This is a genomic window from Streptomyces sp. HUAS CB01, assembly GCF_030406905.1.
Taxonomy (GTDB): Bacteria; Actinomycetota; Actinomycetes; order Streptomycetales; family Streptomycetaceae; genus Streptomyces; species Streptomyces chengbuensis.
Window position 1 is genome coordinate 2,187,567 of record NZ_CP129137.1, and the last position, 56,620, is coordinate 2,244,186.

Consider the following 56,620-nt stretch of genomic DNA (forward strand, 5'->3'; position numbering starts at 1 on the left):
CCGGAACGTCGGAGGGAGCCTGCTCGGCTTCGGCCTCGCCAAGGAGGTTTCCGTGATCCCCGTGCTCGGCGGCGTACGCGGCGTAGTCCCCGTACTCGCCGGCGAGCAACCGTGCCTTGAAGTCCGCGTGGGCACGGGTCATCTCGGCCTCACGGTCGGGCTTCAGCCAGCCTTCGGGCATCTCGGGCGTCGGATCGCCGGCGCGGGCGGCCTTCGCCCATGCCTTGACGAAAGCGGCCTCCTCCGGCGTCTGACGGATCCCGACATTGTGGGTCGCCGCACCGATCTTGTGCCCGTCCGGGGCGAAGAACATCTCCCACTCGTACTTGCGGAGCACCGCGAACTGCGACCGGTACATGGCACAGAGCTGCTCGGCGGTCAGGCCGAACATCACCGCGACAATCGCGTCGATTTCGACGAGGGCCATGCGGCGGTCGTACTCGGTGCGCAGCGGCGTCGCCGTGGACCACTGTGGCTCGACGGCTTGGAGCTTGGGGCGGGGCGACTCCAGGTCCGCCCACCGGTCCGATAGCCATGCAGGTTCGAACAATTCCTCCCACAATGGCGCATAGTCCCGGGTCAAACAGTTGAGACGAAGCGTACGCAGGAGAAGTGGAGTAGTGAGGGGGTGTTCATATGGCGCGGGGAAATGGCCAGCCAGCGAAACCTGGACGTCTGCCTTCCCTGAAACCTTGACCAAACAGTCGATAGCCAGTGACGCCCAGAGACCAGCAAGCACGGCGGTGTCTCGATTTACTTCAAAGGCCAAAGATTGCACAGTGTGCACATGCGTGGGACCTGGCGGAAGCAAGGCAGGCTGAAGAGATCGCTCCGTGACAGGGTCGACCATGCGCCGCCAAACGAGGCGGAAGTATTCCGTCGAATGACGTTCCCCCCAAACAGGCTGAGCCTTGCGAAGAAGATCCCGGTCGATCAACCTCCTGTAGTTGGTCCGAGGAATCACCTCACTTGGAAGCTCCGTAAGGTCCCAACGACTATAATCCTTATTCGACTTGCAGTCGCGATTCGGCTGCTTACTAAAAGGTTCAGCCAGCCCAAAATGCGGACCTTGGAGGATAACGTCGTCCCAAGCGTCAGCTTCAACACTTCGCCACTCGATGAGGCCATCAGACTTTGCGTGGGTCTCATTAAGCGCAGAGGTCCACCAAAACTTCCGAGAAGCCATCCGCTCCGGGAATCTCGCCAGTGACCGAAGGGCCGTCGCGTCACTAACTGTCACCGGCCGCAACATCCGCGCCTGGACGGCCGGAGTCTCAGGGCCGTCGATGATGGCAGCCCAGTCAGACAGAGTGGATTCACTGACGGGGATCACTCGATCCCTGTGCGGCCTCTGATCCCAGCCACCCCAATCGAACTGGATCCCCGGCACCTCACCACCCCCGCCATGCACTAGAGAACGTTCCGCGACGTCCGGATGCACAAGGCGACACAGTTGGTTGAATTGAACATCCCGTCGAGCACCATAAACGGAAACCGAGAAGGGAATGTTATTGTCGATCTCCTCAAACAAAAGCAAATTGTTTGCCATCTGAACAAAGAGGCGTAGTCGAGAGTAGGCTTCAGCCCGGAGCGGCCCCGCCTTAGGGTCGGTCAGGTAGGTTTCGGGCTGCACTAGCCCAACAATCCCCTCCGATCGCATATTGCGCCACGTACGCTCCATGAAGTTCATGTACAAATTGGTCCGCAGCCCTTCCAATGAAGGGTGCTCCTGCGCAGAGCCAAGTGCCGAAGTCAAGCCCGCCCAAGAACCGAGGTCGGCCAAATATCGCCTCAAAAGGGCGCCTTCAGACAGAAGCCTATTTCTCCTGTCAGCATGAACCCTCTCAGGGATTTTCTCGGTCAGCCCAAACCATGGATCGAACTCTGCAAGTGTGAGATTTTCCTTCCAGTCGAGACGCACCCAAGGCGGGTTCCCCACCTGCAGATCAAAACCGCCACGAGAGAAGAGCTGAGCAAACTCCAACTCCCAGTGAAAGAACCCTTCCCTCCGAGCAATCGCGTCGACCTCACTGAGCCAGGGGAAGCGAAGCATCACCGTCGGCATGTCCACGCACTGGCTCAGGGTGCGGTCCAGCTCATCGTCCATGGCGAGTTGCTCGAAGTCCCCGGTGTCAGCGAACAGGCCGAACTCGTCGTCCAGCCCGGCGCCGGCGCCGGGCTTGGCCTTGGCCTTGGCCTTCGCTGGAGGCACGCCGAGGACAGCCTCGCAGAACTCCAGCCACTCCTCGAATGTCGGAGGTTCCGGGGTGCTCGGCTGTCCCACGGGCCAGAACCAGAGCGCGCACCAGGCGTCCATCACCAGTTTCAGGCGCCCGCGCGGGGCGCCCGGCTGCTGGAGTGCCTGCTCGACCTGCTCGCGTGAGACCGCGCCGGAGGACCGCGGCAGGGGCCGCTCCTGGTCGACTTCCCAGACGTCGATGTCGCGGCGAACCTCAGCCTCCGACACGACAAGCCGGCGCTCGGTCAGTTCCCACAGCCGCTCGACGCGCGTCGCCAGTGCCAGAAGCCGCTTCGTCTGCGTGGCCGACGGTGTGGCCGCGACCTTCTTACGCCACTCCGCGAGCCGGTCACGCTCCTCCCGCACGAGCTCCTTGGCTTGCTTGGCATCCGCGACCGCGCCCCATCCCTTGGCCGGAAGCAGGAAGTGGTGGATCTCCTCCCCGGCATGGAAGGCACCCTCTTCAGCGCCCTCGCGAAGAGGCCGCTCGGTCGGCACCATGGCCAGCCATGCCTTCCGTTTCAGCGCCTCCTTGTCGTACACCGCGCGTCGAGCGCCGATCAGGGAGTTACCTCGCCGCAGGTGCAGCCCGAACCACGGAGCCTTCAGGCCCTCGTGCATCGCGTTCAGCCACAGCGAGACCTCAGCCAGTTCCACGGCGGTCTGGTTGAGGTCCACGCCATACGAGTTGTGCAGAGCCAGGTACGCCTTGACCTTCTGCAGCTCCGCCTCATAGCGGTCCGGCGGGAGTTGCACTTCCTGGCCACGCTCGGCCGTCAGTTCGACCATGCGGCGCTTGAGGTACTCGGCCGCGAGCTGGTTGATCGCTTCGTTGAGGAAGGCACCGGAGCCGAGGGCCGGCTCGCACACGGTCAGGTCGAGGATGTCCCTGGCGGCGGTGGTCTCGCCGTCCTGGTCAAGGAGTTCGGCCAGGGCGTGCTTCACCGTACTGCGCGTGAGGACTTCGGGGGTGTAGTACGAGGCGGAGCGCTGCCGCTCACGGCCCGAGAGACGGTAGACGAACGAGCCCTTCTTGTGTTCGACGCGCTTCAACGCGCCCGTGATCGGGTCGCGGCGCTTGACGAAAACCTCGTCGTCATAGTTTTCGGCCTCGCTCTGCGGGACGACCCAGGTGCCGGCCAGGCCGTCGGATTCCGGCTTGGCGACCTCGTACAGGTCCTCGTCCGCGAAGAAACCGGTGTACGACATGAGCCCCTCGTACACCGCTCCGAGCTGGTTGATGCCGAGCTGGGCGTACGAGATGAAACCTTTGCCGTTCTTGCCCCGGCTGAGCATCAGCAGGTTCAGTACCTGCCAAAGGACCTTGTTGCGCAGCCGGGTGTCGACCTTCTCGCCATCGATGCGCACGGTGCCAATCAGCGGGGTGGCATCGGCCTTGAACAGGTCGCTGCGCAGCGACTCGAAGCGGATGCCGTCGGCGTCCAGCATCTCGCGGTCGCCCAGTTCACGGTCTTCCAGGGCACGGTGTCCCTGGTCGACGAGGCGGAAAAGCAGGTCCAGGGATTCGTAGAAATGGAACCTGTCCTGGGACTCCTCGGGCAGGTCGTAAGAGACCAGCTCACCAAGCCGGCCCAGGCCGTATCCGTCCTGGTAGGCATCGTCCTTGCTCGGCAGGATCCCCAGTTCCGGGCGGGCCTCGGCATACAGCAGGAACAGGATCCGATAGAGGTAACGCAGTGACTCACGGGTGAGTCGGGTGGCGAGTTCATCGCGGTCGCCGAGCTCGGCCGGGTCCGCGGGATGGTCGTGGATCCTGTTCAGGATCTCCTGGGCGATCAGTTCGACGGACTCACGCAGGCCCTCCCGTAGTTCCTTGGAGACGCCGACCGCGTGCTTGCGGCCATTGTTGACCAGGTTGTCGAGGAATCCAGCAGCCCCGCCCTCAGTCAGCAGGGACTCGGCGCCGAACAGCGCGGAGACGGCCTCCAGTTCGCCGCCGTCGCCGGCCAGGTTGCGGTCGAGCGCGGTATCCACGCTGACACCGAGGAACCGGCCCTCGTGCCATGCCGTGCGGTCGGCGAGCAGCACGGCACCGCCGGCGAGGAGCAGTACAAACCGCGGCGCGTAGGCGTCGTCGCAGCCGAAGAGGAAGGTGACGGCGTCCGCTGCGCTGGTGATCTCCTGCTTGCCGTCCAGCGCAATGGGGGTCAGGAGTTCGGCGCCTCCGTCTGCGACGTCGGAGACGACGAGCTCGGCGTCCGTGCTCCACGTGACGTCCAGGGCGACGAGTTCGACACCGCCCGGTCCCTTCACGGCGAAGGCGACGGGTACTTCCCTGGCCTTGTCGGCGTGGAGGACCTCGAAGGCGCCACGCGAGATCCTGACGTGGGTGTCGTCGCGTCGCGGCTGCTCACCGTTAGGGGAGGTGTAGGCGAGAGCAGCGAGCAGTGTGTCGTTGAGGCTACGCAGCTCGGATCCGTCGGAGTCGCCCTTCTCAGTGATCCGGATCTTGGCCTTGAAGTAGCTGCGCCCTAGGTTCCGCATGCCCGAGCGCGAGGTGGGCAACCCTGCCCGGTCGGCCGCCGTCCAGCGCTTACGCAGGTCCACCAGGTCCTTGGAGAAGACCTCGGCGAGGTAGTGGGCGGAGATGTACTCACCGCGGTTGACGATCGCTTCGAATGCCATGGCGGTTACGCCTCCTTCTTCTCGCCGGTCCCAGTGGCCGGAACAAGGACCCCGATCACGCGGACCATCGCTTCGCCCTGCGTGGCCAGGTCCTCGATGAGCTGCTCGACCTCTATGGCCGTCTTCTCGACCCGCTGCTCTGCATCGTCACGGCGGAAACCGAAGGTGAGCTGCTCGAAGGCCGTCTCGCTCGCCTTGCGCCATGCCTGCAGGCGCTTCTCGTACTCCACCAACCGCTCGATGAGTGGTTCTTCCTGGATGGCACGCAGCTTGGTCAGATGCCGGCGGGTGGCCGCGACAGCGTCCGGCACCAAGGCCCGCAGCACGTCCAGGTCTCCGGCGAAGGGGCGGTTGAGCATCTTCGGCGCCACCCCTGCCTCATTCAGCACCTTGACCAGGTCGTCGTCGAACTCGGGGGCTCCGTGCTCCAGGCCGCTCACGCACGACCAGGCGAGGACCGTCGGGTGGCCCTTGGCGTTGGAGTACATGCCCTGCATCAGGAACTTAGGACCGTCGACGTTGGCTGTGATGACGGGGGCGGTGTTGCGGGTGAGGCGGACCAATACCTTGTCGGTGAGCCACTCCACCAGCGGGTGCTGGTCGGTCACGAAACTGACGTCCGGCCATCCGGACGTCTCGCGCCGAGTCTGCTTGGTGATCGCGCCCTTGGGCCGTTCACCGCTCAGTTCCCGGGCGCGCTCCAGCCGCTGCTGGGCGAATGTCTGGTCGAATGTGACCCGAAGCTCCTCAAGAACGCCGCGCTCGTCAAGGTAGGACTGTGGCAGCACGAGGAGCCGCCGCTGCAGCTCACGATCAGGGCTGAACGAGAGCATCTCAGGATGGTCCTCAGCCCACTGCATGCCGATCTTCGCCTGGGGGCTCTCGTCGTACACCTCGTCGAGCGCCTCTTCCACGAAGGCCCGGGTGGAGGCGAACAGCTGGGGCACGCGGTAGTGCGATCCCGTTCCGTCGACCGTGTGCTGGGCCATGAAGAGGTCGAAGGGGTCGTCCGGCTGCGCCGGGACGATCTCGTCGAACGCCTTGCCGTCCGCGAGGCCCGTCTTGATCGCGTCCTCCTCCGCGTCCTCATCGCGCAGGCCAAGGATGGAGGCGGCCTCGCCCAGGGTGCGGTGAACCTCGTCCTCACGCTCAAGCAGCCGGCGCGACACGAGTCGGTCCGCGGACGGGACGGCCGGATCCTCGTCCTGGCGGACCAGCAGCAGGGCGCGGATCTCCGGATGCTCCTCCTGCCCGTACCGGTCGATGCGGCCGTTGCGCTGCTCGATCGTGATCAGTGACCAGGGCAGGTCGTAGTGGATCATCTGGTGGCACTGGCGGTGCAGGTTGACGCCCTCGGATGCGATATCGCCGGTGAGGAGGATCCGAAGGTCGGTGTCCGCCAGGCCAAAGTCCTTGACGATCCTCTGCTGCTCATCGTCGGACAGCCCTCCGTGTAGCTGTCGGATCGCGCCGCCGGTCTTCTCCGTGCTCGCCTCGAAGCCCAGTTCTGCAGGCAGGGCCTCGTGGAGCATCTTCAGCGTGGCACGGCGTTCGGAGAAGACGACGACGCGAGTGCCAGCCCCTGGGCCGACCCCCAGGACCTTCAGCTCGGCCACCAGACGGCGGAACTTGGCAGCCTCCTGAACCGTGGCCTCGGCAGCCAGCTCGCCCAGGTTTACGAGCGCCGACCGTTCAGCGGCACGCTGCTCCCGCTTGTTTGGGTTCTCCTTGATGTCCTTGTCGATGGCCTCGATCCGGTTCTTCACCGTCTCAGCCAGCGCCTTATGTGACGAGAGGAACGCCTTCAGAAGGGTGTATGGGAAGAGGCGGGCACCCTTGCCGCTCACCGGAGCCGACCGGCCCTCCCCAGGGTTGATCCAGACGTCGTAGATCTCCTCGAAGATCTTCTGCTCTGCGTCGCTCGCGGGGCAGTCGAAAGCCTCGGGCTTCTCGCGGCTCTTCCACTTGTGGCCGATCTCCGCCGACACGTCCGGCGACGTCTTGTGCCGACGCACGTAGAGGTGACCGAGTTGTGACTCGTCGTAGTCGCTGGTGTTGGGGATGGCTGTCGGGTCCAGCAGGCTCAGCAGTTCCCCGAATGACTCACGCTCACCGTTGTGCGGCGTGGCGCTGGCCAGGATCAGAGCGTCGGTCCTCGGTGCGAGCAGTCCCGCGAGCCGGTTGTTCTTCGTGCCCTTGTTGATCAGCTTGTGCGACTCGTCGATGACAACGGCGTCCCAGGTGACCTGCATCAGGTGGCTGCGCCACCGGTCGGAGCGCAGCGTGTCAATGGAGATGATCGCGCGCTTGTAGTACGAGAAGGGGTTGCGACCGGCCGGAATGTTCCGCCGGATGCGCTCGATACCGCTGGAGTCCAGGCGTACGAGAGGGATGGCGAAGCGCGTCCACAATTCGTGCTGGAACTGCTCCAGGATCGCCTTGGGGGTCACAACGAGAATGCGCTCGCCCCGCCCCCGTCGGATGAGCTCCGAGAGGAGCAGCCCGACCTCCAGCGTCTTGCCCAGCCCGACCGCGTCGGCGATGAGCAGCCTCGGCCGCAGCCCCTTCAGCGCGGCTCTGGCGGGCTCCCTCTGGTACGCGAGGTCGTCGACCAGGTGCGTGCCGACGGTCGCGAGGCGCTGCTCGGCCAGCGGCAGCGGGGTCTTGCGGATCAGAGCGTCGATGAACAGTCGGGAGCGCCGGCACTCCGGGGATGTGTCGACCACCAGGTCGGTGTCCTCGGGCCGAAGGGGCGTGACCTTGTCCAGGGACTTGTGGGCGAAGAAGACAGCCCGCTGGTCGCGTACGAGCGGGGAGATCCCTCGGACGTCCAGCCTTGTCCCGTCCTGTGCCGTCTCGGACACCTCGACGACCAGCCAGTCCTCGTCCCTCGCGCGCACCTGCATGCCCGGGGCGAACTTGGCGGTGCCTACCACGCTGGTCACCGGGCTCTCTCCTTCACTCACTCTTACACTGCCTCGTTATGCGCTGTTGCGCGGCCGACGGTCTCAGCCGCCGAAGTCGGAACGGCGGTCGCGGATCTTCCCACGCCAGCGGTCGGCCCACGGCTCGCCCCCGCCGCTGGACGCACCCGCGGCGGCCGGTTCGGCGGGCAAGGCCGGAACATCCGGTTCCTCCGCAACCACCCCGGGATTCCCTGGAGCCTGCACCGCCGCTGGCGGCGGCACGGGAGGAGTCCCCTCCACCTGCAACACGTCCATGAGGAACGTGTCAGGCAGCGGCGGATGCATTGGACCGCTCACCGTCACGGCATGCTCCAGCAACCGGTCCATGGCTGCCTCAAGCACCGTCTGGGCCGTGGGCCGGTCCTCCGGAGCGTAGGACAGTGCACTGACAACCACGTCTCGCAGGCTCTCCGGCAGGCCGGAGAGGTCAGGATCCGTATCAAGCATCCGCTGCACTGGCATATCAGCGTAAAACGGCGGATGCCCTGTCGCGGCATGCACGATCGTCGCGCCCAAGCTGTACACGTCGGCCGGCTCACTCGCCTTACGGGAGTCCTTCGCCTGCTCCGGGGCCATGTACGCGAGCGTTCCGACGGGAGAGTCTCCGGACGTGAGCCCGGTCGCCCCGCCTACGTGGGAGACACCGAAGTCGATCACGCGCGTGCCATGGGTCGTCACCAGTACGTTGCTGGGTTTCAGATCGCGGTGAAGAAGGTGGACGGAGTGGATGTGGATCAGCGCCTCGGACAGGCTCGCGGCCAGCCACCAGCCTCCGAGTTCACTGACCGGCCCATGCTGGTCGAGCAGCCTCGCCAGCGAGGGTGCATGGATGTACTCGGTCGCGATCCACGGCTGCTCGGCGTCGGGATCGGCGTCCACGAGCGCGGCCGTATGAAACCCGCCGACTCGCCGGATGGCCTCCAGCTCCTGGGCGAAGCGCTGGCGGAAGTACGGCTGGTCCGCCAGCGCGGGTTTCACGACCTTGATCGCCACAGGACGAGGGCTGCGGTAACCGAGGTAGACGACGCCCATCGCGCCCTGGCCGAGACGCCCGGTCAACCGGAAACCCGCGATCTCTCGGGGGTCCTTGTCCCGCAGCGGCTCGAACACCCTCGCCCCCGTTCCGTGTCCGAGCGCACACACGTGACGCACAACACACGAAGAACCACAAGTCAACAACCAGAGGCTATCAGCGGCGCGGGCTTCCGCTCGTGCCTCTCGCGATCTCGACCGAAGCGTACTTGAGCATCGCCCCTTGCCGGAATAAACGCCCGCCGACCTCGATTGTTCCTTCCCAGCGATCAAGGTGGGGCGGGGAGGCTCATGAGCAACCTGAAGGTCTTCAGGGTGAGAGGCGGGCGGGCGACGGAGGTGCCGAGGGCGTCCGTGGGAGTGGAGGTTGAGCTGCAGCGGCTGATCGAGGCCAACATGGAGGCGATGCTCGGCATTCGGTTCCTGGCTACCGAGTACCGCACCGGCCGTCACGGGGGCCGTATCGACTCCCTCGGACTGGACGAGAACGGCACGCCTGTCATCGTCGAGTACAAGCGCAACCGGGACCAGAACGTCATCAACCAGGGGCTCTCGTACCTGTGGTGGCTCCACGACCACCATCACGAGTTCGAGAGCCTGGTCCGAAGGAGGCTCGGAGACCAGGCCGGCGAGATCGACTGGAGCGCTCCTCGGATCGTCTGCGTCGCCGGGGCCTTCACGCGCCATGACACGGTGGCGGTGGAGATGATCGACCACCGGATCGACCTGTTGACGTACCGGGTCTTCGAGGACGTCCTCACGCTGCAGCTCATCGCTTCGGCCAGCGGAACGCGCAGCTCTCCGCGGAGTGGGACGTCGGGATCGGTCCGCGTCGTGTCGGCGGCGCCGAAGTCGGTCCAGCAGTACCTGGACGAGGCGCCCGAGGAGCTCAAGGAGCTGTACGCGGACCTCGACGAGCTGCTGCTGGCACACCGGGACGTACTCAAGGAGCCCCAGCTCCACTACATCGCCTACCGGCGGATCAACAACGTCGCCACGGTGCGCCTGCAGCCGCGCAAGCGGCTGCTCGTCGTCAACCTGAAGCTCGACCCGGACACGGTGGAGTTGTACGACGGATTCTCCCGGGACATGCGCGGTGTTGGAGTCCTTGGAATCCGCGGCGGCGTCGAGGTTCGGATTGGCTCGCGCGAGGACCTCGCGCGAGCCAGCGATCTCATCCAGCGGAGCATCGACGCTGGGTGACTCCTCCGGCACGTGGGAAGGGCGGTTGTTCCACCTGAGTGGTGGAACAACCGCCCTTCTGTGTGTTCTGAGCCCGCTGTCTCGGCTTCTCACTCTCACTCCTCGGGCCCGGCGAGTTCGAAGTCGTCCTGGGTCAGCGCGCCTCGCAGCCGCTGCTCGGCGATGTCCGCGTAGTGCTCGGAGAGCTCGACGCCGATGAACTTGCGGCCCTCGCGCAGGGCGGCGACGCCGGTCGTTCCGGAGCCGGTGAAGGGGTCGAGGACCGTTCCGCCCGGCGGGCAGATCCTCACCAGCTCCTGCATCACCTCCACGGGCTTCTGCGTGATGTGCACGCGGTCCTTCCGGGGCTGGCTCGCGGTGTAGAGGCCGGGCAGGTAGACGGGGTTCCGGTCGGGGTCGACCGGGCCCTTGGTGCCCCAGACAATGTATTCGCAGGACTGCTTGAGCCGGCCCTTCTGCGGTCGGGAGACCGGCTTGTGCCACGAGGCGATGCCGCGCCAGGTCCAGCCGGCGGCCTGGAGCGCGTCGGTGGTGGTGGGCAGTTGCCTCCAGTCGGTGAAGACGAGCGCGGCGCCCGACTCGGCGGTGGCCCGGTAGGACTCGGTGAGCAGGAGGGTGAGCCAGAAGTCGTACGAGCGCTGGTCGCGGTTCTCCCCGGGGAAGTTGGCGAGGTCGTGCTCGGCGTCGCCCGAGGTGTACTTCGCGCGGGCACTGCGGCCGGTTCGTTCGCCGCTGGTTCGGCCACCGCTGTTGTAGGGCGGGTCCGTGATCACGGCATCGACGCTGTTGTCGGGGATGCCGGCGAGGGCGGTCAGCGCGTCGCCTCGGTGCAGGGTGTACGGCATGGTGCGGTTCTCTCTTTCCGCGGGGACGGTCGTGCGGGATTCCGCGTTCCCGGAACACCGCGCACGTCGGCTTGATTCGCTCCCGGAAGCCACAGAAGCAGCCGCCTGCGGAGAGCGATGTGCTGGAGAGTAACCACCATTCCCGGCCACACCTAATGGCGCTCTGCCGCCACATCACGGGCCTCGACTGCCAGACGAGGCGTCGTTTGGTGCGGCCGGAATTCGTCTCTACAGTCTCGCCGTGTTCGACGGACCGGGGTCGCCCTCCTGCCCTGTTGAGCTGTGTTGATGCGTGTTGCCTCGTCCAGATGGCGGCACGGGCAGCATCCGCGAAGCGGTCTGATATTTAGGCGAGGTGTTTTCTCTATGTGGCGCGTGAGATTAAGAGCGCGGCTGGCTGCCGCCCTCCAGTAGAGAGGCGCCCAAGGGTCGGGAGTTAGCCGCTCCCGACCCCTGGGCCTCCATTCCCTGATCTCAAGGGTTGCAAATTTCCGACCGGTGCGGTGCCGGTGACCTTTTCGACGAGAACGCTGGTGCCGCGCTGCCTACGAGTAAGGAGCTGCTGATGCAGCATGCCCAGGCGCGCCCTTCCCCAGAGCCCGGCTCCTACGCCCTCGGTTCGGCGGACGGCCCTCGGCCGTGAAGGCGGGCGCGGCGATAGTCGGGGCCGTGGCTCTCGGCCCGCTGCTGCTGGTCGCCCCGCTCGCGATGGCTCTGGCCGGCGCGTCCAGCGCCCAGGCCGCCTGCGCGAACGGCAATACACAGGCTGTGGATTCTACGGCGGTCACCAAGCAGGTGGAGTCGATCCTCAAGGGCGGCGGCAAGGCCACAGTGTCCATCCCGGGGCTGGACGATCCCGCGGAGCAGATCCCGAACGCCAAGACGATCCAGGCCACCGGCGTCGCCATGAAGGTGCCGACCCGGGGCCAGGTCGTGGCTCTGGCCACAGCCTTGCAGGAGTCGGGGCTGCGGAATCTCGACTACGGCGACCGGGATTCGCTCGGTCTCTTCCAGCAGCGCCCCAGCCAGGGTTGGGGGACCGCCCAGCAGGTCCGCGATCCGGTGCACGCCGCGACGAGGTTCTACGAGGCGCTGCTGAAGGTCCCGGGCTGGCAGTCCATGACCGTCACGCAGGCGGCGCAGGCAGTCCAGAAGAGCGGCTTCCCCGACGCGTACGCGAAGTGGGAGCCGCTGGCCACGGCTCTGCAGAAGGCCATCGCCACGTCGCTGTCCGCAGGGTCGAGTTCCGACTGGGGCGACAACACCGACCAGACGGATGCGACGCCCGGCGCGTGCGGCACCGGCGAGGACGGTGCCAAGTTCGATCCGATCCCTGCCGGCTCCGTCCCCAAGGACTACAAGGTCCCGGCTGATGCGCCCACGTCGATCCGCACCGCCATCCGCTGGGGTCTGGGTCAGCTCGGCACTCCGTATCAGTGGGGTGGCACGTGCACCGATCCGCGCGGCCAGGACCCGATGGGCCGCTGTGACTGCTCGTCCCTAATGCAGATGTCGTACAAGGCCGGAGGTATCTCGATCTCCCGGACCACGTACACGCAGGTCAAGGAGGGCAAGGCGGTCAGCGTCGATGCCCTCAAGCCGGGCGATCTCCTCTTCACCCGCGGCACGGCCCAAGTCCCGGAACACGTAGGGATGTTCATCGGTGACGGCCTGATCCTGCATGCGCCGCGCACTGGTGACGTGGTCAAGATCTCGACCCTCGCCGACTGGCGGCCGGACGTGCTCGCCGCCCGCCGGATCGTCTGACCGGCCCCCTCTCCCCCTCCACTCCTCCCCTTCCGGGCCTTCGCGCACCCATATTCGTACTGGAGTTCCAATGAAGCTCATTCAGCACGCCCAGATGCTCGCGTACAACCCTGGCGTCACACCGAGCGAGGGCGGACTGCCCGGCCTCGACGTCCTCAAGAAGGTCATGGGCAGCATCAACCTCTTCGGCATCATCGCCACGGTCGGCGCCCTCGCCATCTCCGCCATCGTCTGGGCCTGGGGCCACCACAGCGGAGGCCACCAGGCCGAGGCCAACGGCAAGAAGGGCACGGTCGTCGCCGCCGGCTGCGCCCTCCTGCTCGGCGCGGCCAACGGCGTCGTCGCCTTCTTCTCGGCGATGGGGACGCAGGTTCACTGATGCCGAAGAATCGATTCCCTTCCTCCAGGGAGCGGAGGCACGGAGCCCCGTCCTCGGTTCTGCGCCGCGCCTCGATCGGCGGCATCGTCCTCGCTGTCCTGCTGGCCGTCGCCGGTCTGGTCGCGTACGTCACCCGTGCGGAGAGCCCGGCCGCGCCGAAGGCCACCCCCGCGCCGGCGTCCTCTTCGGCGTCGCCCTCCCCTGCCGCCACCGCGCACGCCGGGGTGGCGGTGGTCGCGCCGCCCAGGACGACGGATCCGATCGAGTTCGCCAAGGCCGCCACCAAGGTCCTGTGGACGTACGACACCCGGTCCTTCTCGCAGGCCGAGCACATGGCCGGCCTCAAGCGGTGGATGACCGACGAGAAGAAGTACGCCGACTGGAAGTCCGTCTTGGACCAGGTGCCCAGTCCGGTGCTGTGGTCGCGGATGCGCGATAACGGGCAGCACGCCGGCGCCACGGTCGGCGAGGGCCACTTCCCGCAGGCGTTCAAGACCGCCCTGGCCCAGGACCCCGGTGCGATCACGGAGGCGTACGTCTACGCCGTCACGGTCACCGGCAAGCAGTCCATCGCCTGGAAGGGCTCCGGTGCCGGAGCCGAGTCCCGCTCGACGACCCTCGCCGTCCAGTGCCGACCGGACCGCGACTGCGCCCTCGTCGGCGTCCTGCCGAACGTCGCGCCGTGATCGCCCTCAACCTGCGAAAGGAGGCACCCTCATGGGAGCTTGCGACCTTCCTCTGATGAGTACGGTTTGCGACACCGTCGGCGGTGTCGTCGGCGCGACCGGCGAAGCCGTCACCGACGGCATCGGCGCCTGGATCGCCAAGTCGATGGGCGAGATGGCCCAGGCCGCGGCGGATCTGGCGTCGAAGGCCGTCGACCGGACCACGGCCATCGATCTCAACGCCGAGTGGTTCAGGAGCAACTACGAGCTGATCCTGCCCATCGGCCTCATCCTCACCGTCGGCACGTTCTGCCTCCAGCTCACCCGCGCCGCCTGGCGCCGGGACGAACGTGCCCTCGCGCAGGCGGTGTACGGAACCGTGGCCGGAGTCCTGTTCGCGTTCGCCGCCATCGCCTGCACCACCGTCGCGATCACCGTGGTCGACGCGCTCAGCGTCGGCCTGTTCAAGGCGGCCAACAGCTCCGTGGACGACGCGGTACGCCGCATCATCAAGGTCAACGAGTTGGGGGCGATGTACGGCCTGGGCTGGGGTGTCCCCGCGATCGTCGCGCTCGGCTGCGCGGTGGGCGCCTTCCTCTACTGGGCGGTGATGGTCGCCCGTAAGGTCGGCATCCTGGTCCTGGTCACCCTGGCCGTGTTCGCCGGGGCCGGCGGCGGCTGGGAGGTCGCGCGGCGCTGGCGGCGCGGCTGGATCGAGGCGACCAGCACCCTGATCGTCTCCAAGCTCCTGATGACGATCGTGTTTCTGCTGGGTGTCTCCGCCATGGGCAAGACCGACGCGAGCGACGGGCTGAGCGCCCTGTCGGACGCGATCGCGGGCATCGTCGTGATGGTCCTGGTGCTGCTCTGCCCCTACGCCACGTACAAGTTCGTGCACTGGGCGGCCGACGGCGGCGGCCATGACGATCTGCACCGCACCGGTGTCGCGGGGATGGCCGTCGCCGCGGGTGCGGCGAAGACCGCGGGGCAGCTCGCGGTCCAGGCGGGCACGGGGATGCGGGCTCCGCAGGGGCCGACGAAGGTGCCTGGTCAGGGCTCCGGCGGCGTCGCCTCCGGGATCGATCCGACGGGCGGATCCGGTGGTGAGGCCAAGCCGAAGCAGACCCACTTCCGCTTCGGTGAGGATCCGAACGCGACCGGCGACAAGGGCCGGGCACTGATCCGCCGTCCCCCCACGGACGGCGACCGCGGAGTCCCTCTCATCCAGCGCCCCGGTGGCAGCGAAGCGTCCGACTCGGCGCCGGCGCTCTCCGGGCCTACGCCACAGGGCGCCTCGGTCTCGGCCCCACAGGTCACGCACCTGGACCCGCCGGCACCACGGCGCAGCGGTCCTCCGCCGGAGGGTGGCGCCACCCCGCAGCGGTGGATCTATCCCGGGCCAGCGGACCGCTCGGGCTCGTAGCCCGGAGCTGACGGGGTGGGCCGAGGCCCGCCCGGCCCACCCCGTCTTCCTCGTCTTCTTTCTCCCCATGTTCCAAGGACGGCTTCGCCATGCTCTCTGACGCTTCTCACCCCGACGGTCCGCCCACCGTCAAGTTCCCTCACCGCTCGCGGCGGGGCGTGCTGCTCGGTCTCTCGGCCCCTCAGCTGATCGTCGTCGCGACCTGCGGTCTGCTCCTGCTCGGGGTGCTGCTCACCTCCGGTGTGACCGGAACACTCCAGCTCGTACCGCTGTGGGCCGTCGTCCTCGCGGCAGTCTTCATCCGCCACCGCGGACGGGCGCTCGCCGACTGGGCGCCGATCGCGATCCGATACGCGCTCCGGCGCTTCCGGGGGCAGCTGGTCTGGCTCGCCCGGCCGTCCACCCGACCGCAGCGAGAGGGCCTGCTCCACCTGCCGGGCACGGCCGCGTCCCTGCGGGTGGTCTCCTCGCCGGACGGTCGCCTCGGCGCGGTGCACGATCCGCACCAGGCCACCCTCACCGCCGTGGTGAAGGTCTCCTCCCGCGCCTTCGCCCTGCTCGACCCCGCCACCCAGACCGGCAACGTCTCCGGCTGGGGCCGCACCCTGGCCGCGCTCGCGCGCACCGGGCACATCGCCCGCGTCCAGGTCCTGGAGCGCACCGTCCCCGACTCCGGCGACGCGCTGAACCGCTACTGGCACGAGCACGGCAACGCCCAGACCCCGCTTGCCGGTCCGATCTACGGCGACCTGCTGGCCGCTGCCGGCCCCGCCGCCGCGCCCCACGAGGCGTACGTCTCCCTCGCCCTCGATCTCAAGGCGGCCCGCCGCCTGATCAACCAGGCCGGCGGCGGGCTCACCGGAGCCTTCGCGGTCCTGTCCCAGCTCGCCTCCACCTTCGACCAGGCCGCCCGGACCTCCGGGCTCATGCCCGCGGGCTGGCTGCCCGCGCGCGAGATCGCCGCCGTGATCCGCACCGCGTACGACCCCAAGGCGTCGGCCGCGCTCGACCGGTGGTCCGACTCGGGCCGTCCGCAGGCCGCCCCCGCTGCCGCCGGGCCGGTGGTCCTGGTCGAGAAGGCCGACCGTATCCAGACTGACTCGGCCTATCACGCCACGTTCTGGATCGAGAACTGGCCGCGCATCGAGACCAGCCCCGGCTTCCTGCACCAGCTCCTGTTCACCGCCGGCGTGCGCCGCACCCTCTCGCTGACCTACGAGCCCAAGGGACTGGAGGCCGCCCTGAAGGACGTACAGCGCAAGAAGGCCACCGTGATCGCCGACGCCGCCGAGCGGGCCCGCAAGGGCCAGGTCGACTCCGAGGAGGACTCGGTCGAGTACGCCGACATCAAGCAGCGCGAGCGCCAGCTCATCGCCGGGCACGCCGATGTCGCACTCACCGGCCTGCTCACCGTGAGCGCGGACACGAGCGAGGAACTAAACGCCGCCTGCGCCGCCGTCGAGACCGCGGCCGTCGCCGCCCTCGTCGACCTGCGTCTGCTGACCTGGCAGCAGGCCGAAGCCTTCACCAACGCCGCTCTGCCGCTCGCCCGCCTGTAGCGCGGCTCAGCACCACCGACCGCGCTCTACCGAAGGGCACCCCCATGCCGACCGAGCCCCTGCCCGAACTGGCTCCGGACTTCGTCCCGTTCGCCACCGCTGCGCTCGACTTCCACCGGGCCATCAACATGCCCGTCGCCCCAGTCGCCGCCAGCCGCACCGAACTGGACTCCCTGCACGCCCACCTGGTCGCCCTGTACGGGCTGCTGGATGCGCACACCGCGCGGACCGCCCCGGTCGCCAGCGTCGAGGGCGACCACCTGAGGGCCTGCCGCATCCGGCTGTGGCAGGCAGCCGAGCACCTCCACGCCGCGTATCACGCGGCCCCGCAGCGACTCACCGGCCGCCTCCCCACGCGGGAGGCGTGCCGGGCCCGCCTTCCCGAGGGCGCCCCCGACCTCACCGTGTGCCAGCGCCACCTCGCCACCGCCGCCCGCGTCCGCCGTGACCACACCCCGGCCGACCTGCGCGACCCCTTCACCGGCCTCACCCGCCACTGACCACCGGAGCACCACCGCCATGCCCACCCGAACCACCCGCGCCAGCGCCAGCCAGCTGTTCGTCCCTCGCAAGACCGACCGCCGCACGGCCCGCGCCGCACGCGACCAGTTCGCCGCCGCCCGCGACAAGGCCCGCCACGCCGCCCGGCCCGAAGCCCGCCGTACCACGACCGGTATCGATCCCGAGCTGCGCGCCACCTACCCGGCCGCTGGCCGCCCCGGTCCCACCTCCGCCCGCGGCGGCCGTCTCAAGCTCCCCGCCCACCGGATGACCACAGCCACCGCCTCCGGTGCCTACCCCTTCCTCGCCGAGGGCGGCCTCGGCGCCCAGGGCATCTACGTGGGCCGTGACGTGCACGCGGAGGCCGCCTTCACCTACGACCCGTTCGCGCTCTACGGACGGCTCGACGGCTTCACCAATCCGAACATCCTGCTCGCCGGGGTCATCGGCATGGGCAAGTCCGCCCTGGCCAAGTCCCTCGCCGTACGCGCCGTGGCCTTCGGCTACCGCATCTACGTGCCCTGCGACCCCAAGGGCGAATGGACCGTGGTCGCCCAGGCGCTGGGCGGGCAGGCCATCGCACTCGGCCCGGGCCTTCCCGGCCGACTGAATCCACTGGACGCCCCCGCCCGGCCGTACGGCGTCAGCCAGGACGACTGGACCGGCGAGGTCCGCAAGCGACGCCTGCTTCTCCTCGGCTCCCTCGCGAAGACCGTTCTGCGGCGCGACTTGCACCCGATGGAGCACACCGCCCTGGACGTGGCACTCGACCAGGCAGTCGTACGCGCCGAAGCAGCCGGGACCACCCCGCTGCTCGGCGACATCGCGTACGTACTCGGCTCGCCCGAGCGGCTCGACGCAGCACTCGGTGACCTGTCCGGACGCCTCGGACGCGCGGCCGAGGACCTGGCCCACGCGCTGCGGCGCCTCGTGCACGGCGACCTGGCCGGCATGTTCGACGCGCCGAGCACCGTCGCGTTCGACCCGGCCGCGCCGATGCTCTCCATCGACCTTTCCCGGCTCGGCGGCGCTGGCGACGACACCGCGCTCGTCCTGGCGATGACCTGCGCCTCCGCCTGGATGGAATCCGCGCTCGCCGACCCCACCGGGGGACGGCGCTGGGTGATCTACGACGAGGCATGGCGCGTGATGCGGCACGTCGCCCTGCTGGAACGCATGCAGAGCCAGTGGAAGCTCAGCCGAGGGCTCGGCATCGCCAACATGATGGTCATCCACCGCCTCAGCGACCTGCTCACCGCGGGCGACGCCGGCTCCCGGGGCCGCGCCCTCGCCGAGGGCCTGCTCACCGACTGCTCCACCCGCATCATCTATCGCCAGGAAGCCGACCAACTCGGCTCCGCCGCCGCCCTGCTGGGCCTCACCGGCGTCGAGACCCAGGCCGTCTCCGCCCTCACCAAGGGGCGCGGCCTGTGGAAAGTCGCGGGCCGGTCGTTCATTACTCAACATCTGCTCCACCCGCACGAGCGCGAGCTGTTCGACACGGATGCCCGGATGCATACCTGAGCCGTCCGCTCCCGTACACGCCTCGGGGGAACCGGCCCACGCCGCCCCGGCTCCCCCTCGCCAGTCGTTACATCACGCCCTCCGCACAGGAAGTCGCCCCGCCATGCACCTCAAGCGCACCATCCGTCGCGGCCTGCGCCGCCTCGTCCAGCTCTACGCCGACGCCGCTCGCGCCCACACCGCACACGGCCGCCCCTCCATGGTCGCAAGCCCGCCCGCTCCCGTGGACGCGATACGGCGGGGAGCCGACCGACGCCCTGCCGCGCACGACGAGGGCGAGAGCAACCATGGCTGAGCTGGCCTGGATCACGCTGGGAAGGCACCCACAGCTCGGACTCACCGCCTCCACCATCCGCGACGACTTCGGCTCCGCGCACCAGCTGTTGCTCGATGCCGGCTTCTCCACCGGGCACCCCGACTTCGCCTACGTCCTCGGAGACTGCGGTCCGGACGAGGTTCGGGCGACACTTCAGCAGCTCTACAGCGCTGTGGCCAGCCACTACGTCGCCATCGACGACGCCTTGCTCGACGAGGGCATGTCCAAGAACCCGGCGCCACCCCGTGGTTCGGAGCCCGTGCGTCAGCTGTCCCCGGCACCGCGCCAGCCGGACGGGCGGGCCGATCTCGCGGAGTTCGCCGAGGGGCTGTCGGCCCGGCTCCCCGGCTCCTGGACTGTCGCTGTCCACGGGGGCGAGGCGGACGAGGGCCCGATCCCGCTCAGCGAGCGGGTCTGGGATTACGGGCACGTGAGCTGGGCCCTCTCCGAATTCACCACGCGTCGAAGCGCGGTGCTCACCAGTGGCTCAGGCATCGAGCTCCTGATCTCGGACCGTCCCCTGCGCGAGCACGAGTTCCTGGTCGCCGCGTTCGAGCCACTAGGCACCGAGTCCGAAGCGACCACCAAGACACCCAACGGCATCGTCGTAAGCAACGACCCGGTGCGAGCAGCCTCCCGGGTGACAACCCGCCTGCTGCCTCGGTATCAGGAGGCTGTCCGCGAGACCCAGCTCAGCCAAGTCGCCACGACGGTGGCCGCCGGCCAGCGCGTTCTGGCCGAATGGGACGCGGTCTCGGACAGCCTGTGCGACGCCGATCACTGGCCGCTCGACGAGCGGTACGGCCTGCGCCAGCAGGTCCGGGACGCGGAGATGTGGGCGCAGTTCGCTCCCTTCCTCGAGCACGGTCCGGCTCTGGTCGCGCACGCCGAGGAAACGCTTCCTCTCCTTGACCCCGCAGAGCGTGTGGCCGGGCGCTGGGCGTACCGGCTCCGTGCCTTGCGCGAGGCCCTGGACGGCGGCGCCCGGGTGCAGGCCGAGTTTCAGATGGTCGTCGAGGCGCTCCTGCCCGACCATCACCGCTCGAAGGCGGTGTTCGCGGACGCCGTCGCCATGCGCAACGCCGAGGGATGGCACTACTCCCTGACCTGGATGGACAACGCCCGCGTCCTCGTCGACATCGCGCGCGCCGACGAGGCGCCACCCGCGCCACCGACCCGACCGCTTCGTGGGCAGCGGGTCCGGTCGGCACGGGCCGATGCCGCCCGTGCCTGGTCACCACACGCCGCTCGCCAGATCACCGCGGCGATCGAGAACAACGCCGGTCCGCCGGCTATCCGCTTCTTCAACTCCAACAGGCCGCCGCGCTCACGCTGACTAGCGCGAATCCACGGCCGCACCAAATCCGCCTTCCGGCCGCATCCTCGTCCTCCGCACGGCCCCGACCTCTGCGAGGTGCATCTTCGTGGCGGAAACACGTCCGCACATCACCGTCGGCCATCACGACCAGTACGGCGTCGTGGCGGCGACGTCCCACGACAACCACGTCGCCGAGCACATCCTGCGGCTCGTCGGCTTCGAGCGGCTGCCCGGCAGCACTCTGTACGGGCTGACCGATCCGCAGCGTGACCCAGTACGGCGCGGAGCGCAGGCAGTCCAGTCTCTGCGGGCCGCGCAGTACAGGGTCAAAGCCGATGTCGCGTACGACCTCCAGCCCCATACCCGGCTCGGCACGGGCCGGGGCCTCCTGGAGCGACTGGAGAAACCATCCGCCTCAACGGTGACGCCCTCGGCCCAGCAGCGTCGCTCCCAGGCCGCCACCGCCATCTCCCCGGCCCGCGCGGGTGCGCCGCCGGCGCGGCGCGCCGCCGTAGTCGAGTACCGCCCCGTCCCCTCCGCCCCGCAGCCGGTCCGCAGCCGTTAGACCGCACCCACCAAGGAGCCCACGCGATGACTCTGCAACTCGAACCGGATGTCGCCTTCGGGATGCACCCCGACTACGGGGTGGCCGCCGCCGTCGCGGATGTCCGACCGTTCCTCGACGAGGTCCTGCGCAAGCACCACTTCCGCTACAGCGAGTACCTCGACGTCTACCTGCTGGCGGACAACACGCCCCACAACACGGCGGTACGGACCGTGGCCAGGGCGACCCTCGAATTCCAGGACGCCGGTCTCTCCGTCGCAGCCGACCCGAGGATCATGATTCCACCGCCGGTCCCGACTCCGGACGGAGTGCCTGCGCGGGCGACACGGCCCGGCCAGTCCCTGACCGCGCTGACCGGCGAACTGCACGAGCTGCGGCGCGCGGCGGATGTCTCCGAGGTCCTGGGCGAGATCCTCGACGAGCACCACGGCGTCGTGCTCGACCTGGAGGAGTTCATCGACACGGCCGCCGCCTGGTGCGAGCGGCTCGACACCCCCAATGGTCACGAGCTGGGCCTTCATCTGCGCAGCATCGCCCATCATGTTGCCTTCCTCGGTGATCAGCTCGTCGGCGCCCAGCTCGAACTGGCCGTCATGCCCGACGTGACCCCCGAGAACGCTCCACCCCTGGCCGAGGTACCGCTGCCCGAGCGGCAGGAATGGCTCCGGGTCACGCACACCGCACGAGCGCGCGCCGCCATGGCGTCGTCCCCCAACCGCCCCGCCATCGCCCCGAAGCCGCTGGACGAGCGAGGGCCGCGGCTCCAGGCCGCGCCGCCCGCCCCGAGTCGTACGCGCTGATCCTCCCTTTCTCGACGTTCAAGGAGTCCGGCTCATGGCCGTGAAGAAGTTCTGGGCCGTCGACCACGCTTGCGGTCACACGGTCGACGCCGATCTGTCCGACCGTCCGGCCGACCGCCGTGCCGGATACGCCCGCTGGCTCGCCGGCCGGGACTGCCCCGACTGCTGGCGAGCCTCCCGCGCGGAGGCCACCGAGGCCACGGCCGAGTGGCTCGCGAAGCAGCGGGCGACCGAGCAGGCCGAGGCCGAGGCGTGGTCCGAGCAGTACCGCATGCCTCCGCTGGACGGCACCGACCGCGCGGTCGCATGGGCCACCCGCTGTCGCCACCAGCTGGTCTCCTCCGCGTACACCGCGCTCGTCGTCGAAGGAACCACGAGCGAGGCGGAGTGGGAGGCCATCGAGGACGCCGTACGGCTGCTGACCCGCGCCGGCTGGTGGCTTGACCAGCGCGACGCCGACCCTGCGGACCTGCCCGAGCTGCTGGACGCCGCCTCCGCGAGCGACCGGCCGACCGAGAACCCCTACTTCTGAACGGACGCCCTGCGATGCCCACCCCGCCCGACGTCGTCATCACGCGCCATCCGACCGGCAATGTCATCGCCGAAGGCGGAGACGAACTCGCCTTCACTCTCCTCAAGCGCGCGGGCTTCGTCATCGAGACGACGCCGCGGTCCTTCTGGTACCGATTGCCCTGGGACATGGGCGAAGCCCGTGAGAACCAGATGGCCAGCCACGCGGCCCGCATGCTCACCGCCGTCGGTTACCGCGTCGACCTCGGCCCCGATCTGTACGTCGGCCCCCTCACCACGCCCTCCGATCCCCGGGGCACACGTGTCCACGGCCACCAGATCCTGCGGCTGACCGACGAACTCAACGGCGCCGAGACGTACGCGACTGCGGCCAGCCTGACCGACCACGTCCTCGACCCCAACGACGGGGTCCTCGTCCGGCTCAGCGAGTTCTTCGAAGCCGCCGCCGAGCAGGCCAAGGCATCCGGGACCGACGCCAGCTGGGACCTGTCGTACGACTTCGCAGAAGCGGCGGCGACGCTCACCTCTCTCGGAGAGGACCTGCACGACACCGCCGACCAGCTGCGGGCGCTCGATCCGTCGACGAAACCGAGCTGGCAGGCGCGGGTCGCCAGCTACTACGCGACCGCCCCGGCCGCCCAGCGCACCGGAACGGCCGCCCTCACGCCTGAGGCGCCTGCTGCCGCTCCACCGCCCGCGGCCAGGCCGAACCGAACACGCTGACCAATCCCCCTCATCAGAAAGGCCGTTGCATGTCCTTCCTGCACGAAGAGTACGGAACCGACGCCGAGATCTACCGCAAGCCGTACAGCAGCGAGGTGATCGCCGATTGCGGCGACCCGAGCGCCCACGAGGTGCTTGCCACGTGCGGCTTCGTGAAGCAGACCGTCCCGCCGCACTACGTCTGGCACCAGCTCCCCGAGGGACTGTCCGAGGAGGAACAGAAGCGGAGCGCCACGCGCGCCGCGTGCCTCCTGCGCGCACAGGGCTTCGACGCGAACGTCGCCCAGGACCTGATCTCCGAGGAAGCCGTCACCGCCGTACGCGAAGAGGTCCGGCGACGCCGGATCAGCGGCGCGGCCACGTCATCCTCGCCGACCGCCGGCCCGGTCGCGCCACCGGCACGCCCGGACACCACAGCCCCGGCATCGCCCGCCGTTCCCTCCACCTCCGCCCACCACAGCCGCTAGGAGCCCCTCGTGATCACCAGAAGAACCCGCCGGCCCCAGCCCATCGCCCCTCTCGCACCACGTAACGGGACCGCGCCTTGTCTCCTGCACGCACCAGCACACCCTCGACCACCACCGGCACCGACTTCCTGCTGTACCTGATGCTGTCCGTCGCCGGCCTCGGCATGGGGGCCGGGACGCTGGCCTGGTTGTTCGGCAACACCGCCAACACCCTCACCAGGTCCGGCCCCTGGGCCCCGTACGAACCCACCGACGCGCTGCTCCAGCCCCACGAGGTCTGGCCGCACCTTTCGCAGGCCGTCCTCGTCGGCGCCTGCTATGTCCTGCCCGCACTCGTACTCCTGGCCGCCGCGCTGCTCGGCGCGAAGGTGTGGCTGCGGCTACGCGGCAACCCCAAGGGACTGGCCGACCAACGCGATCTCGCCGACCTGATGCCCAAGAAGATCGCGGTCAAGGCCATCGATCTCCGCCCGAGTCTCAAGGGCACCAAGCCCAAGGACGTCGTACCCGACGACCGCGGTGTTCTGCTCGGCACGCTCGCGCCCGGCGCGCGCGAGGTCCGCTCCTCGTGGGAGGATGTGATCCTGGCGATCATGGCGCCCCGGTCCGGTAAGACCTCCGGTCTGGCGATCCCGGCGATCCTGCGCGCGCCCGGACCGGTGCTGCTGACCTCCAACAAGGCTGCCCGCGACGCCTACACCGCCACGCTCGCTGCCCGCGCCGACGTCGGCACAGTCTGGACGCTCGATCCGCAGCAGATCGCCCACGCGCCCCAGACGATGTGGTGGGACATCCTCGCCGACGCCCACGATCTCGCCGGGGCCCGTCGTCTGGCCGGGCACTTCGTGACCGCCTCCGTGGACGAGTCGAACGCGGGCGACTTCTGGTCCACCGCCGCCGCGAACACGCTCACCGCGCTGTTCCTCGCCGCTGCCCGCGACCGGCGGCCGATCACCGACGTCCTGGCCTGGCTCGCCTCACCGGCCGACCGCACCCCCATCGACCTGCTCCAGGACGCCGGACTCGACGGCGTCGCCGCCCAGCTCCAGGGCACCGTGGCCGGCGCCGTCGAGACCCGCGACGGCATCTTCGAGACCGCGCGGCAGTACGCAAGCTGCCTGCTCGACCCGGCCATCGCCGCCTGGGTCACGCCGCCCAGCGGCCTCGGCAAGGTCCGCGAGTTCAAGCCGGGGGCGTTTGCCACCAGCAAGGACACGCTGTTCCTGCTGTCCAAGGACGGCGGCGGCTCCGCCTCGGCGATCATCGCCGCCGCTGCCGACGCGGTGATGCGCGCCGCAGTCATCCAGGCCGAGCGTGACGGCGGGCGACTCGACGCCCCACTGCTCGCGATCCTCGACGAGGCCGCCAACGTGTGCAAGATCGCCGACCTGCCGGACCTGTACTCGCACCTCGGCTCCCGGGGCGTCATCCCGATCACGATCCTGCAGTCCTACCGCCAGGGGGTCCGGGTCTGGGGGGAGGCCGGGATGGATGCCCTGTGGTCCGCCGCGACAATCAAGCTCGTCGGCTCGGGCATCGACGACGCCGACTTCGCGGACAAGCTCAGCCGTCTGGTGGGCGACCACGACGTCCGTACGGTCTCGGTCTCCACCAGCGAGTCGGGCAAGTCCACATCGGTCTCCATGCGCCAGGAGCGCGTGCTGCCGGCCGACGCGATCCGCGCCCTACGCAAGGGCTCCGCGCTGCTGCTGGCCACTGGCATCCGCCCCGCGCTCCTCGACCTCAAGCCCTGGTACCGGGAGCCGAACGCCGACCGGCTCGGCGCCGCGTCCGCCCAGGAGACCGCGGCGATCACTGAGCGCGCGCTGGCCAAGAGCCTGCGCCGCGACGACTTCGGTCCGGCCGCATGACCTCGGTGCTGCCAGGTTCCCGGCTGGCGAGACGCGACGGCGCACACCCCGGCCGCCCCTCCTCCCTCCGGGCTCTCGCCCCGTCCTCTTGAGGTGTCCCTATGTCCCACCCTGTCCCGTCCTGGGCCTGCGTCCGCCGGTCCGAACGCCTCGCCGGCACACCCGCCGTACGGCGCGGTGCCAGTTGGTGGCTCGTGTCCCCCTCCGGCTCCCTGCTCGCCCAGGACCCCGTCTTCACCGGTGAACTGGACCGCTTCGCCGCCGACCTGGCCGCCGCCGACTGCGCTGTCGCCGCGATCCGGGCCCAGGACACGGCCGCATTCGAGGTTCGGTCGTGACGCCACTCGTCCACGCCGAGCAGGCCGTGCTCGGCGCGGTCCTCCTGGAGCCCGGCCAGCTCGACCGGCTCACGCCCTGGCTGCGGCCGGAACACTTCTCCCGTCCCGCGCACACGTCGATCTACGCCGCGATGCTCCAGCTCAGGGCCGAAGGTCACCCAGCTGCAGCCACGAAGGCCGGCGCTCCCGTCCCGCTGGCCTGGGTGACCGACACGCTACGGGAGGCGGGCACACGAACCCGCGGGCTCACCGCCTCGTACCTGCACTCCCTCGCGTCGGCATGCCCGCGGCCCGGTCACGGCCCGGTGTACGGGCGGATGGTGCTGGAAGGTGCCATCCACCGCAGCGTGGCCCAGCACGCCGCCCGTCTCCACCAGGCCGCGCTCGCCGACAGCCGGACCGGCACCGTGGAAGAGACGCTGCACCACGCCCAGGTCCTGAACGACGTACTCGCCGACCTGGCTCGCGGCTGGGGCACCGAGGCACGTCCCGTGCAACCGCCCACCGCGCACGAGCCCAAGGCCGAGCGCCTTCAGCCGGCAGGCGAGCAGGTCCTGGCCGACGAGGAGTTCCTCCTCGGCTGCCTCACCTCCCGCCCCGACCAGTTGCTCGGCCTGGTGCGCTGGCTCCGCCCCGGCGACTTCGCCGACCCGGGCCATCAGCAGATCTACCGCGCGTTGGGGGCCCTGCACCATCGCGGCGAACCCATCGACCAGCTGACTGTGCTGTGGGAGACCCAGCGTCGCGGCGCTCTCACCAAGGGGACGCTCGACACCGAGCGGGTGAGGCGGATCTGCGATCCGCTCGTGGGCGGAGCCGCCGAACACTTCGGCGAGCAGGTCGTCAACGCCTCCCTCCTCCGCACGGCCGCCTCGTCGGCCCGGCAGGTCGGCGCCTTGGCCGACCGCGACGCGCTCGCGCCCGGGCAGCTCATCGGCTACGCCCTGCACGCACTCGAACCGCTGGAAGACGTACGCCGCCGCCTGCGCCTCGCACACGAAGCCGAACCCGAGCCGAGGCGACCGACCAGCCGACCCGGTGCGCCCCAGCCTGCCGCCCGCATCGACGCCGCCCGCGCCCGCAGCCGCCTCGCGAACACCACGGCCCCCGCAGCAGTGGCCGCCGCCTCCTGCGCCGCGCTCCCCGACCGACGCAATCATCGGAGCCCGTCATGACCGACCACACCGGCCGCGCCGGCCTGGAGAGGGACGAACTGTACGCGGTGGCCCGCGAGTTCGAGGAGGCCCGCCATGCGATCGTCGGGTCGTACACCACGAACTCCCTGCCCGACCTCGTCACCGCGTCCCACCACCTCACCGCGCTGACGGGACTGGTCAAGGACCTGTCGGACGAAGTCCTCTTCCGCGCCACCGACAACGACCCGGGCCTCGACTTCGGCCCGGTCATCGCCGCGTACACCAGCGCGTCCGCCCCGGCGGGACGCGCAGTGAACAACTACACCGAAGCCTTCGAACAGCTCGGATTCCTGCGCAGGTACGCGGAAGCCCCACCATCAGCGGACCTTCGCGACGCCCGCCAGGCCGCGTTCGGTGTCGCACAGGACCGGCTGGACCTCACCGTGGACTCGCTGCAGGAAACGGTCGGCGCCCTGCGGCACGCGGCCGACCGGATCGACGGCACCCCGCCTCGCGTCCTCGCCGCGCTCAGCCGCTCGGCACGCCCAGCGAACTCGATCTACCGCGTCCCGGCCAAGGTCCCCGCGACCGAGCCGACCCGTCTCGCGTACATGCCGGTGTCCCGCCATGCGCGCTGACCTTCAGGCAGCGGCACCGGGGCCGTCGATCGGGAGTCTGTGTTCCGGGTACGGCGGTCTGGATCTCGGCGTCCAGGCCGTCCTCGGTGGAACGATCGCCTGGCATGCCGAGGTCGATCCGGGCCCGGCCCGGATCCTGTCCCGCCACTGGCCCGGCGTGCCGAACCTCGGCGATATCACGGCCGTGAACTGGGCCGATGTCCCGGAGGTGTGCGTCCTGACGGCCGGGTTCCCCTGTCAAAGACGTCTCGGTCGCCGGCCGCCGCGCCGGGCTGGCTGACGGCACCCGGTCCGGTCTGTGGCTGAACATCGTCCGCGCAGTCGAAGCCCTCAACCCATGCCTGGTGGTCATCGAGAATGTCCGAGGACTCCTCACCTCCCCCGCCGGTTCCCCTGGCGACGTGGAACCCTGTCCGTGGTGTCTGGGAGACGCCGCAGGCCAGCCTGCTGTGCGCGCACTCGGTGCCGTACTCGGCTCCTTGGCCGACCTCCGGTTCGATGCGCGCTGGTGCGTGCTTCGCGCCTCTGACGTCGGAGCCCCGCACCGTCGCGAGCGGATCTTCCTCGTCGCCTGGCCCGCCTGGCGGACCGCCTCTGCTGAAGACGCCGACGAGCAACCTGGCGACGAACGGTGGCAGTCAGCACCCGACCAAGAGGAAACAGGGCGGGCACGGTCCGAATCTGGCGGACGAGGTGGAGTGGTTGTTGCCGACGCCGAAGGCGTCGGACGGCACCAAGGGGTCACCCAACCAGCGTCACGGAAACGGGGACCTGACGCTGCCCTCGGCGGCGGCCCGATTGCTGCCGACCCCACGGGCGAGCGACACCGGCACTCCAGGACGCCGACCGGGCACGGGCTTCCGGCCCCCGCTCTCGGCGGTGGTGCTTCCCTTGTTCGCCCCTCAGCCGTCGACGGACAGGGAACGTGGGGCCCGTACGCCGCCGCCGTCGCCCGATGGGAGAGGGCCACGCGCCCGGCGCCCCGGCCGACCGACGACGCGGGGCGCCTCAGCCCGCTGTTCGTGGAGTGGATGCAAGGGCTTGAACCGGGCTGGGTAACGGCCACTCCGGGACTGGGACGCCCAGCCCAACTATCCGCTCTGGGCAACGGAGTCGTGCCGCAGCAAGCGGCTCGCGCGCTGGAGATCCTCGCTCCTCCCGTCGCGGTGTGCAGCCATCACGGCTCGCGGTGAACGGCACTCTCTACACCGGATTCCCGGCCTGGCCAAACCTGGTTTTCTCCGGATCCTCGCCACCCCAACCACCCGATCTTGCGGAGGGGTAGCGATGGCTGAACCCGCTCAGGACAGCGAGCCGATACGCGTGGCGGACCACGATCTGGACGATCTGGTCGCCACGGTCACGAGGCTGGTCGCGGAGAGCCGTAAGCAGGGCGAGACGCTCGCCCGGCTCATCGACGACGCCCCGCCCTCGGACGACGAGGGCGGGGAAGCCGGGCACGGTCCCGCTGAGGGCTCGGCCGCCGACGCGGCGGCGGCCGAGCCGGACGGCTCACAGGAACGGCCCGCGTCTGCCTTCATCCTGGCGTTCGACGGTACGGCGTACGCCGAGGAGCTCGCGGCGCTGACGCGTTGGGTGCACGACCTGCTGCTGCCGGTCTACGGGCGGGAGATCACCACCGGCCGCCCGTGGTGCCAGCAGTGGCAGGAGCATCCCGAGGCCGTGGCCCGCCTGCATGCCCTGTGGCTGGCCTGGCAACAGCTCACCGACGCCGAGGCCGGCCTGACGGGTCCATCGACGTGGCACCGCGACCATCTCGACCCGACCCTGCTCCAACTCCGCATGCCCGACGGCCCGTTCGGCGCGTGCACCACCAGCCCGACCCGCCCCAACCACCGGCTCCTGGCCTCGCCCGAGCCCGCGGGAGCCTGACGTGACCGACGCATACGAAACCCAGGCGCCGGATTACCGGATCGACGGCTTCGAAGCAGCCACCGAGCGAGTCGAAGAGGACTTCTTCTCGGTCACGATCTCGGACGACATGTTCGTCCCCCTAGCCGAGCACCACAGCGCCGACGGACGCGACAGCTACCTGCTGTTCTACGACCGGGCGGCCATCTGGGACGCGCCCGGCACGGCGGAGTACGTCGCGCTCCACCTCACCCGTGACGTCGAGCAGCGAACGTTCGCCTTCGACTACGAGCGTGTTCCCGTCGTGCCGCTCGCGCAGAACTGGCTCACCCGCCGGGGCTGTCCGCCGGAGGCCGCCGTGCCGACCAGCAACCATGGGCCACGCCCGGCCGACGCGCTCACCTCGCGGCTGGAGGACCTACTCCGGAGCAACCCCGGCGGCCGGTACGAGGTGATCGACCACCACACCGACAACCCGGGCTCCTTCGACTTCGGCACCGAGGTGCGCACTCTCGTCCACGACAGCCACCCGGCCTCCGCGCACGCCCCCTACCGCCTCTTCCTCGAGGAGACGGCCAAAGACTTCCGCTCCTACACGGTGCGCGAAGGCGCCTTCACCAGCGTGGAGGCAGCGGACGCCTGGGCCATGGACCGCGACGCTCCCCTCCCGATGGCCCCGGCCCCGGAGAGCGTCCACAGGGCCCTGGCCGCCCGCACCCGCTCGCCGCTCGCCGGAACCGCCGGCCTCGCGGTCCCCCCGGCGCCTGTCACGGCTCCACGACCGGCCCTTCTTTCCGTACCGCGCTCCGGCCGGGGTGCGCGGTGAGCCGGGCGCGGTACGCCTTCGCGGCCCACCCCGAGGCCCTGGCCGACCTACGCTCGGTCCCGGATCGAATCCGTGACCTGGCCCTGCTGGAGCTGCAGCACCTGGTCCACGGGAACGAACGTGGCGCGGCGCTGACCCGCGAGCTCGCGGGCTGTCACAAGATCTACGTCGATCCGGAGACCCGCTGGCGCATGGTCATCCAGTACCGCGACGCGCCGGCGTCCTCGCAGCACCGCCGGGAGATCTACCTCCTGGCCGTCGGCGAGCGCCAGGACCAGGCCGCGTACCGCACCGCGGCTCACCAACTGGACCGCGAACGCGAGGCATCCGCAGCGACAGCGCCGCCGCACGACCGCCGTGCCCAGGCAGCGCGGTCTCGGTCCACGCGTGGGACCGCGAGTTCGGCGCACGCCGGTTCGCCAGCCCCCGCCGCCGCCTCCGCCGCCGCGCCGCGAGCGCGCCGTCGGCCATGAAGCCCAGCCTTTCGTTCACCGCACCTCGGAGGTGCCTCACCATGTCGCCCCTCGACCTCGACGGCCTCGCCCCGGATACGGAGGTCCTCGTCGCACCAGTCCACCTCGCAGGTCCCGGACCGAGGGAGGCTGTCTTCGGCGTCCTCGACAACGCCTCGGGTTGGACGAAGACCGTCGCCTTCGGCACGGACACGTACTACACCAGCCCGTGCCAGCGAGTCCGCATCGCCAACCCCGTGGAGAGCCACTACGGCGGCTGGACGATCACCTACGCCGAGGACCCGCTCGGCGTTCCCGACTGGATCGCCACCTTCGACCGCGAGACACCCCACGAGATCGTCACCGCCTTCACCGAGACGCTCGTCCACGGCCTGCCCCAGCACTTCCGCGACTACCTCAGCGGTGGCGAGCGCTACACCGGCCTCGGCCCGGAGGACGTACTGCGCAAGGGCAACTGGCAAGCGGTCCATGGAAGTCGGCCGTACTGGACCGTCTCACCCGACAAGCACGCGGCCCTGCGCACGCGAAGCGGGTGGCTCGACGAGTACACCGAGCTGCAGACGCCGGAGAAGTCCATGTGGCGCCTGTCCGGCGGCGTCGATCCCGTCCATGTGCCGAGTTTGAGGGCCTTTTTCAGCAGCGGCACCCCGCAGCACCTGCGCGCTGCCGCCGCCGTCACCCTCACCAGCCCGGACGCCGTACCGCGCTTCGTCGGCGACATCCCCGACCGACACCGCGCCCTGGCGAACGTACGCCTCGCCGAGCCGGCAGCCACCGTGCCCCGGACCCAAGCGGCGCGAGCCCGCCGGCCGTACGCAGCCCACACGCCCGGGCCGGAGGCCGCAGTCCCGTCGGCATCCCTTACCGCGCACGGTCGCTCGCGCCGTCAGCGCTGACGCTCTACCGCCTACACCCGGAGATCCCCGCATGCCCTCCCGCCCGCTCGACGGCGACATCCACGTCGCGCCGCTGTACCTGGCCGGCTCCACCACCATCGGCGACCCGGCGCTGCAGCCGCTCCTCGACCACGGCTTCACGGTTCAAAGCGACGAGCTGGCGAACGTCTACGTCTCCTCCCTGGACCAGCATGTCCGGCTCGGCTTCCTGCCCGAGGGCCCGGACAACACCTTGTGGAAGGTCGCCGCCCACAGCGATCCCTTCGGACCGCCCGACTGGCTCGCCACCTTCGACGCCAACACGCCGACGGAGCTGGTGACGGCCTTCACCACCACCCTCGCCGCCCGCTACTCCGAGGACCCGGACGCAGTCCTGACCGGCGCTCCTCGGCCAGCCGAGGAGGGCTTTCGTCCCCTGGGGGACGCCGGATGGAAGCGAGGAGACTGGCAGCTCACCACCCTTTTCACCGCGCCCGACGAACTCGCCGGCCTCACCTACAGGGGCGGCATCCTAGATCCCCACGCCGAACTACGCGGCGACCAGGACCGCTGGCTGCTCTGGGGTGGCCACGATGGCTACAGCTCACGCTGGTACGCCACGTTCACCACCGCGGTCCCCGTCGACCTCATCGCGGCGACCACCGCCCGGCTGGCCGACCCCGCCCCCGTAATCCGCTACGAGTCCGAGGTCCCCAAGCGAAACCGCAATGCCGCCCGGATACGCCGCACGGCTCCCCCGGTGCCGACTCCGCTGGACGTCCGGCGCGCCGCAGCCGCACGCGCACGCTCCCATGCAGCTCGCCCTGTCAGCCGCGCCCCGGCAGCCACGTGCAGCCCCACCGCCCTCCTGCCAGCCCGCCCCAACCACGGCCGACGAGTCGCGGCGGGGCGGTCATGAACGACAAACCTCAGCCCCATCTCCGTGCCCAGGAGCCACCCGTGCCCGACGAATCCGATCTCGCTGCTGCCGACGCCATGATCCACGCCGCCTGGGGCCATCCCGTGGACCAGCTGACCCACTTCCTCCGCGAGGGAAAGGTCCAGGACCCCGCGCTGGTCGCCGTACTCAGGATACGAACAGCGCTCGTCATCGACGACAGCGACGTTTCTGCCCATCAGCAGCGCCTGCACCGCCTCACCCGCCCGGACCGTGCCCCACTCTTCTACGAGCTCACGCAGGTCAGTACGTCCTCCGCCGAGTTGGTCAGCGCCCGCGCAGGCAGCCAGGCCCGTATCCACGCCATCCGCTCGGTGATCGACGCCTACCCCGAGAACCACCTCGTCGACGGCCTCACGCGCTCACTGGCACGGTCAGCCACACCACGAGTGGAAGCCGCTCGCGCCCGCTCAGCTGCGGAAGCGGTGAACGGTCCTCCAGTTGCCCAGAACACCAGCCAGGTGGTGTCCACCAACCTGGCGACTCGAACGAGTCGCCGTTAGTGCCCGTCGGGCCTGCAGCTCTCCTGGCCGGGCCCTTCCTCCGCGCCTCGCACCATCAGCGCGAGCTCCTCGACGCTCAGCTCGATCCGCCTGCCGTCCGCCATACGAGATCGCCCCACGGATGCCGCCACCACATCGTCCACGGCTTCGTCGTACGTACGCATCGTCCCGTTCAGCACGCCCCTCCTCTCCTTCCTTTGGTTGCCCCGGGAACAGCTCCCGGGGCAACCGCTACATTCCTCCAGGGCTCACCAGCGATCGCTCCCCCGACCCAGTTCGCCCACGGCAGACGCCCATCCCCGTGGAAGGACTGGAGACCTGTCGGCCGACCATGTCAACGTACGACCGCTTCGAAAAACCCCAGGTCAACGAAGGGTCTTCTCCTCATGACGCTCATCGCCACCACACCGGTCGAGGTCCCCGTCGCCGCTCCTCACCCCACGCTCGGCGACCGCAAATGGCTGCTCGACTGCCACTGTGCCACCCCGGTGGTCGAGCTGCTCCGGCACCAGGGCTGGGACGTCTCCTCCGACCCGTACGCGAACGTCCACTGCTCCAGTCCCGATCAGCGTGTGTACGTCGGGTTCCTCCCCGAGACCAAGGAGGCCGCGCGCGGCGAGCTCTGGCACATCCACGTCAAAGACGCCGACGACAAGGTGGCCTGGAGCGAGACCTTCGGGCCCGGTGTCCCGGCCCAGGCCGTGGCCGGATTCCTCGCCGCGCTCATCGCCTCCCCCAACCGCGGCTGCCCTTGCGTCTGATCCACGCCAGACCACCCCGTTCAACCAGCTCAGGAGACCGTCTTGCCCCATCAGATCACCGTTCGTCAGCTGATCCGCCAGCTCCAGGCGGTTGACCCGGATCTCCCCTTGTACTTCGCCATCAACCCGGACTGGCCCCAGGTCCACCGCGTCGGACGCGTCGTTGAGGTCAGCGGCCCGGACGGCGCCGTTTACCTCGCCGAGAACGGTCAAGAGGGCGTGCTGCCGCCCGAGGTCCGCGGTCAGCTCGACTGGGCCGACGTGTGAACCGCCGCTCGCGCTCGCGGTTCCCGGCGGACGCGAAGAAACCTCCGCGTCCGGCCTTGTTCCTCGGCGACATCGCTCAACGTCCCATGCCTCCCGGCGCACGCGGCGCTCTCGTCCGCTCCGTGCCCCAGTCCGCCGTCAAGCCGATCCCGACGACCTGGGTGTCCGTGCGAGATCCACATCCCGTGCGTCCGGGCTCGGTTCTGCTGTACTGGGGACCCACCCCATCGGGCGGGATGAACGTCGTCGCCCGCCTGGGCCTGGCCTCGACGGACGTCCCCTTGGCCACATGGCCGGACCTTCCCGGAGACTGGATCCGCGTAGTCCATCCCACGCTCCTGGAGACCATCGGTCTTCACGCCGCACTGTCCGTGGCCACCAAGGCGCTGCACCTCGCCAACCGCCTTGCCGATGTCTGACCCGATGACGCACCTCGCACGCCGAGGGAGCTGCCTCAACCAGGCGGCTCCCTCGACGCATGTGATTGCCCGCGCACCGGCCTCCCGCGCGGCCGACGCAAGGGCTGACTGCCTGTCGCCCTACACGTCGTCCTGCGCTTCGTCCGCCTCGGGGGTGATGTTGGGCTCGATGCTGGGGCCGCGGTATTCGGGGTGGGCGCGGTCCATGGCGCCGGCGACATGCAGCGGGAACGGGTGGCGAGTACGCGCATCCCAGGCCAGGGACTGGTGGCACAACTGTGCTGCAAGGGCAGCGAGTTGTTCCGGGTCCCGGCCTCCGGCGTGGGGGACGGCAAGCTGCGTAGCCGTGAAACTGTGCCAGTCCTTGCGCTGGAGGGCCCAGTCGTCCTTGGGAAGGGTAAAGCGGGTGTAAACGCCGCCGATGCTGCCAGCTTGTCCGAAGCCCTCGTAGGTACGGGACGCCTGGGCGGTGTACCAGCTGGTAAGGCCAGTGCCGGTCGTGCGCCGGTAGAGGCGGTCTTGGGGCTTGGGTGGGCGTTTGGGGCTCTTGCGGGGGCTGGCGGTGTTCTCCACCGGGGTGGGCACTTCGCCGTAGGAGGTGTTGATGGAGATCACGGCGACGGACCGCGTGGGGGTGCGCAGGTCATCCCCCGGCAGCGACCCCCTGCCGAAGTGGACGTTTTGGAGACCGGGCCAGATGGTGCGGCAGGCTTCCGCGTCCACGAAGATGATCAACGGGCGATCGGAGGGAAGGATCTTCAGAGCGGAATCAATGTGCTGGCGCGCCAGCAATGCGCCCTCTTCGTGGCGCGCGTGCCCCTCTCGGCCGATCGAGCCCCGGCCGAAGGCCGCTTCTGCTGCAGCCTGGGGCCGCCAGTCATGGGTGCTGTGGTCGTAAGACTCCATGCGCCACGGACGGTCGGGATCCTTGCTGGTGTGGAGCGCAGTAAGGACTTCGACCATTTGCGTGCGGTCGGCGGCGCCGGGCCGGCGGTTGCTGATGCGCTGCTGGCGTAGGTGGATACCGACCAGGATGGGTTCGTCGGCCAGGTCGGTGACGTGGCGGAGACGATCGTCCACGCAGCCGAGCCGGAACATGAGATCCCGCAGGGCGTTGATCGCCTTGTAGTCCTTGGGAGGTTCGGTCTCGTCATCAGTTTCTGTTTCCGCCACGTCGTCGGGTTCGGGCGTCGTCTGGCGGGCCAAGAACTGGGAGACGATGTCGCGCTCGTACAGGGCACGGCGCAGGTCGCGTTTGTGATCGTGGCGGTGCTGACCCGCTTCGCGTTCGCGCTTGGTTGGCTTGGGGTTCCAGATGGTCTCGACCCAGGCGCCGTTCAGGGTGCCGTCCTCAAGTTGGTCCAGGAAGGCGAGTTCGTCGTGCCAGTCGACGCGGTCGGCGCGGTCGAGGGCGGGCAGGCGGTGGAAGCGGACGAAGAGCCGTTCGCTGAGGCGGTGGTCGGTGTGGTCGCTGCAGTCCAGCGGCTGGTTGGGGGTGTTCGTGTAGGGGGCTAGGGCCTCGGTCATCCTCCGGCGCGTCGTGCCGTCGCTGTAGAGGGCAATGATGCGAACGGCTTCGCTGCCGGTGGCGGCGAGGGCGTGGTCGAGATCGGCGCGAGCGATCGAGCCCTTGGCCGGACGGGTCAGCTCGATGGGGGTCGGCTCGAAGCCGACTTGGATGATCTTGGGGCGCTTGAAAGTCTCGTTGATGTGATCGGCGAGGATCTTGTTGAAGCGGGTTCCGACACCTTTGCCGAGGACGTGCGGCACGGGACCCGGAACGAGGGCGCGCATCTGGCCTCGGAGCGCGGCGAGATCGTCGTTGGCGGGCCAGGCGGTGAAGTCCATGCCGCAGGCATCGAGGACTTCGGCGGCGTAGTTGCGGGCGTAGGGCACCCACTGGCCGTCGCTGTTCTTGGTGTGGCCGATCGGCATCCGCAGCAGCGTGTTCTTGTTTGTGCCGTGCTCGATGAAGGCGGTGCGGGTGCTGGCCCAGTGGGTGGCCAGGCGGCTGAACGTGGGCAGCACGTGGAGGGCGAACAGGGGCTCGCCGGGCTGGGTGACGACACGGAAGTCCAGTTTGTGCAGGGCGTATCCGGTGCGCTTGGGCTTCAGGGTCGTCCTCTTCGTGACGGCGTCCCAGCTGATGAGGCTGCCCTGGGTGTCCATGCGCCAACGGATTCGGCGCATCCGGGGGCCGTCGGGGACGGGCAGGGAGGTGCGGGCCAGGCGCTGCGCGAAGTTCCAGGCCGCGACGCGGTAGAACCAGCCCGGGGCGTGCGGCGTGCCGTCCTCGGCACCGCGGACGTAAGAGGCCAGATTGGGGTGTTCGACTTCGGCGGCAGCCAGCAGGGGGGCGAGCGTGTTGGCGTCCTCGCCCTTGCGTACGCACCGCTCCCACTCGCTGACCGCAGTGGACAAGATCCAGGGGTCGAACGGCCGGGTGGTGACGGCGACGGCGGGCTGGGCAAATTCGTCGTCGACGGGCTCGTAGCTGTGCGGCATGAGAACGACAGGCTGGCCCGACACCGCGCTGAGCGCGGAGGCCAGCCCGGCATACGGGGGGCGGCGCGGCTTGCCGTTCTTCGCGTCGCCGTAGCTGGGCAGGGAGCTCCATGCCTCCCCGAACTCGCGATTCAGGGGGTAGAGCGTGATCTTCCCGAGCCCGCTGTACGGGAAGAGGAAGGCCAGGGTGCTGATCATCGGCTGGTCTCCCGGATGTGGTGATCGGCGAAGCGGAAGAAGGCGTTCAAGGTGGTGCCGTAGTAGCGGCGCATGAGGGGCAACTCGTCGCTCCGGGCCCACTGGGTGCGCAGCTCGCGGATGAGGTAGGGCAGGTCGGAGTTGCCGCGTGTGTCCAGGAAGGCGGCGTCGACGAGTTTGATGCGGCCCGGTGTGCCTCCGCGCCGGGCGCGGCCGACGAGCTGGATGAGGCTGATGATGAGCTCGGCGGCGATGGCTCTCTTGGCCCGGGGCGGCAGGGAGCGGAAGTAGCGTTCGCTGGTGATCAGCTTTTCGAAGTAGTGGCCGGCCACCACGCGGCGCCGCTCGAGCTCGGTCCAGGGCTCGCTGCTGGTCTCCTTCTCGTCCAGGGCGCGGGCACCGACGTGGGCGAGGAGTTCGTCAGGTTCGTCGACCAGCGGGACGGGGCGGATGGCGAGCCAGATGGAGCCGATCGCTGACTTGTTGGACTGCGGCGCCAGGATGTTCAGTCCGCGTTCGGCCCGGCCCAGCGGAGCAATCAGGATCCGGGCCTTGGGCAGCCGGGTGAACGATTCCAGCTGGTCGCCGGGGATCTCGTGCCAGAGCGGTTCGCCGGTCTCGTCATGGCGAGCCATGGGCTCGTCATCCGGTCGGGGTCTGACGGCGACCGCGATGAGACCGGGTTCGGCTCCGGCGGCCAGCAGGCCGTCGCGCAGGTGCTGGCAGCTGTCGTAGGAGGTGGTGACGAGCAGGATCGAGTCCTGAACACGGCGCTTGCTGAGACCTCCGAGATCCTTCAGCTCGCCACGCAGCCTGGGCCACATGCGTCGGCCCAGAAGACGCGTGGCCTCGATCCGGTCCTTGCCCGTGATGCCAGAGATCCTCAGCATCTCTTCGCCCAGGCCGGGGAAGAGCTCGGCCTCGATGCTCACCCCGTGATCGACGTCGTCGGGTACCCACCAGGTGGGGACTGCGTGCACATGGTGGCGGTGCGCACCGGGCGCGTACGCGGTGGCGGACAGGCCCAGCACGACACGCTTGTGGCCGCTGTGTGCCAGGGCGGTGATCTGGCCCAGGGTGGTGACGTACGTGTGCGGATCCCCGCCGAAGGCCGCCACGCTCAGCCGGGTGTCTTCCGGCACCCCGGTCCTGACGTCCTCGGTGAAGGCGAACATGAGCCGTCCCTGCGGACCGTGCGGGATGGCCCGCCACGCGCTGAAGGGCCCGAGCACATCGGCGATGTCCCGTGCCGCCTCGACGCCGGCCAGCTTGAGCTGCTGTGCATTGTGGACGAAGCGGTACAGCAGCAGCCGCAGCGGTTCGAGGAAGGCCCGGCGCAGCATCCGGTCCAGCACGTCAGCCCGGACCTGCTGATTGGGCACCCACGGGGCAAGCCGCTGCTCCAGCTGCTTGCGCACGGGGGACAGGGATCCGGCGTCCGCGTCAGGGTCGATGACATCCCGCAGGAGCTCGGCGAACGGATGCAGGTGCTCGGGCAACGCGGTCATCTTGATCTTGCGCTCGTACAGGGCGGCGAATAGACCACGCTCCGCCGTATCCGGCGAGAAGCCGCGCTCTTGCGTGGTCACCTGCTGGTCGTCGTTGGCGAACAGGGCACGCAGCTGCGTACTGATCCACCCGTCCCAGCGCTGCGGAATGATCCACCGTCGCTCCTGAGCCGGACGCCCCGACTTCTTGGGGCTGCGGCTCCTCTTCTTCGTTTCTTTGCGGTCGCTGGGGCCAAGAGCACCGTGGGCGAGGTGGCTGGTGTAGGTCTCGGCGAGCCAGCGGGTACGCATCAGCGTGTTACGCATGCTCTCGTCCAGGGCCGGGCGCACCCGTCCGAATGCCTGGATGAACTCACCGTCGAGCCTCAGCAGCGGGCGCTGGTCCTGGCGGTTGCCCCAGGCCAGAGTGAGTCCCCTGCCGGCCCGGCCCAGGACGAATGACTGGAAGGCGTCCACTTCGTCCAGAGCGGTGAGCTGGCAGCGCCGCATGATCAGTTCCTCCACCGTCATCCTCTCGACGATGGCACCGGAGTCGACCTGGACCGGGATGTGCAGATGCCCCTGGTAAAAGTTCGCGTGCGTGGTGACGATGATCTGCGCGGTACAAGCCTGCCGGGCCAGACGGAACTTCCCACACACCGCACGGAACGGGCAGGCGCAGGTCCCCAGCCGCCGCGCCTTCGAGCCCCGGCCTGATTCCAGGGCGCCGACGGGCCGATACGGGACCAGGGACATGCAGGCCTCATGACCGGGTACCCAAGCATCGACCTCGTCGTCGACGGTGGCCAGCGACGGCAGGGCACAGCCGTACCCGAGCCGGTCCTCCGCCCACTTGATGAAGGCCCGGTCCCTCGACTCCGCTGCCACTTGATCCAGGGCGACCATCATGCTGTTCGGCGACATCAGCGGCACAACCAGTCGCTCGGGATGCTCAACTCCACGCGAGCGCAGGTCCTTCTCGATGCCGTAGGCCATCTTCAGCGCCGCCATGGTGGTGGGAACGGCCAACCCCAGCGTGACGCCCTCCGCATGGGCCCAGGAGCCCAGGCTGCGCATCAGCACGCTCTTGCCGAACCCGGTCGGGGCCTGGAGCACCTGCAGATTCCCTGCCTCGACTCGCAGCAGTTCACCGAGCTCGACGTCGTCGCCGGTGCGCAGCTGAGCAAACAGCGGCTCGAGGGACTCGGTACGGAAAGACTCACCGGCTTGCTGGTCCAGCTCCCTGTTGAGAGCGAGGAACTCGTTCACCTTGAGGGCCAACTGCCCAGCCGCCGACGCGGTGCGCACCCTGACAGGCTCGGCCTCCGGTGCCGCATGCCGCTCCTCCAACGTGTAGTGGGCCTGAACGGCCCACGTGGAGTCGTGACCGGCAATCGGCACCCGCAGGGTGGTCACGTAGTCGCCGGGCTCGGCGTCGGGCAGCGCACCGGAGTTCTCGGCACGCAGCCGGTCGATCTCCTCCAGTAGCACGTCGGCCAGCTCCTCGGGCAGCATGCCGTGGCGGGCGGCGAGCACGTCATCGTCCTGCAGGACGTACTCACAGATCGCCCCCGTGGCCAGGAACCGCTCCGCGTCCGTACGCAGCGACTCCTCGTTACTCAGCCGGTTGGGGCGCTGGCGCAGCATGCGGCTGATTCGCCGCTGCTCGTCACCCGAGAGCTGCGGATACTCGGTCCACGCGTCGTACTGCCCCGTGAGCAGGTAGGACACGCGCTGTAGGTCGGTACCGGCGCTGCCGTCCCCCGTCCGCAGCGGAAAGTGCTGTTGCGCGAGTGCGCACGCGCAGGCGATGACCTTCGGCAGAATCCGCCGGTCCAGCTCGCTGTCCTTCTCCACCAGCTGTACTGTCATCGCCGACCGGCCTTTCGCACCTCGGCCTTGGCCGCCTTGAGGACCTCGCTTACCAGCAGGACCGTCAGATTCGGCAGCTGTTCAGCCAGCTCGTCCCGCTGCGCCTCGCCCCGGTAGTCGGGAATGACGATGGTGCGTGCCGCTGGCGGCTTCCTGCGCAACTGGTCAGCCAGTGACACCGCGCACCCGTAGTCCTTTACGTCGATCCGCAGCTCCCAGCCTGTCGCAGGGACGCGGACCAGCAGGTCGTAGCGGTCCTTGCCCGGCCAGAGTTGAACCTCGACACCCCGCTCCCTGAGCGCGTCCAGCCTCTCGAAGAGGTAGATCTCGGACACCCCGGAGATGACGATGTGGCGCCACACCGCAGTCTCCACGCACATGCTGCGCTTCGGCCCTTCGCGGTGAAAGGACCGGGCCGCCGGTTGCCGGGGCACGCCGCCGTCGCGTCGCTGCAGCATCGGGCGCCCTTTGGCGGAGTCTGTGCGCACGAAGTACGCCGCGTTGTGCAGGGGGAAGCGGCAGCGCACCTGCTCACCGTCGACATGCATCGGCCACTGGCACACCGGACACGGCCACCAGTACCTTCCTCGGAACACCTGATCGGCCGGGATTGGCACGTAGCGCACGGACTTACGCATGCCGACCGCCTGACTGAACAGCTCCGCCAGCTGCCGCTCTTCACCGGCGGGTTGCTTCACCACGAAATACCGGTGCGCGGTGTACTCCTTCTCGCTCGCCCCCTCGTTGATCTGCTGGAATGCCTCGCGCTCCACCAACTCGCCGTGCATCCACGCCCACGTGGGAAGCCAGCGGCGCGCCGGATCCACACCCCCGCTCAACAACTCGACGATGTCCTCGCAGCCCTCGGCGTACACGTCGTCGCTGAGCTCGCCGCCGTCGAGAACCGTCAGCGAGCCCATCGTGCTGTCGGCGAAGAGCTCGGGAGCGATCTGCGCGAGGGGACGATGCAACGCCTCGATGAGCATGGTCGGCGTGTTCGGGCCCTGGCCCGGGCCACACACCGACATGACGACCCCGGTCATGCGGGCGATCTCCCGGCGGGCAGCCGGCTCCTCGTAGCGGCAGGTGTGCGCGTACCCGGCACGGACGGCCGCGCTGGTGAGCACCCGGCGGTGATACTGCAAAACGTCAGACGACAGCGTCATCCGGCTCTCCATCTCACATCATTAAGTGACCACGACAGAGCTCTCTGTGATGACGGGATGATGCCAGCAGCCGCCGCTGCCTCAGCGGAGCCAGGACACGCCACATCAGGTGCTGACCTGCAACAACTGCGACGTGAGGGTGCATCCGGCGTAATTGGAATTCATCAGGATCGGTGAGCGACGATGCACCGAGTTGACGGTCGGCGCGACTCTGGCTGCATCACCATCCCCCGGTCAATGTCGCTGCCGGTCTCAGCCAGAGGGCATGGATGCCGCCGACCAGGACCTACTCGGGCCTCGGCTCCGACAGGTAGGTGCCGGCGAGCGTGCCGTCGTATCCCACGGCCTGGGCGGCGGCCTCCAGGCTCGGATAGTCCTGGCCGCCGACGTCGATCATCGCCTCGTAGTCCGCGCGCGTCAGCTCGGGCTCGACCCACTGGTGCGCGCACCGGCATCGGATGCTGATCTGGCTGCGGTCGCAGATGACCATCCAGTCGCGCCGGGCTCCGCACTTCGGGCACATCACCAGGATGCCGCCGACGCGGATCTCCTCGGGGTGGGTGGTGGCGCGGAGACGGATGATGCCGTCGCCGAGCCGCGTCTCCTTCTCGAGTCTCAGCAAGGGGTCGTCGGGTGCCGTTTCCGGCAGCACGGTTCTCCGGGTCCGGAGGTCTTCGCTGAGCATCGGCATCGTCTCCTCGTCCTGTTGTTGACCAGCCATAACACCGCTGGCCGTGGGCGTCCAACCCTTTGAGGTGCTGGTCAGCGCCGGGGGCCCGACCTGCGGGAGCTGTTCGTGTCGTTGCGAACCGTGGGCTCAGCTGCCTGCGGCTTCGAGGCTCGGGGCGGCGCCGGTGTCCGCTGGTGCGCTCGTGTGCGGGACAGGTCCGCTGTGGCGGGTAGCTTCCCGATGCGCCGCAGGCGCCAGACGAGTACGTCGGTGACATTGTCGGCGGTCTCCAACTCGCGCCATTCGATCGCCTGCTGGAGCAGTGCGTCGGGGTTGTGTCCGGCTCGTTCGGCTTGGGCAAGGGTGGCGGCGAGCGCGTCCCAGCCAGGCTCGTGCAGGACGTGGTCGGCCTGTCCGGGCAGTGCGGCTTCCATGGTGTGGGCGTAGCGGTCGCGTACGGGGGCGGGGAGTCGGCGTCCCTGTTCGCGCATCGCCTTCATGGGCGTGGCGGACGCGGTCTGGTAGGCGGCGCGCAGGTGCTGCGCGGCTTGTCGGGCGGCAGCGGCCTGCTGGGCGTGGCCGCGGGCGGAGTGCCAGTGGATGGCGGCGATCGTGACGAGGACCATCGTGGACAGGAGCATCGCGGTGGTGCCGCCGTCCTCGCCTTTGCCGAGGGCGTTGCCGGCCTGGACGATGCCGCGCGCGGCGGAGCGGAGGGCGCGGTGGTCGGCGTGCTCGGCGCGGGTGTGGGAGCGGGTGGCACGTTCGAAGGCGCGGGCGGCCTCAGCGAGTTCCTGGCGGGTGGAGGCCGGGGAGGTCTGGGCGACGGCGTCCAGTAGTTCACCAACGCCGATGAGCTGAGCGGCGCCTGCCGCGTCGTCGTCCCCGGCGAGTACGGTGACGGCCTGCTCGGCGACGTGGGTGGCGTCTCGGCGAGCACCGGCTGGGCGAGCGGCCCGTGGGGCGGGGCCCGTGACGGTCGTCGGCTCGTCCTCGGGCGGTCCGTCCGCAAGGCGCTGGCGAATCCTGGGGAGGGAGAGGTCGGGGGCGAGCCGGGAGCCGGGGAACCAAATAGGCTCGCCGTCACGGTTCCGGTCGCCGGGCAGGGCGACCTTGTATCCGAGGATGTCGCCGGAGGGGGCTACACGCTTTTCGAGGCGAAGGCCGGCTTCGGTGAGACGACGGAAGAACTCGTCCTCGTCGGCGGTGCCGGCCAGCGCCTGGCGGACCTGCTCACGCAGCGTTTCACGGGGCGGTTCGGTGCGGCCAGTACGCTCCGCCTTGGCGCGTTCGGCGCTGGTGGGGCGTTGGGCGGCGGTGCGGTCGCCTTCGTTGAGGATCTGCAGGCCCCACTCCTTTTCGATCTTGCGGCACTCGGCCTGGGCGCGGATGCCGTCCTGGTGCCGACGGGGGCTTCGTCCGTCTTCGCGTTTGAGCGTGGCGACGATGTGGATGTGGTCCTCGGCGTGGCGTACGGCGATCCAGCGGCACGCCTTGTCGTCGCCTTCCTCGGCGATGCCGGTGGCGTGGACGATGCGGCGGGCGACCTCGGCCCATTCGGCGTCGGTGAGGTGCCGGTCGCCGGGGGCGGTGCGGACGGGGCAGTGCCATACGTGCTGGGCCGGGCGGCGGTTCTTCGGGAGGGCGAGGACGGGGAGGTCGAGCCGGTCAGTGAGCTGCTTGAGGGTGGCGTTCGGGTCCCGTCCGGGGTCGGGGGCCAGTTCCGGCATCCAGGCGGCGACGAGGTGCGGGTCGGTGTGTTCGTCGCGGCGGCCGGGCCCGTAGAGGTAGGCGAGGAGTCCGTAGGTGCGACTGCCGGTGGAGATGTCCGGGACCACGGTGTCAGCGCCTCGCCATCTCGATGGCGGCGGCCTCGACCCTGGCGGCGGCGCGCAGGACGCGGGCGACGGCGTCGTCGGCGTACTCGGCCTGGCCGCCGGAGTTGAGGACGCGGGCGACCTGGTTGAGGTTGTTGCCGGCGCGGGCGAGCTGGGCGCTGGCGGCCATCAGCTCCTCGACCCGTCCGCGCTGGTCCATCAGCCATGCCTTGGGACCGCCCTGGGCCTGCGCGACGGCGACCGCGGCGTCGGCGAGGAATCCGGCGGTCTTGAGGCCGACGGCTTCGGCGGCGCGCTTGACGACGTCGAGTTCGTCGCGGGTCAGGCGGACGCTGCGGACTTGGTCGCGGTGCACGCTCTGGCGCAGGCGGGGGCGCGTACGAGGCGCGGAGCGCGCGGCTCCTTCTCCCTCCGGCTGCGATCCGCCCTCGGTCGCAGCCTCAGAGTCCGGTGCCCCCTGGTGCCGGCCCTCCCCCGCCCCCTCGTGGGTGGGGGCATGCGCTTCCGAAACTCCTCCGCGGCCCGTGGCTGCGGAGGAGTTTCGGAAGCTACAGCTTGCTCGGCCTCGTGCCGGGCAGTGGTCTTCGCCCAGTTCAGGGGGTGTGCCGAGCGGATCGGGGAGCGTCATCGGGGCAGTCCGGTGACGTCCCGGCGTACGTCGCGCAGGACTTCGGCGACGAAGTCGAGGGCGAGGACGGGGTGGTGGAGGGTGCGGGGTGTGCTCGTGGGTGTGCGCTGGACGGTCCAGGCTCCGTCGGGACCGGGTTCGGCGTGATGGAGGTGTCCGTACCGGCCGAGCACGGTGATCCAGGCGTCGGCTTCGGCTCGGGTGGCCGTGGTGGTGCGCATGTGGCGGCTCCGGTGCGTGTGCGAGGTGAGAGGGAGTCGTGTGGTCGGCGGGTGCGCCGGTCCGGATGTCCGGGCCGGGACACCCGCCGAGCAGGCTGTCCGGTCAGCCGGTCCGGGTGTCCGGAGCCTTGTCCGCTTCCTTGCGGAGGTGCTGCATCAGGACGGTCAACCGGTCATTGCCGAGACCGTGTCCGTGACCGCGGATGGCGTCCGCGACGACCTTGCGGGTCAGGTCGCCGGCCTCGGTGACCGCCGGTCGGGCGATCGCGAGGAGTTGTTCGTCGGTGACCGGGGCCGACTTGCGGGGTTCGGTGTCCGGAGGGTCGGTGGGCCGGGCCTTCGCGGACGGGCCCGAAGTGGTGTCCGGACGCTTGGCCGGGTCGGCGGGGTGGGTGACCGGGCGGGGTCTGGGAGCGGGGTGTCCGCCCTGGTCAGCGTCGCGGCCACCGTGCTCGGGCTCCGGTTCGACCGGCTTCTTCCGCGCTCCGGACACGGTGTCCGGGGTGGTCTCCGAGGTGTCCGGCCGCTGGGTGACCGCCGGGCGGCCGGTGTCCGGGCCGGGCAACTCGGCCGGGTGTCCGGACACGACCGGGGCTGTACCTCGTACGCCCCAGCCGAGGTGGTTATCCGGACGGTCACCGGTGACACGCTCCGTCCGGACACCGGCGGTCTCCTGGTGTCCGGACAGGCCGGCCTCGGTGGCCCGCCGGGCGATCAGGATGTACAGGTGGACGGCTCCGGCCAAGGCGAGCGGGGCCAGGGTGGACAGGACGCCGACGGTGACGTCGCCGAGCCGGAGGCCCGCACCGTCGTGCCGCTGCTGGTTGAGGCGTACGGCGTGCAGGGCGTTGGCCCAGATACTCGCGGCGGTCGCCGTTCCGAACAGCGTCCACACGTAGCAGCGGGCCGCGAGCGGGGCGGTGCGTAGGACCAGGAGGGCTCGCACTCCGTAGGCGATGAATCCGTCGATGACCAGGGGGAAGACGAAGGTCAGGAGTCCTCGGACGTGGATCGCGGTGGCCATCTGCTGCAGGGCGTCGTACGAGAGCGCGCATCCCGCGCCGCCGAGGGCGACGACGGCGGCCCGGTCCCAGCCGTTGATCCGCGCCGGTACGGGCGCGGTGTGGCTCACGCCGCAGTCCCGAGGTCGTCGCGGGCCGGGAGTTTGGCGGCGGGATTCTTCAGGGCCCGGGGGGCGTTGTCGGGCGTCTTCGATGCCTCGTTCGCCTTCTTCTGCTGGTCGACGGCGCGGTTGCGGATCTCCCGGCGGGTCCGGCGGTAGAGCTTCCCGGCGTGTGCCTCGGTGACCTTGAGTATCCGGGCGAGCCGCTCGGCGGGGATGTCGGCCTGGTAGGCGGCGCGGACGACTGCCTTGCGCTCGGCCTTGGTGAGGTGGATGTCGCGTCCGGACAGGGCTTCGTTGACGCGGGAGTAGTTGAGGCGTTGCCCCAACTTGCCGTGCAGAAGCTCTCGCTCCTCTTCGGTCATGCCGCCCCGGATGCCGTCGCGGTCGCCGTTCTCGAGGGCGGCGTCGAGGCAGGTGCTGCGGACCGGGCACTGCGCGCACAGGGCCTTGGCCGCGGCGATGCGGTCGACCTCGTCGGGCTCAGGGAAGAAGAGTTCGGGGTCGACCTGATGGTGCGGGGTCGAGCGGCAGGCGGCCCGGTCGCGCCAGGTGTGGTCGCCGAGGGCTCGAGGCTGCGCGGTGTCAGTGCGGTGCATGGGGGTGTCTCCGTATCCCCCCGGGCCGCGTTTGGGCAGGGGCGACCTGGGGGTTGGTGCAGGTATGAGAACGGGCCGGTGCCGGCCGTCACGGGGCAGGGTCAGGCGCTGGCGGCGGCGATACGGCGTCGCTCGGCCGCGAGGGCTCGTCTGCGGTCGGGGCCGTCGAGGATGACCCGGTCGGTCATCTCGGTGAGACGGGAGGCGACGCGGTCGCCGATGTGGGCACGCAAGTCGGCCATGCCGAGGTTGGTGGTGATCAGGGTCGGGAGCATCGCGTTGTAGCGGCGGTTGATGAGCCGCATCGTGATCTCCTCGGTCCACTCGCTGTTCTTCGCGGCGCCGAGGTCGTCGATGATCAGCAGCGGGCAGCGGGCCAGGTCCATCAGCTCGCGCTCGCCGTCGTGTCCCGGGCGGGGTCGCAGCTCGGCGTACAGGTCGGCGGCCGTGATCGCCTTCCAGCGCAGCCGGACCCCGGCGATCAGGAGCGAGCGGACCGCTCCGTACGCCTGGTACGTCTTGCCGGTCCCGGTGGTGCCGACGATCAGCAGCGAGCGTCCCTCGGCGAGTCCCGGGGCGCCCTCGGGTCCGGGGCGTCCCCGCTCGGCCACCTCGCGGACCCAGGCGGCGACGGCCGGGTGGTCGGCGACGGCGGCTCGGTAGCGGGCCGGGATACGGGCCTGCGCCGCCTGGAGGGCGGGGAGAGGTTCGGCCGGGTCCGTGAGCTTGGTGCTCGGGTCGATGCCCCGGGAGGTGAGGATGTGCGCCAGTCGGCGGGCGATGCCTCCGACGGGCTGGGCGTCGTAGTCGCGCATCACAGCTCCTCGGCGTAGGCGGCGGCAGGGTCGGCGGGATTGGCCCAGGCCCGGTGACCCGGCACGCTAGGCCGGGATTCCGGCCGGACCAAACCGGCGCGGGTGGCGTTCATGGCTTCGTGGACGAGGCTCGGCAGAGTGCTGGGGTGCAGGCCCTTGGCGCGGTGGAGGGCCAGCCCGGCGCGGATGTGGCCGGAGTCGATGCCCTCCGCGAGGAGTTTCGTCGTCTCGCGCCCGAGGTGACCGAGGACTCCGCTGGGCGGGCGGTGTACGCAGGCGGCTGCGTACTCGGCGATGAGCTGCTGAGCAGAGGCGGTCTCCGGTGCGTGGGCGCTCGCGCCCCCCGAAGGGGAAGAAGTTCCTAGATCCAGGTTCCTAGGTCCAAGATCCAGGGGGTGAGGGCTCACTGCGGGTTCAGCGCTTCCTCCGTGAGTGCTCAGTGAGGACTCACTGAATGCCTCGCGACCTGCGGTTTCGTGCGGTCCGGAGGATTCAGCGGGGATTCGTGCGTCCTCAGTGAGTCCTCCGTGAGCCTTCACTGAAGACTCCGGGACGTCTCCGTGAGTTTGCTGCGCATCCGGCTTCGGCTTCGCGGCGGCGTGCTTCGGACACGCGGGGAGCCGGCTGCGGCTCGCGCGGTTGATCTTCTGGTGCCGGTACCAGGTGACGATGTGCAGGTACCGCTTGCCTTCGTCGTCCTCGTAGCGGCAGATCAGGTTGGCGGCGGCGAGTTGGATCAGGTCGTCCTCGACGTCGACCGGCGTACGCCCGCCCCGGACGGCCCAGAGCTCTCCACAGAGCGCGGCGGGCTGGTCACGGAGGCGTCCGTGGTCGTCGGCGCGGCTGATCAGCCCGAAGAAGGTGCGCTCCGCATAGACGCTCACCTGCGCCAGGGACTCGGACGTGAAGGCTTCGGGCTTGAAGGTTCGGATCCTCGCCACGGTCAGCGCCTCCCGTCCGCGACCGCGTACGCCTCGGCTGCGGGACGCAGGACACCGTTGGTGAGGTCGAGGTCGTATGCCTCGTTCCAGTTCACATCGGGGTGGGTGCGCATCACCCAGCGTGCGGCCGTCAGGCCCTGGGCCCGGTTGAGGGCGACAGGGCGCCCCTGTTCGTCGTAAGCGCGGGTATGGGGGCTGGGCCAGGTCCGCTCGGGTTCACGCTGCGAGACGCGGATGGTGCGAGCACCGGGCACCATGTCCGCGAGGAGGGTGGCCAGGCGACGCCGGCGGGATCCGTTGGCAGGGTCGGTGACCTGGACGGGCTGGGCGGTGTGTGCCCTTCCGTTCCGGGACTCGGGCATGCGAGAATTCCTCACTCGTAGGTGAAGTGGGACGGCCGTTCTCGTCGAAAAGGTCAGCCGACCCGCTCCAGTTATGGATCCGCCCCCTTCGGGTGGCGGGCTCGGCGTCCGGAAGCGGCTAACTTCTGGGCGCCGGTTTCATTTCCCCTCGAGGAAGCGCGTCCGTGGCGCTTGGGGTGGTTCCTACTTCCCTCCCACGTGTTGACCTGACGTCGGCGTTTCCCGCCGAGGGACCAGCAACATATGCAGACGGCGGTCAACACTCCAGCTGGCAGCGGGTGCTGAGCCGATTCGACGCCAACTCGACATATGCCGCTAGGTCGGTGGGCGGTGGCGACTCACGGCCCGCCCGGACACTGCACCCCCGCTCGGCGTCCAAGCTGCCGAAGAGGGCTCCGTGTCTCTCCGGGCCGAAGCCGAGCACTTCCCAAAGCCCGAGAGGCGAGTCCCGCCACCAATCCGTTCTGAGAGTTCTCCGCGCACTGGATGTCGCAGGGGACTCCGATCTCTCCCTCCCGCGACCCAGAGCCGTGGAAGGGTTCGAAAACGAAGATCGAGCAAGCGTGCAACGCCGCCCGCTCTTCGCTAAGCTGAAACTATTCCCGACCGAAGAAAAAGTCAACGCACTGGATCGACTCCAGTTTGCACAAAAAACGAGGTCCGATGCCTGCTCGTCACTTCGACCGAGGTCGACTGCGCTCGGTACGGCGAGCCGCCGAGATCTACCAGGTTGCCGTTGGCGAGGCGCTGGGAGTGTCCGACTCGGCGGTCGCCGGCTGGGAGACCGGCGCGCAGACTCCCGATCCGGAGAAACTGCCCGCGCTGGCGCGCGCGCTTGGACGGGACGTAGACGACCTGTTCCCGCGGTCTGGGCCGCCCGATCTGACTGACCTGCGCTGCGATGCCGGCTACTACCAGTACGAGACGGCTGAGCTGATCGGAACCAAGAGCGCCGGACCAGTAGCGGCGGCCGAACGCGGAGAGCGACGTCTCAAGGACAAGTACGTCCCGGCCTTGGCGGCGGCGTACGGGGTCAGCCCGGAGGAGCTGCGGCGAGCGGAGGCCCGGTCGATCGCCAAGGCGCAGGGTGTGCAGGTTGACGAACCCGCACCGTCGGGAACCGGGAGCGCCTCGGCCCTCGGCACCCCTCCCGAATCGCTGGCCGAGAAGATCACCCTGCTCCTGAACAGCTCGTATCCCGGCCCCCAGGGGCCCCCCTCGGATGCGGAGATGGCGAACGCGGTGAACGCTCACGCCGGAGCGCAGATCATCACCGAGGAAGGCTTCCGGGATCTCCGTACAGGCATCACCGGGACCGCGTCGCCGGCGGTGCTGGACGCGCTCTCAGCCGTCGTGGGCGTCTCGCGGATGTACTTCGAGCCAGACGCCGCCGTGGCTGCTCAGGTCTATGAGGGTCTTCAACTCCTCGCAGCCGCGAAGAAGGGGGCCGTGGGCCGGGTGAGGGCTCGGGGGCTGGGCTCTCAGGGGCTGTCACCGAAGGCGATGGCTCTGGTGAACGAGTTGGTGGCGGAGCTTGAGGAGAAGGAAGCGGACGCCGGCGAGTAAGCGCCTGCCCGCAGCTCCTGCGCTGCGGGCATCACGGCGTGGCTAGTCGTGCTCCGGCGTCTTGCCCGGCTCGCGTAGGCGCCCCTCGGCGACGACGGCCTGGACCGCCTTCAGAACGCCGAGGTCTTCGAGGGGGTCTCCGTCGACCACCAGCAGGTCCGCGCGGAACCCCGGAGCGATCCGGCCTGTCGTCCCGCCCAGTCCGAGCGCATCGGCCGCGTCGGCAGTCGCCATGTCGAGGATCCTGCCGTTCGGCAGCCCGAGGTGCGCGTAGAACGACAGGGCGGGCACCAGTCCGTCGAACCCTGTGCGCTGGACTCCCGCGTCGGTTCCTACGATGAGCTTGGCTCCGGCCTCCGCCATCTGCCGTACGAGGTCGAACATGGCCGCCGCCCGCTCCTCGCCGAAGAAGCGGGGGAGCATCTGCCAGTGGGGACTCACAGCCGGGCAGACCGCGATGCCCCGGTCGATGATCTGCTTCAGGACGTCCTGCCGCAGGTCGAAGCCGTCGCTCGTCATCCACGTACAGTGCTCGATCGTGTCCACCCCGGCCTCGACGGCCGCGGTGATGCCGTCCGTACCGTGCGCGTGGGCGGCCACCGGCAGGCCGGCCTGGTGGGCCTCGTCCACCAGAGCCTGGAGTTCTTCCGGGGAGAACTGGCTCTGCCAGCTCTTCGGCCCGCCCTTGGTCAGACCGCCTCCGGTCACCATCGCCTTGATCACGGTGGCGCCCGCCTCCACGTTACGCCGTACGAGGTCGCGGACCTCGGCTTCCCCGGTGACCTCACCGCCGAGGAAGTGGCAGTGGCCTCCAGGCGGGGTCGCGGGTGTGCCGGCGGAGACGATCCGGGGACCGGTAGTGCTGCCGCTGGCGATCTCCGCGTCCAGCTGGAGGGTGAGGCCGTTGCGGTCTCCCAGGTCACGCACCGTCGTCACGCCGCTGGAGAGAAGCTGTTCCGCGCGGCGGCGCATGTCCTTCAGCAGGGTCTCGTCGCTCGACTCGTGGAGCGTGGCCACCGGGTCCGCGCCGCCGTCGAACACCAGGTGCACGTGTGCATCGATGAGACCGGGCACCACCGTGCCCTCGGGGAACGCGAGGTGCGTACTGTCCGAGCCGACCCGCTCCGCGATCTGCGAGCGTGGCCCAACCGCCGTGATCGAGTCGCCTTCGACGAGGACTGCGCCATCGTCCAGATACGTTCCAGGGCCCACGAGGACTCGGCGGGCGGTGATCAGCATCTCGGCCTCCTTGATCGTCGACGGTCAGGCGGACAGGCGCAGCGCGTCCGATACCGCGATCAGCTGACGCACGTCCGCGTCCCGGTCATCAGCCTGGGGCATTGCCAGGGGTACGGCCTGGCGCGCCGGACGGGCGTCCATCCCGATCGTGGTCACGGCTCGGCGAAGGCGGTCCGCCAGCACGGCAGGGGGGAGGGAGAGGACTTCGGCGTCCTCACCCTCGCGAGCCAGATACGGGCTGATATCAACCAGCCCGTCCCGGCATTCCACTATCCGCCGGTGGTAGCGCCGGTGCACGCCACGCGCCCTCCAACGATCCCAAAGAGCCGCAGAAGCCGGCCGCAGCACATTCTCGGGGTACGCGTCGGTGAGCAGCTGCCACAGCGGGGCCAGGCGTCGGTGGTCACGGCGTCGCCGCAGCCAGAGCCGCGCCGAGGTGACCCTCGCGCGGGCCCCCGCATAGGTGACACCGGCGACGAAGAGCAGGATGGACACGACGAGGAACACCGCGACGCCGGCCATGAGCGGCTGCGGGACGGTCCCGCCACTCCAACGGACGGCCACGAAGACCGCGCGGACCGCGCAGGCCACCGCCATCGCGCTCAGCCCCACGGCGGCCATCCACAATCCCGTCGCGTGCGGGCGACGCGACATGCGGGCGTACTGGCGGGTCCACCGACCGGTGACCCCGAGGGCGTACATGAGGTACAGGCCGGTGACGCCGTAGAAGAAGGCGATCTGCGGGATCGTCATGTCCGCCGTACTGAAGGAACCGGCGAAGACGTCATGGGGAACCGTCTCCGCGGCCACGACGATGGCCACGGCCACCAGCGCGACGACGACGGCCTCTCGTCGGGCCCGTCGACGGGCGGTCGGCCCGTCGGCGGAGTACAGGTAAAAGCACATCAGGAAGTAGACCGTCAGCAGGAGCAGCACGTTCTGCACGAGCTTCGCCGTGCCGTGCCCGGCCACGGTGTCGACGCCCGAAGCACCACCCGGCATGGCCAAGGGGTAGGACAGCAGGGCGGTGAGCAGGCACAGGGTGACGGAACGCAGCGGCGCGTCCTGCGGGGCCCGCGACCACTGGTAGAGCTTCCACGCCACGGCAGCGGCGAGGCCCAGGAGGATCAGTTCGGTCATGGGTTACAGCCATCCTCGTCGGTCGCCGAGGGCCGCCTGTACTCGCTGCACCGTGGGGTCCTCCGTCATCGGGGCGACATGGTCAAGCACCGACGACCACTCCAGGATGATCGTGGCCGCCAGCTCGACGGCGCACTCCTCCCCGTCGTCGTACGAGCATCGGCGGGCCACACGCCGGATCAGCGCGGGATCGAGCACCGGGATCATCGTGGCCCAGCCCTCGACGAAGTCGTCCGGAGCTTCCTGCTCCTCCTCGGCCTGCTCGTCCTCCGCCACGATGATGTGGAACACCTCGTGCAGGATGATGTGATCCTGATGCAGGGGGGTCGTTTCCTGCTGGTAGAGCACCACGTCCATCTGAGGCGTGTCGACCCACAGCCCCGACGGTCCGGGCTTCTCCAGCGGAAAGGGCCGCAGGACAATCGGCCGTCCTCGCCTCTCGCCGAGCGCCCGGCACAGCTCCTTCACGTCCAGCGGCGGCTGAACGCCGAGGTCACGAAGCTCGTGACGCAGCCGACGGTGCAGGTCTCGCTCCACCGTCCGCTTCTGCGCGGTACGCCACCGCCCCAAGCGCCGACGGCTCAGTCCGCCCTGCACAGGCACCTTGTGTTCAGCCGCGCCGCGGTCAGTTCTTCCCGGCCACATGAGTAAATCCCCTTCGCACCAGCCGTGGATTGCTCCGACACGAAGCCGGGCGACGGCCGCGCCCGTTCCGACCATGTCCAGTCCCGCTGCACGGCGCAGCCGAAAGTGATCACGGGTATCGAGGGCAGTACGTCGATCCAGGCCGCGAAGGACCTGATCCGTGAACCACAACGGGCGCGCGCCCAAGAGTCCTCAGACATCGAAGTCACTGACGCGAACGAGCAATGACACGACACAAAGCATCCCGGGCAGGCTCTGGGGACTTCATCGGACACTACGCGAAGCCGCATCAAGATCCGACTGGAAAGCACCTACCGGGTCGCAGCAGCATCGAAGCACCAAATCACACTAAATCAGCACACCTACTTGTAGATCATGCTTTTGAGCTGGCAGTTCTCACGAACGATGTGGCCATGCCAAGCGCCTCAAGAGGGGTTGCCTTCGTTACCGATCCGAGACGCTTTCATCGCGAGCAATTGCACCGAATCGGCACATCCAGCACCGAAAAGCCCCACCTCTCATAAGGGAGGAGGGGTGTGGCCAGGGCCACTTTCGGACAGTCAGGACATCACTCGCGATTAGGCTTCCAGGCATGCACGCCGAAATACACCGCAGAGGAACTGACTACCTGGAGTTCTGGAATGAGTACCACCTGTGCACTCTGACCACACTCCGCCCAGATGGCCGTCCACATGTCGTGCCTGTTGGGGTCACCGTGGACGCCGCCGCCGGCATCGCGCGGGTTATCACCCGCAAATAGAGTAGGAAAGTCGCCAACGTACAGGCGGCGCTTCCCGGCCAAGCACGCGCCGCCGTCTGCCAGGTGGACGGAGGGCGTTGGGCGACGCTGGAAGGCACGGCTGAAGTGCGCACGGACGCAGCCGCAGTGGCCGACGCTGTCGCTCGCTACGGAAAGCGATACGGGCGGACGCCAGCACCGGACCCGGAGCGGGTGGTCATCGAGATCGCGATCGACCGGGCCATGGGGCAGGCCGATGTGTCCACGCCCAAGGTCGCGAACGCCGCAGCCTAGGGATCAAGCTGCTGTCTGAGCCGTTGTAGTCGTACGCGACGCGGATGTGGCCGAGGCAGCTCACTCCATCAGGTCTGGCTGCCGCGAGTCGCCATCGGCCCAGAAGCCGCGGCCAGCACGACCCAGGCGGCTTTGTTCCCGCAGTCCGTCACATGGAACCCCCACTGCCCCTGAGCCAACTCGTTCACGATGCGCAGGCCCCGTCCACGCTCGACGAGCAACCCGCTCGCCGCCTCGGCTGGTTCGGCGCCCGGCGACGACGTGGCACCGCAATAGAGGCCCGGGGGGAGCAGAGGATCCCCATCATGGATCTCGCAGATGTACCTTCCGGCGGCCGAGCGGACGTGCACCTCGTACGGGCCGCACGCGTGGTCGTGCGCGTTCGCCACGAGCTCCGAGACGGCCAGGACGCCGTCACTGATGACGTCCCCGGACAGCCCCAGGTCCTTGAGGACACGTCGCAGAACCGCGCGGGCTTCGCCGGTCGGGTTGATGGTGTTGTCGGTCCAGCGGTACACGAGGCCGAGAGCGGCGGACGGTGCGCTGATCATCGGGCGGCGGACCTCCTGTGGGTGACGTCGGTGGCCGTCTCCCGGGGCTGCGACGTGGTCACGGAAGTGCGTCAGGTACGCCGCCGAAAGGCGTACGGCCGCAGGACGCACCCCGGCTTCGGACGCGGCCCCGGGAGCATCGTGGCTCAAGCACCGCCCACAAGGCCGGTCGCGAGTCACGCACTCAACGATGGCCGCCGGTGCCCCCGAAGCTCATGGGCGTTTATGAGCGCAGGGCGGGCGAGCAACAGGCGCTCCAGCTCCAGCGAGGCCGCCGGTGAAGAGACTCTTTGAAATCGGCCAGAGCTGTTCTTCGTTCCCCACTCGGTTGCTATCGGCAACGATGGTCGGGGTCGCCCGCTCGTGCAGTGTGCGGGCCGTGCCGTCCGGTTGATGAGCTGATCGCGGCTGCTGATGTCGGGGCGGTCGAGTCGTAGATCACGGACCCGGATTCCTGGGAACCGCGGTTCTGGTGGCCGGCTGATGGTGCTGCATCTGCCGCCCGGGCTGTCGAGCCTGGAGCGGGAGGTGATGGTGCGGGAGCTGCTGGCCCGGACGACCCCGACCTGAGACGCTGCGAAGCCCGCCACCGCTGGGTGGCGGGCTTCGTCGTGTGCCGGCTGGGGTGCCTACAGTCCGTCAGTGTTGAGGCGCCCCTGGTACTCGTACAGGAATCGGTGGGTCTGCTCGTCGGTGGCGGGGCGCTCTTCGTCGAAGCGGCTGTCCGCCCAGGAGGTCTTACCGCTGGACCGGATGTACAGCTGCCCTCCGCTGATCCTGTACGTCCGGTACTCGGTGAGGTTCTTCTGCACGCTGCTGGTCCTCAGCTCGAATCCTTCGTTCTGATCGAGCAGTTGCTGGCGGACTTCCTTCGTCAAGCGCATGATGCCCCCACGGTTGATAGCAGTGCGGGGATCATGCCATGTCCGGGACGCGGCTTCTGTTGCCGAGCCAGAGGTCCTTCACTCATTCGAGTGGATGCCTCGTCATGTCTCGCTGGCCGTCAGCGGGGTTGCCCTGACCATGGATCCCTTCGCCAATGCCGACTCCCCGTCCGCTCCTCGCCTGCCGCTGCTGACTACTGCGGAGGTCCACGCGGCGGGGACTTACCTGCAGTTGCTGCAGCCCTTGGATCTCACGCCCCGGGGTGAGACGGTCGGCCAGCTCGCGGCGGATCTGGCAAGGCGGCGGTCCTCCCGAGTGGCGCCCGTCCTCAGGGCAGCGCGCCAGGGTGGGAAATCTAAGTGAGCAGATCTGGGGAACCCTGAGCACAGGGTGGGGAATTTCAACGAGCCTCATCACCGACCCGCCGCCGACCTTCACTTCCGCTCGTCCGGTCACTGGGAGTATGGGCGCGTGAGTGCTGACGTGTTGGGACGCTGGGTACCGGACAGTCCCGAGGATGTGGCCACGGTCTTCGCCAAGGCGGACTTCCCGTGGTGGATCGCCGGTGGCTACGCGATCGAACTCGCGGTCGGCCGCGAGCTGCGCGCACACGGCGATCTCGACGTGCTCGTCCTCCGGCGTGACCAGGCCCTCGTACGTGAACTGCTGGCCGACTGGGACCTGTACGTGGCGGACCCGCCCGGCCAGGGACAGCTTCGACCGTGGAGTC

55 protein-coding genes and 1 pseudogene (2 of these 56 only partly in view) are annotated in these 56,620 nt (G+C 69.3%); 34 read left to right on the forward strand and 22 right to left on the reverse strand.

The genetic code is table 11. The features are described 5' to 3' along the window. The 3 genes from QRN89_RS09690 to QRN89_RS09700 form a co-directional block, all read right to left on the reverse strand. Positions 1-4,885: the 5' portion of a type II restriction endonuclease subunit M gene (locus QRN89_RS09690; RefSeq protein WP_290348947.1), read on the reverse strand. It extends 14 nt beyond the left edge of the window; 4,885 of the gene's 4,899 nt are visible here — the first part of the coding sequence; the start codon lies at positions 4,883-4,885; its stop codon lies beyond the left edge, outside the window. A 5-nt stretch (positions 4,886-4,890) separates the two neighbouring features. After that, positions 4,891-7,830 (reverse strand): DEAD/DEAH box helicase, encoded by a 2,940-nt coding sequence (locus tag QRN89_RS09695; RefSeq protein WP_290348948.1) that lies wholly within the window; start codon positions 7,828-7,830, stop codon positions 4,891-4,893. Positions 7,831-7,893: 63 nt separating this feature from the next. Beyond that, complete coding sequence (locus QRN89_RS09700; RefSeq protein WP_290348949.1) at positions 7,894-8,961, reverse strand: serine/threonine-protein kinase; 1,068 nt, start codon at positions 8,959-8,961, stop codon at positions 7,894-7,896. Positions 8,962-9,174: 213 nt separating this feature from the next. Here QRN89_RS09700 and QRN89_RS09705 point away from each other — a divergent pair, with 213 nt between their 5' ends. Continuing rightward, positions 9,175-10,086, forward strand: coding sequence for a DUF5655 domain-containing protein (locus QRN89_RS09705; protein ID WP_290348950.1), 912 nt, complete (start codon positions 9,175-9,177; stop codon positions 10,084-10,086). A 95-nt stretch (positions 10,087-10,181) separates the two neighbouring features. Here the strand turns inward: QRN89_RS09705 and QRN89_RS09710 are convergent, their stop codons facing one another. Then, entirely contained in the window at positions 10,182-10,931 is a 750-nt protein-coding gene (locus tag QRN89_RS09710) for a DNA-methyltransferase (protein ID WP_290348951.1), read from the reverse strand. 639 nt (positions 10,932-11,570) lie between these two features. On the opposite strand from QRN89_RS09710, the gene QRN89_RS09715 reads away from it, so the two are divergent. From QRN89_RS09715 to QRN89_RS09840, 26 genes are all read left to right on the forward strand, one after another. Continuing rightward, positions 11,571-12,698, forward strand: coding sequence for a C40 family peptidase (locus QRN89_RS09715; protein WP_290348952.1), 1,128 nt, complete (start codon positions 11,571-11,573; stop codon positions 12,696-12,698). Positions 12,699-12,768: 70 nt separating this feature from the next. Then, on the forward strand, positions 12,769-13,077 hold the full coding sequence (locus QRN89_RS09720; RefSeq protein WP_039649441.1) for a DUF6112 family protein: 309 nt from the start codon (positions 12,769-12,771) through the stop codon (positions 13,075-13,077). Beyond that, positions 13,077-13,763, forward strand: coding sequence for a hypothetical protein (locus tag QRN89_RS09725; protein ID WP_290348953.1), 687 nt, complete (start codon positions 13,077-13,079; stop codon positions 13,761-13,763). Before QRN89_RS09720 ends, QRN89_RS09725 begins: the two co-directional genes overlap by 1 nt. 31 nt (positions 13,764-13,794) lie before the next feature. Then, a complete protein-coding gene (locus tag QRN89_RS09730; protein WP_290348954.1) occupies positions 13,795-15,165 on the forward strand; it encodes an SCO6881 family protein in 1,371 nt (456 codons plus the stop codon). Between the two features lie 89 nt (positions 15,166-15,254). Continuing rightward, a complete protein-coding gene (locus QRN89_RS09735; RefSeq protein WP_290348955.1) occupies positions 15,255-16,724 on the forward strand; it encodes an SCO6880 family protein in 1,470 nt (489 codons plus the stop codon). Between the two features lie 44 nt (positions 16,725-16,768). After that, positions 16,769-17,224: a DUF6238 family protein gene (locus QRN89_RS09740; RefSeq protein ID WP_290348956.1), complete on the forward strand. Its 456-nt coding sequence runs from the start codon at positions 16,769-16,771 to the stop codon at positions 17,222-17,224. Positions 17,225-17,243: 19 nt separating this feature from the next. Beyond that, positions 17,244-18,749: a putative type IV secretion/conjugal transfer ATPase gene (locus tag QRN89_RS09745; protein WP_290348957.1), complete on the forward strand. Its 1,506-nt coding sequence runs from the start codon at positions 17,244-17,246 to the stop codon at positions 18,747-18,749. A 103-nt stretch (positions 18,750-18,852) separates the two neighbouring features. Then, complete coding sequence (locus QRN89_RS09750; RefSeq protein ID WP_290348958.1) at positions 18,853-19,044, forward strand: hypothetical protein; 192 nt, start codon at positions 18,853-18,855, stop codon at positions 19,042-19,044. Then, positions 19,037-20,401: a hypothetical protein gene (locus QRN89_RS09755; protein WP_290348959.1), complete on the forward strand. Its 1,365-nt coding sequence runs from the start codon at positions 19,037-19,039 to the stop codon at positions 20,399-20,401. Before QRN89_RS09750 ends, QRN89_RS09755 begins: the two co-directional genes overlap by 8 nt. Before the next feature lie 88 nt (positions 20,402-20,489). Continuing rightward, positions 20,490-20,948 carry a hypothetical protein gene (locus QRN89_RS09760; protein ID WP_290348960.1) on the forward strand — a complete coding sequence of 153 codons (459 nt, stop codon included), beginning with the start codon at positions 20,490-20,492 and terminating at the stop codon, positions 20,946-20,948. Between the two features lie 26 nt (positions 20,949-20,974). Continuing rightward, positions 20,975-21,748: a hypothetical protein gene (locus QRN89_RS09765; protein ID WP_290348961.1), complete on the forward strand. Its 774-nt coding sequence runs from the start codon at positions 20,975-20,977 to the stop codon at positions 21,746-21,748. Positions 21,749-21,782: 34 nt separating this feature from the next. Beyond that, a complete protein-coding gene (locus QRN89_RS09770) occupies positions 21,783-22,280 on the forward strand; it encodes a hypothetical protein (RefSeq protein WP_290348962.1) in 498 nt (165 codons plus the stop codon). 14 nt (positions 22,281-22,294) lie between these two features. Then, entirely contained in the window at positions 22,295-23,002 is a 708-nt protein-coding gene (locus QRN89_RS09775; RefSeq protein ID WP_290348963.1) for a hypothetical protein, read from the forward strand. A gap of 29 nt (positions 23,003-23,031) precedes the next feature. Then, positions 23,032-23,469: a hypothetical protein gene (locus QRN89_RS09780; RefSeq protein ID WP_290348964.1), complete on the forward strand. Its 438-nt coding sequence runs from the start codon at positions 23,032-23,034 to the stop codon at positions 23,467-23,469. Between the two features lie 77 nt (positions 23,470-23,546). Next, positions 23,547-25,340: a type IV secretory system conjugative DNA transfer family protein gene (locus QRN89_RS09785; protein ID WP_290348965.1), complete on the forward strand. Its 1,794-nt coding sequence runs from the start codon at positions 23,547-23,549 to the stop codon at positions 25,338-25,340. A gap of 101 nt (positions 25,341-25,441) precedes the next feature. Further along, the gene (locus tag QRN89_RS09790; RefSeq protein WP_290348966.1) at positions 25,442-25,678 is read left to right on the forward strand and encodes a hypothetical protein; all 237 of its coding nucleotides are present in this window, start codon (positions 25,442-25,444) and stop codon (positions 25,676-25,678) included. Then, positions 25,675-26,853, forward strand: coding sequence for a DnaB-like helicase N-terminal domain-containing protein (locus QRN89_RS09795; protein WP_290348967.1), 1,179 nt, complete (start codon positions 25,675-25,677; stop codon positions 26,851-26,853). Before QRN89_RS09790 ends, QRN89_RS09795 begins: the two co-directional genes overlap by 4 nt. Then, a complete protein-coding gene (locus tag QRN89_RS09800; protein WP_290348968.1) occupies positions 26,850-27,452 on the forward strand; it encodes a hypothetical protein in 603 nt (200 codons plus the stop codon). Before QRN89_RS09795 ends, QRN89_RS09800 begins: the two co-directional genes overlap by 4 nt. After that, positions 27,442-27,732, forward strand: coding sequence for a DNA cytosine methyltransferase (locus tag QRN89_RS09805; protein ID WP_218839784.1), 291 nt, complete (start codon positions 27,442-27,444; stop codon positions 27,730-27,732). Before QRN89_RS09800 ends, QRN89_RS09805 begins: the two co-directional genes overlap by 11 nt. Then, positions 27,725-28,645: a DNA cytosine methyltransferase gene (locus QRN89_RS09810; RefSeq protein ID WP_290353644.1), complete on the forward strand. Its 921-nt coding sequence runs from the start codon at positions 27,725-27,727 to the stop codon at positions 28,643-28,645. Before QRN89_RS09805 ends, QRN89_RS09810 begins: the two co-directional genes overlap by 8 nt. A 94-nt stretch (positions 28,646-28,739) precedes the next feature. Next, on the forward strand, positions 28,740-29,345 hold the full coding sequence (locus QRN89_RS09815; RefSeq protein WP_290348969.1) for a DUF4913 domain-containing protein: 606 nt from the start codon (positions 28,740-28,742) through the stop codon (positions 29,343-29,345). A gap of 1 nt (position 29,346) precedes the next feature. After that, a complete protein-coding gene (locus tag QRN89_RS09820) occupies positions 29,347-30,150 on the forward strand; it encodes a hypothetical protein (protein ID WP_290348970.1) in 804 nt (267 codons plus the stop codon). Continuing rightward, complete coding sequence (locus QRN89_RS09825; protein WP_290348971.1) at positions 30,147-30,623, forward strand: hypothetical protein; 477 nt, start codon at positions 30,147-30,149, stop codon at positions 30,621-30,623. Before QRN89_RS09820 ends, QRN89_RS09825 begins: the two co-directional genes overlap by 4 nt. A gap of 41 nt (positions 30,624-30,664) precedes the next feature. After that, positions 30,665-31,519 carry an SPDY domain-containing protein gene (locus tag QRN89_RS09830; RefSeq protein ID WP_290348972.1) on the forward strand — a complete coding sequence of 285 codons (855 nt, stop codon included), beginning with the start codon at positions 30,665-30,667 and terminating at the stop codon, positions 31,517-31,519. A 31-nt stretch (positions 31,520-31,550) separates the two neighbouring features. After that, the gene (locus QRN89_RS09835) at positions 31,551-32,417 is read left to right on the forward strand and encodes an SPDY domain-containing protein (protein WP_290348973.1); all 867 of its coding nucleotides are present in this window, start codon (positions 31,551-31,553) and stop codon (positions 32,415-32,417) included. Beyond that, positions 32,414-32,959, forward strand: a complete 546-nt coding sequence (locus QRN89_RS09840; RefSeq protein ID WP_290348974.1) for a hypothetical protein — start codon at positions 32,414-32,416, stop codon at positions 32,957-32,959. Before QRN89_RS09835 ends, QRN89_RS09840 begins: the two co-directional genes overlap by 4 nt. Here the strand turns inward: QRN89_RS09840 and QRN89_RS09845 are convergent. Further along, positions 32,956-33,138, reverse strand: a complete 183-nt coding sequence (locus QRN89_RS09845; protein WP_290348975.1) for a hypothetical protein — start codon at positions 33,136-33,138, stop codon at positions 32,956-32,958. The genes QRN89_RS09840 and QRN89_RS09845 overlap by 4 nt on opposite strands. A 207-nt stretch (positions 33,139-33,345) precedes the next feature. On the opposite strand from QRN89_RS09845, the gene QRN89_RS09850 reads away from it, so the two are divergent. The 3 genes from QRN89_RS09850 (at position 33,346) to QRN89_RS09860 (ending at position 34,406) form a co-directional block, all read left to right on the forward strand. Beyond that, positions 33,346-33,720 carry an SPDY domain-containing protein gene (locus tag QRN89_RS09850; RefSeq protein ID WP_290348976.1) on the forward strand — a complete coding sequence of 125 codons (375 nt, stop codon included), beginning with the start codon at positions 33,346-33,348 and terminating at the stop codon, positions 33,718-33,720. Positions 33,721-33,762: 42 nt separating this feature from the next. Then, positions 33,763-33,987 (forward strand): hypothetical protein, encoded by a 225-nt coding sequence (locus QRN89_RS09855; RefSeq protein ID WP_290348977.1) that lies wholly within the window; start codon positions 33,763-33,765, stop codon positions 33,985-33,987. Positions 33,988-34,109: 122 nt separating this feature from the next. Continuing rightward, entirely contained in the window at positions 34,110-34,406 is a 297-nt protein-coding gene (locus tag QRN89_RS09860) for an esterase (RefSeq protein WP_290348978.1), read from the forward strand. Between the two features lie 120 nt (positions 34,407-34,526). Here the strand turns inward: QRN89_RS09860 and QRN89_RS09865 are convergent, their stop codons facing one another. The 12 genes from QRN89_RS09865 to QRN89_RS09920 all read right to left on the reverse strand — a co-directional run bounded on the left by QRN89_RS09865 (position 34,527) and on the right by QRN89_RS09920 (position 48,831). Further along, positions 34,527-37,109 (reverse strand): RNaseH domain-containing protein, encoded by a 2,583-nt coding sequence (locus QRN89_RS09865; protein WP_290348979.1) that lies wholly within the window; start codon positions 37,107-37,109, stop codon positions 34,527-34,529. After that, on the reverse strand, positions 37,106-40,468 hold the full coding sequence (locus QRN89_RS09870) for a hypothetical protein (RefSeq protein ID WP_290348980.1): 3,363 nt from the start codon (positions 40,466-40,468) through the stop codon (positions 37,106-37,108). Before QRN89_RS09870 ends, QRN89_RS09865 begins: the two co-directional genes overlap by 4 nt. Next, complete coding sequence (locus QRN89_RS09875; protein WP_290348981.1) at positions 40,465-41,634, reverse strand: restriction endonuclease-related protein; 1,170 nt, start codon at positions 41,632-41,634, stop codon at positions 40,465-40,467. The genes QRN89_RS09870 and QRN89_RS09875 overlap by 4 nt, the downstream gene beginning before the upstream one ends. Positions 41,635-41,920: 286 nt before the next feature. Continuing rightward, positions 41,921-42,319: a hypothetical protein gene (locus QRN89_RS09880; RefSeq protein WP_290348982.1), complete on the reverse strand. Its 399-nt coding sequence runs from the start codon at positions 42,317-42,319 to the stop codon at positions 41,921-41,923. 77 nt (positions 42,320-42,396) lie between these two features. Beyond that, complete coding sequence (locus tag QRN89_RS09885) at positions 42,397-44,142, reverse strand: relaxase/mobilization nuclease domain-containing protein (protein WP_290348983.1); 1,746 nt, start codon at positions 44,140-44,142, stop codon at positions 42,397-42,399. 4 nt (positions 44,143-44,146) lie between these two features. Next, positions 44,147-44,497 (reverse strand): plasmid mobilization protein, encoded by a 351-nt coding sequence (locus QRN89_RS09890; RefSeq protein ID WP_290348984.1) that lies wholly within the window; start codon positions 44,495-44,497, stop codon positions 44,147-44,149. A gap of 269 nt (positions 44,498-44,766) precedes the next feature. Next, positions 44,767-44,991 carry a hypothetical protein gene (locus QRN89_RS09895; protein ID WP_290348985.1) on the reverse strand — a complete coding sequence of 75 codons (225 nt, stop codon included), beginning with the start codon at positions 44,989-44,991 and terminating at the stop codon, positions 44,767-44,769. 103 nt (positions 44,992-45,094) lie between these two features. After that, positions 45,095-46,123 carry a DUF2637 domain-containing protein gene (locus tag QRN89_RS09900; protein WP_290348986.1) on the reverse strand — a complete coding sequence of 343 codons (1,029 nt, stop codon included), beginning with the start codon at positions 46,121-46,123 and terminating at the stop codon, positions 45,095-45,097. After that, on the reverse strand, positions 46,120-46,713 hold the full coding sequence (locus QRN89_RS09905) for a WhiB family transcriptional regulator (protein ID WP_290348987.1): 594 nt from the start codon (positions 46,711-46,713) through the stop codon (positions 46,120-46,122). Before QRN89_RS09905 ends, QRN89_RS09900 begins: the two co-directional genes overlap by 4 nt. A gap of 101 nt (positions 46,714-46,814) precedes the next feature. Beyond that, positions 46,815-47,528, reverse strand: a complete 714-nt coding sequence (locus QRN89_RS09910; protein WP_290348988.1) for an ATP-binding protein — start codon at positions 47,526-47,528, stop codon at positions 46,815-46,817. Further along, positions 47,528-48,469, reverse strand: a complete 942-nt coding sequence (locus QRN89_RS09915; protein WP_290348989.1) for a hypothetical protein — start codon at positions 48,467-48,469, stop codon at positions 47,528-47,530. The genes QRN89_RS09910 and QRN89_RS09915 overlap by 1 nt, the downstream gene beginning before the upstream one ends. Positions 48,470-48,471: 2 nt before the next feature. Then, complete coding sequence (locus tag QRN89_RS09920) at positions 48,472-48,831, reverse strand: hypothetical protein (RefSeq protein WP_290348990.1); 360 nt, start codon at positions 48,829-48,831, stop codon at positions 48,472-48,474. A 663-nt stretch (positions 48,832-49,494) separates the two neighbouring features. On the opposite strand from QRN89_RS09920, the gene QRN89_RS09925 reads away from it, so the two are divergent. Further along, positions 49,495-50,397 carry a helix-turn-helix domain-containing protein gene (locus tag QRN89_RS09925; protein WP_290348991.1) on the forward strand — a complete coding sequence of 301 codons (903 nt, stop codon included), beginning with the start codon at positions 49,495-49,497 and terminating at the stop codon, positions 50,395-50,397. 42 nt (positions 50,398-50,439) lie between these two features. On the opposite strand, the gene QRN89_RS09930 is transcribed toward QRN89_RS09925, so the two are convergent. Genes QRN89_RS09930 through QRN89_RS09940 form a run of 3 tightly spaced genes read right to left on the reverse strand, consistent with a single transcriptional unit; the run spans position 50,440 to position 53,313 of the window. After that, positions 50,440-51,636, reverse strand: coding sequence for an amidohydrolase family protein (locus QRN89_RS09930; protein ID WP_290348992.1), 1,197 nt, complete (start codon positions 51,634-51,636; stop codon positions 50,440-50,442). A gap of 24 nt (positions 51,637-51,660) precedes the next feature. Continuing rightward, on the reverse strand, positions 51,661-52,776 hold the full coding sequence (locus QRN89_RS09935; protein WP_290348993.1) for an MAB_1171c family putative transporter: 1,116 nt from the start codon (positions 52,774-52,776) through the stop codon (positions 51,661-51,663). 3 nt (positions 52,777-52,779) lie between these two features. Next, the gene (locus QRN89_RS09940; RefSeq protein ID WP_290348994.1) at positions 52,780-53,313 is read right to left on the reverse strand and encodes a hypothetical protein; all 534 of its coding nucleotides are present in this window, start codon (positions 53,311-53,313) and stop codon (positions 52,780-52,782) included. A 132-nt stretch (positions 53,314-53,445) separates the two neighbouring features. On the opposite strand from QRN89_RS09940, the gene QRN89_RS09945 reads away from it, so the two are divergent. Both QRN89_RS09945 and QRN89_RS09950 read left to right on the forward strand, forming a co-directional pair. Continuing rightward, positions 53,446-53,649 carry a hypothetical protein gene (locus tag QRN89_RS09945; RefSeq protein ID WP_290348995.1) on the forward strand — a complete coding sequence of 68 codons (204 nt, stop codon included), beginning with the start codon at positions 53,446-53,448 and terminating at the stop codon, positions 53,647-53,649. 364 nt (positions 53,650-54,013) lie between these two features. Continuing rightward, positions 54,014-54,454: pseudogene (locus QRN89_RS09950) on the forward strand (pyridoxamine 5'-phosphate oxidase family protein). A gap of 68 nt (positions 54,455-54,522) precedes the next feature. Here the strand turns inward: QRN89_RS09950 and QRN89_RS09955 are convergent. Continuing rightward, positions 54,523-55,005, reverse strand: coding sequence for an ATP-binding protein (locus tag QRN89_RS09955; protein WP_290348996.1), 483 nt, complete (start codon positions 55,003-55,005; stop codon positions 54,523-54,525). A gap of 629 nt (positions 55,006-55,634) precedes the next feature. Beyond that, positions 55,635-55,883 (reverse strand): hypothetical protein, encoded by a 249-nt coding sequence (locus tag QRN89_RS09960; protein WP_290348997.1) that lies wholly within the window; start codon positions 55,881-55,883, stop codon positions 55,635-55,637. A gap of 478 nt (positions 55,884-56,361) precedes the next feature. Between QRN89_RS09960 and QRN89_RS09965 the strand changes: the two genes are divergently transcribed. Then, positions 56,362-56,620, forward strand: partial view of a nucleotidyltransferase domain-containing protein gene (locus QRN89_RS09965; protein WP_290348998.1) — the start only. The gene runs 365 nt beyond the window's last position; the window shows 259 of its 624 coding nt (coding positions 1-259); the start codon lies at positions 56,362-56,364; its stop codon lies off the right edge, out of view.

What these genes read in the sequence shown, in the direction of transcription:
- QRN89_RS09705 (WP_290348950.1), top strand. Translation starts at nt 9,175, where the DNA reads ATGAGCAACCTGAAGGTCTTCAGGGTGAGAGGCGGGCGGGCGACGGAG.
- QRN89_RS09710 (WP_290348951.1), bottom strand. Translation starts at nt 10,931, where the DNA reads ATGCCGTACACCCTGCACCGAGGCGACGCGCTGACCGCCCTCGCCGGC.
- QRN89_RS09720 (WP_039649441.1), top strand. Translation starts at nt 12,769, where the DNA reads ATGAAGCTCATTCAGCACGCCCAGATGCTCGCGTACAACCCTGGCGTC.
- QRN89_RS09725 (WP_290348953.1), top strand. Translation starts at nt 13,077, where the DNA reads ATGCCGAAGAATCGATTCCCTTCCTCCAGGGAGCGGAGGCACGGAGCC.
- QRN89_RS09730 (WP_290348954.1), top strand. Translation starts at nt 13,795, where the DNA reads ATGGGAGCTTGCGACCTTCCTCTGATGAGTACGGTTTGCGACACCGTC.
- QRN89_RS09735 (WP_290348955.1), top strand. Translation starts at nt 15,255, where the DNA reads ATGCTCTCTGACGCTTCTCACCCCGACGGTCCGCCCACCGTCAAGTTC.
- QRN89_RS09740 (WP_290348956.1), top strand. Translation starts at nt 16,769, where the DNA reads ATGCCGACCGAGCCCCTGCCCGAACTGGCTCCGGACTTCGTCCCGTTC.
- QRN89_RS09745 (WP_290348957.1), top strand. Translation starts at nt 17,244, where the DNA reads ATGCCCACCCGAACCACCCGCGCCAGCGCCAGCCAGCTGTTCGTCCCT.
- QRN89_RS09750 (WP_290348958.1), top strand. Translation starts at nt 18,853, where the DNA reads ATGCACCTCAAGCGCACCATCCGTCGCGGCCTGCGCCGCCTCGTCCAG.
- QRN89_RS09755 (WP_290348959.1), top strand. Translation starts at nt 19,037, where the DNA reads ATGGCTGAGCTGGCCTGGATCACGCTGGGAAGGCACCCACAGCTCGGA.
- QRN89_RS09765 (WP_290348961.1), top strand. Translation starts at nt 20,975, where the DNA reads ATGACTCTGCAACTCGAACCGGATGTCGCCTTCGGGATGCACCCCGAC.
- QRN89_RS09770 (WP_290348962.1), top strand. Translation starts at nt 21,783, where the DNA reads ATGGCCGTGAAGAAGTTCTGGGCCGTCGACCACGCTTGCGGTCACACG.
- QRN89_RS09775 (WP_290348963.1), top strand. Translation starts at nt 22,295, where the DNA reads ATGCCCACCCCGCCCGACGTCGTCATCACGCGCCATCCGACCGGCAAT.
- QRN89_RS09780 (WP_290348964.1), top strand. Translation starts at nt 23,032, where the DNA reads ATGTCCTTCCTGCACGAAGAGTACGGAACCGACGCCGAGATCTACCGC.
- QRN89_RS09790 (WP_290348966.1), top strand. Translation starts at nt 25,442, where the DNA reads ATGTCCCACCCTGTCCCGTCCTGGGCCTGCGTCCGCCGGTCCGAACGC.
- QRN89_RS09800 (WP_290348968.1), top strand. Translation starts at nt 26,850, where the DNA reads ATGACCGACCACACCGGCCGCGCCGGCCTGGAGAGGGACGAACTGTAC.
- QRN89_RS09805 (WP_218839784.1), top strand. Translation starts at nt 27,442, where the DNA reads ATGCGCGCTGACCTTCAGGCAGCGGCACCGGGGCCGTCGATCGGGAGT.
- QRN89_RS09815 (WP_290348969.1), top strand. Translation starts at nt 28,740, where the DNA reads ATGGCTGAACCCGCTCAGGACAGCGAGCCGATACGCGTGGCGGACCAC.
- QRN89_RS09830 (WP_290348972.1), top strand. Translation starts at nt 30,665, where the DNA reads ATGTCGCCCCTCGACCTCGACGGCCTCGCCCCGGATACGGAGGTCCTC.
- QRN89_RS09835 (WP_290348973.1), top strand. Translation starts at nt 31,551, where the DNA reads ATGCCCTCCCGCCCGCTCGACGGCGACATCCACGTCGCGCCGCTGTAC.
- QRN89_RS09840 (WP_290348974.1), top strand. Translation starts at nt 32,414, where the DNA reads ATGAACGACAAACCTCAGCCCCATCTCCGTGCCCAGGAGCCACCCGTG.
- QRN89_RS09850 (WP_290348976.1), top strand. Translation starts at nt 33,346, where the DNA reads ATGACGCTCATCGCCACCACACCGGTCGAGGTCCCCGTCGCCGCTCCT.
- QRN89_RS09865 (WP_290348979.1), bottom strand. Translation starts at nt 37,109, where the DNA reads ATGATCAGCACCCTGGCCTTCCTCTTCCCGTACAGCGGGCTCGGGAAG.
- QRN89_RS09870 (WP_290348980.1), bottom strand. Translation starts at nt 40,468, where the DNA reads ATGACAGTACAGCTGGTGGAGAAGGACAGCGAGCTGGACCGGCGGATT.
- QRN89_RS09875 (WP_290348981.1), bottom strand. Translation starts at nt 41,634, where the DNA reads ATGACGCTGTCGTCTGACGTTTTGCAGTATCACCGCCGGGTGCTCACC.
- QRN89_RS09880 (WP_290348982.1), bottom strand. Translation starts at nt 42,319, where the DNA reads ATGCTCAGCGAAGACCTCCGGACCCGGAGAACCGTGCTGCCGGAAACG.
- QRN89_RS09895 (WP_290348985.1), bottom strand. Translation starts at nt 44,991, where the DNA reads ATGCGCACCACCACGGCCACCCGAGCCGAAGCCGACGCCTGGATCACC.
- QRN89_RS09905 (WP_290348987.1), bottom strand. Translation starts at nt 46,713, where the DNA reads ATGCACCGCACTGACACCGCGCAGCCTCGAGCCCTCGGCGACCACACC.
- QRN89_RS09910 (WP_290348988.1), bottom strand. Translation starts at nt 47,528, where the DNA reads ATGCGCGACTACGACGCCCAGCCCGTCGGAGGCATCGCCCGCCGACTG.
- QRN89_RS09920 (WP_290348990.1), bottom strand. Translation starts at nt 48,831, where the DNA reads ATGCCCGAGTCCCGGAACGGAAGGGCACACACCGCCCAGCCCGTCCAG.
- QRN89_RS09925 (WP_290348991.1), top strand. Translation starts at nt 49,495, where the DNA reads ATGCCTGCTCGTCACTTCGACCGAGGTCGACTGCGCTCGGTACGGCGA.
- QRN89_RS09930 (WP_290348992.1), bottom strand. Translation starts at nt 51,636, where the DNA reads ATGCTGATCACCGCCCGCCGAGTCCTCGTGGGCCCTGGAACGTATCTG.
- QRN89_RS09935 (WP_290348993.1), bottom strand. Translation starts at nt 52,776, where the DNA reads ATGACCGAACTGATCCTCCTGGGCCTCGCCGCTGCCGTGGCGTGGAAG.
- QRN89_RS09955 (WP_290348996.1), bottom strand. Translation starts at nt 55,005, where the DNA reads ATGATCAGCGCACCGTCCGCCGCTCTCGGCCTCGTGTACCGCTGGACC.